Genomic DNA, 57,671 nt, shown 5'->3' with positions numbered 1-57,671 from the left:
TGTCGAACAGGCCGAAGGTGACATTGCTACAGAGGAAGGCCCACCTTCACAAAGATTTTAAACTCAGGGTCACCGTGGCAGCTTAATCATGTGCAAAGATAAAACAAGTTTGGAATAGAAAGATGCGTACAAACGTCAATGTTGTCGTTATCCCAATGTGCTCTACAAGGCTACCTGAAGAAAATTTAGAGTACCTTACAGCGAAATTAGAGACTCTCTCACTATCAGAGTCGACATTAGTCTGTTTGCCTGAAGCTTGGCTGGCATTTTGTAAAGATGGTCAGGAATCTCTTGAAGTGTCAAAGACAGCGAGTTTGTGGCAAGCAAAGCTCTCTTTACTGTGCCAAACCCAAAAAATCTGGTTAGCCGCAGGCACTATGCCGATTTATGCAGGTGATGGCCGTTACCATGCGGCTAGTTGCTTATTTAACACCGCAGGGGAACTGGTAACAACATATAACAAAATACATTTGTTTGATGCAGATGTGGCCGATTCGGCAAAACGATACCGTGAATCTGAATTTACGCAGTCCGGAAATGAGATCCAAGTTGTAGATAGTCCATTTGGTAGACTAGGCTTAAGTGTATGCTATGACGTGCGCTTTCCTGGGTTATACCAGCAGCAACGCGACCAAGGCGCGGATATTTTACTGGTCCCAAGTGCGTTTACGACCGTGACTGGACGTGCTCATTGGTTACCTTTACTGCAAGCTCGAGCAATAGAAACCCAGTGTTTTGTTATTGCCGCGGCGCAGGTAGGCAAACACGAAAATGGGCGAGAAACGTATGGTCACAGCGTCATAATTTCACCTTGGGGCGATGTTTTGGCAAATAGCAAATTATCCTTACAGCCGATACAGCAACATATCGATTTAAACGAAATTGATAAAATTAGAGCTGCTATGCCAGTTTTAACGCATAACCGATTTAAGAGCAATTATTTATGAATCAAGTTGAAAAGAACTTGCTGACTGACAGTCAATTAACACGAGAGCAGCTAGAGCAGACATTAAATTATATCCATCAACACCAAGTGGATTATGCCGATCTGTATTTTCAGTCCAGCTACCATGAGACTTGGGTGCTTGAAGATGGTCAAGTCAAGGAAGGGAGTTATAATATTGAACGCGGTGTTGGTGTAAGAGCTGTCAGCGGTGAACAGACAGGCTTTAGCTATTCAGATGCCATCAATTTAGAAGCGATAAATCAAGCGGCCGAAGCTGCGCGCTCCATCGCTTCTCGCGGTGAATCACAAACAGTCGAGGTATTTTGCGAGCGAGATGCGCCATTGCAATTTGCACCGGTACAACCACTACTGAGTATGAGCGATCAAGAAAAGGTTGCGCTACTTAGAGAAGCTGATGCCGCGATTAGAGATATTGCGCCCGATGCACAGCAGGTTGTGTGCTCCATTGCTGCGGTGTATGAAGAGGTCTTGATCGCTGCCAGTGATGGTACTTTTGCGACAGATATTAGGCCGCTTGTACGCTTGAATTGTTCGGTGTTGCTAGAGCAAAACGGACGCCGAGAGCGCGGCAGTGCTGGCGGTGGTGCGAGACTCGATTACGGTTATTTTAAAGAGTTTGTTGATGGCAAACCGAGATGGCTGAGCTACGTGCATGAAGCCGTAAGAATGGCGAGGGTCAATTTGGAAGCGATTGACGCTCCCGCGGGAACCATGCCTGTCGTGCTTGGCGCTGGGTGGCCAGGTGTCTTGTTACACGAAGCGGTTGGACACGGACTGGAAGGTGATTTTAACCGCAAAGGAGCATCTGCATTCAGTGGCCGTGTTGGTGAGCAGGTCGCTTCAGAGCTCTGCACCGTTGTGGATGATGGCACTTTGGCTAATCGACGTGGTTCGCTCAATATAGACGACGAAGGCACTCCAGCTGGCTACAATGTATTGATAGAAAAAGGCATTTTAAAAGGGTATATGCAGGATAAAACCAATGCCCGTCTGATGGGGAGTGCGTTGACAGGCAACGCACGACGAGAGTCGTTTGCACATTTACCTATGCCACGTATGACAAATACGTATATGTTACCCGGTGAGAGTAGCCAAGCAGACATTATTAGCTCGGTGAAAAAAGGCATTTTTGCGAGTAACTTTGGCGGTGGGCAGGTAGACATTACGTCTGGCAAATTTGTCTTTTCAGCATCTGAAGCTTACTTGATTGAAGATGGCAAAGTGACCCAACCAATTAAAGGTGCAACATTAATTGGTAATGGCCCAGAAGCCATGCAATATATCTCTATGGTGGGGAATGATCTGGCACTGGATAAAGGGGTTGGGATCTGTGGTAAAGACGGTCAAAGTGTCCCCGTGGGGGTGGGTCAACCAAGCTTGAAGATAGATCAACTAACAGTGGGTGGTACCGCCTAAACAAAAAGGAGGGTAAGCCCTCCTTTTTTAGTCCAAAATAGCATCTTTTAAGTACTGAAACAGCTCTTTATACCCCTTAGCAGGCTTTTCTGCTTTGAGTTCTTTATTGGCTTGGCGCACAAGCTGACGTAATTTTTGACGCTCCATGTTTGGATACGTATCAAGTAATTCGTTGATCTTGCCGTCACCTTGAGAAATCACTTCTTCTCGTACGCGCTCTATTTGATTGAGCAACACTTCTGCTTGGTTGTTTTTATTAAGTAATGTATCTAAGGCGCGTTGTAAATCTTCCACATTGTCCGTTGTACGCAATACTTTGGCAATATAGTTCATATGGCGTCGATAGGCATCGTGCTTACCACGAATTTTATCTGCCAATGCCATGGCTTCAAGCAATTCATGGCTAAGCGGTAATTTATCTCTTTGCTTCTTGCCTAGCTCGGCAATGTCAATTCCAAGTTGTTGATATTGTTGAGCGTCGCGTTTTAATTCGCTTTTTGATACGTAGATGATTTCTTCATCTTCAATGTGGTTATCTGATTTTTTTGCCATAACTTTTTAGACACTGAATATTACAATTACATTGATTATACCAAGAAGCAGAAAAAAATATCGGTTTGCGTGTAAGGAACTGCTATCTAACCCAGCGAAAGTACGCCTCATGTGTTAGGATTGTAGTGATTACAAGCATTTGGAATAGCAACATGAATGATAACCAAGTTGGATCTATCTATCAGCAAATCGATGAAGTGAAAGGCGCCGTTTCTGAGGTTCTCAGCTTTGCCAAGCAGCTCGGTGCAACGTCGGCTGAAGCTGCCATGAGCCGCACTTCTGGACTGTCTGTCAGTACACGCATGGGCGAAGTAGATACAATTGAATTCAATCAGGATGGCAGCTTAGGGATCAGTGTTTACGTTGGTAACCACAAAGGTTCTGCCTCCACCGCTGACTTGAGTGAGCAAGCATTAAAGTCAGTTGTTGCAAAAGCAATTGAAATTGCCAAATATACGGCGGATGACGCGTGTAATGGGCTGGCTGAAAAAGCACTGATGGCACAAGACATTCCGGATCTTGATTTATACCACCCTTGGGATTTGAGCCCTCAGCATGCCATTGACAAATGCATAGAAGCCGAAAAAGCAGCACTTGAATTTGACGACCGCATCGTAAATTCAGATGGGGCGAGTGTGGCATCTCATCAAGGGTTGAGAGTATACGGCAATAGCCATGGCTTCCTCGCTGGTTTCCCTCGTACTCGCCATACTGTCAGTACGATGGTAATTGGTCAAGAAGGGGATGTAATGCAAAGAGACTCAGCGTTTAGTATCGGGAGAGTACACTCCGAACTTAAAAGCGCCACAGCAATTGGTGTGGAAGCTGCAGAGTCTACTTTGGCAAAACTCAATAGCCAAAAGCTTTCGACAATGAAGGTACCCGTTGTGTTTCGAGCTGATATCGCGAATAGCTTATTTGGCCACCTTGTATCTGCGATTGGAGGCGGTGCACTATATCGCAAGTCTAGTTTCTTACTGGATTCACTAGGGCAAAAGATCTTTAGTTCGATGGTGAATATCCAAGAACGTCCACATATGCTTCAAGGATTAGCATCTAGCCCATTTGATAGTGAAGGCGTCTTTACACAAGATCGTGAGATCATCACAGGGGGTGAACTACAAACGTATTTGCTGGCCAGCTACGCCGCGAGAAAATTGGGAATGACAGCAACTGGTCATGCGGGCGGTATTCATAACTGGTTGGTAAAACACACGCATGATGATTTGCAAGCGGTGTTAAAACAAATGGGAACCGGGTTATTGGTCACAGAACTGATGGGCCAAGGGGTGAATACCGTGACTGGCGACTATTCCCGTGGGGCTGCAGGCTTTTGGGTTGAAAATGGCGAAATTCAATACCCAGTAAGTGAAATCACCATTGCTGGTAATTTAAAAGAGATGTTCCAAAATATTCAAGCGATTGGCGCAGATGTTGAGCTGCGTGGGGCGGTACAAACCGGTTCTATTTTGATTGAGCGTATGCAAATCGCGGGAGCATAATATCAACCGTGGTTTTTACTTCGGTTTAATATCAGAGTAAAAACCACGTTGCTGTACCTAAAAATGCAAAAATGCCGACAATGTCGGTAACAGTGGTCAGTACCACACTGCCAGCTAGCGCTGGATCGATTTTCATTCTTTTGAGGATCAGTGGAATACTCGCGCCAGCAATACCGGCAGCAACTAAATTCATAAACATGGCAAAGGCGATAACTGCGCCTAATTTAAAGTCCCATTGCCATAGCGCCACGACACCCGCAATGAGCAGAGACCACAAAATACCGTTTAAAGCCCCAATTGCGAGCTCCTTACCAAGCAAAAAGCGTTGGTTGGTTTGGTGGACATGTCCTAAGGCGATACCACGGATCACCAAAGTCAATGTTTGACTGCCTGCGACGCCACCCATACTAGGCACAATGCCATTGAGCACGGCAAGGATTGGCAGGATGTCCAGTGTGCTTTCAAAAAAGCTTGCCACGAATGCCGCTAAGAGCGCAGTGAGCAAATTGATACCTAACCAAATTGACCGTCTTCGACTACTCTTTAAGACTGGGGCAAAGGTATCCTCTTCGTCTTCAAGACCGGCCATACTGAGCAAGCTATGCTCGGCATCTTCTCGTATGACATCAACAATATCGTCAATGGTGATCCGACCAAGCAGCTGACTTTGATCATCAACAACAGGGGCGGAGATCCAGTTATGGCGTTCAAACAGTTGAGCAACGTCACTTTCCTTCATTGAAACCGGGATGGTTTCTCGCTCTTCGTTCATTAACTCTTCGACGAGCTTGTCGGGTGGATTCGTTAACAATATGCCCAAGGGCAAGGCGCCTAAAAAGCGGTTTTCTTTGTCTACGACATATAGATCATCCGTCCCCTGTGGCAACTCTTCCTTCAAACGTAGGTATCTCAATACAACATCGAGGGAGACATCAGGCCTAATAGTAATGGTATCGCCATTCATCAGTGCGCCGGCAGAGTCCTCGGCATAGGAAAGCGCCAATGTGGCTCTGGCTCTGTCTTGGCTGTCCATTGCACTGATGACATCTTGATAAACGGGATCTGGCAAGCTTCTTAGCACTTCCCCTAAGTCGTCATCATCCATGTCCTCAGTCGCTGCCGCGATAAGCTCGGGTTCCATTTTAGCAATAATGCTAAGTCGTACATCTTCAGAGAGCTCTTCTAAGACATCCCCTTGAATATCGGGATCAACCAGTTTCCACAGGGTCGATCTAATCTTAAGCGGTGAAGATTCAAGCAGTAATGCGGTGTCGCACGGCGGGATCTCTGCGAGGGTCTGTCTAACTTGAACAAACTGTCCACTGTTGATAGCTTTGGTGACTTGTTGCAATTGCTCCAGTGTATAGTCTTGCTCAACGACGTCTGGCATAGGCTTCCTAAATAAAATGTGTGACGGACAATAAAGTATGTTCTAGTGTTTTTAACGTTTGTCTTTTTTATGTTTGGCTTTCGCAGAAACAATTATGATGTTGCTATAAATTTGTGTAAACAACACAGGAGATACTTAGCTACCAGTCTATCTACTTTGTATATTGTGCAACTTTATGTGTCTCAAATTGTGTATCAAAGCACTCAAAAGTAACCCGTATATAAAGCGCTTTATAGAGTGATTATAGCTGTTTAATTTAAAGCGTTTAAACTTAAACTATATCTTACTTGTGTGACTTTACGAATCGGTGACCGTCTGAAAACTACATACGTTATTCGGCTTCATGAAATTTGTCTTCTATTAAATTCCCAATCGCATGGAGTGCACCTTTGGCATCGGGCCCTGTACACTCAACTCTGACTGTTTTACCTTGACTACTTTCAAGCAGAAGTAACGCAAGCACGCTATCCCCAGGTGCGCTCTTATCACCTTGATATAGGACAATATCGGCATCAAATTGCGTGGAGAGCTGCGCTAAAATCGTGGCTGCGCGAGCATGTAACCCCAACTTATTACGGATCAGAAAAGTATCTTGCCACGTGTCACGCATCACTCTTGTTCTCTATGGCGAATTTTGACGTTTGCATGTGTACGAGTAAAGCGTTCACCGAGTGTTTGTGCCAAGTAAACTGAGCGATGTTGTCCCCCAGTGCAACCAATTGCAACAGTTAAATAACTGCGATTGTTGCGCTCTAAGTGTGGCAACCAAGTTTGCATAAATGTCTGAATTTGCCAAATGAACTTTTGTACAATGCTGTGGCTAGACAAGTAGTCTTTAACAGGTTGATCGAGTCCCGTAAGTGGCTTTAGCTCTGGTTCCCAATGCGGGTTTGGTAAAAACCTTGCGTCAAAGACGTAGTCTGCTTCTTTGGGGATACCGTGTTTGAAGCCAAAAGACTCGAAAGTGATGATTAGTTGCTTGTCTTTTTGACCCAGAATTTTTTCTCTGACACTTTCTGCAAGCTGGTGGACACTTAGCTCGGTTGTATCTATGGTGACATCCGCACGTCGAATAACAACGTCCAGTAAGTTTCTCTCTTGTTTGATCGCCAAATCAAGCGGTAAGTCATTTAATGATAACGGATGCAGGCGTCTTGTTTCGGAAAATCGCTTTATGAGCGTTTGGTCGTCACAGTCGAGATAAAAGACACTTGGATTTGCAAAGCCTGGTAAATACCCCAATATATCGTGAAACTCTTGCTGCTCTTTGGGTAAGTTGCGGACATCAATGCTAACGGCGATTTTGTCGTAACCATCAGAAACACTGCGAACAAGTGCTGGCAGTAGGTTAACGGGAATGTTATCAGCACAGTAATAGCCCAGGTCTTCTAAGACTCTTAATGCAACTGATTTACCTGAACCAGAGCGACCACTGATAATGATGAGTTCCACGTTTAATTCCTATTAATTGTCAAATTCAACAAGGACTTGATAAAGCTCTTTATCGTTTTTAGCCTGTCGAATACGTTTACAAAATACCTTGCTTTTTAGTTTATCAGCGATACTTGCTAAGGTCTCTAAATGTTGCTTATTTTCGCCATCTGGTACGATGAGTGCGACGAATACATCTACATCTCTGTCATCATAGGCATCAAATGGAATCGCTTGTTGGTTGACGAGAATAATGGCGAGTACTTTTTCTAATCCCACTAATCGTCCATGTGGAATGGCAATGCCTTTTCCAATACCTGTACTACCGAGCTTTTCGCGATTTAGTAGCGCATCTAAAATATCATGTTGATTGGTGTCAGGAATTTTTTGATGTGCCAATTCACTAATGTATTGAAGAATTCGTTTTTTGCTATTAAAAAGGACTGCAGCTTTGCTGCAGTCCTCGGAAATAAGTGCGCTAAGTTTCATGATTAGTGTCGAGTTAGCTTCTCTTTGTGTTTGATAACTTGGCGATCAAGTTTGTCAATTAAGCCGTCTATTGCAGCATACATATCTTTATGCTCTGTAGAGGCAAATAGCTCACCGCCATTGACGTGAAGTGTCGCTTCTGCTTTTTGTATGAGTTTTTCGACATCTAAAATAACATGAACATTATTTATGTGATCAAAATGCCTTTCCAGCTTCGCAAACTTACTCGTTACGTAGTCTCTTAATGAATCGGTAATTTCTACATGGCGACCAGTTAAATTTAGTTGCATAAGCATTTTTCCTTCTTTTGTTACGCCTAAATCAGGCTTTTACGCTGATTAGACGGTGGAATAGCCAAAGACTCTCGGTATTTGGCAATAGTACGTCTTGCCACTTTGATACCTTGATCAGCCAATATATCTGCTATTTTGCTGTCACTCAACGGTTTTGCAGCGTTTTCAGCAGCGATTAGCTTTTTGATGAGTGCGCGTATCGCTGTCGATGAGCACTCCCCACCATTCTCAGTACTTACGTGGCTCGAGAAGAAGTATTTCAGTTCATATATGCCGCGAGGCGTGTGCATATATTTTTGTGTCGTGACACGAGATATTGTTGATTCGTGCATATCAACCATTTCAGCAACATCATTGAGAACCATTGGTCTCATCGCCTCAGGGCCATGTTCAAAGAATGCCTGTTGTTGCTGCACAATGCAATTAGTTACTTTCAATAATGTTTCATTTCTGCTTTCTAAGCTTTTGATGAACCATTTAGCCTCTTGTAAATGCGAGCGTATAAACTGACTGTCGCTACTCGATTTTACTGAACGAGACATTGCCGCATAATGATCATTGACGCGAATTTTAGGCATTGAGTCAGGGTTTAATTCCACTACCCAGCGGCCTTTCACTTTTTTCACGGACACATCTGGGATCACATAGTCCGCTTCTTCCTGCACGATGCTAGCAGCTGGTTTAGGGTTTAAGCCGTGGATCAGTGTCATTACCTCTTTGAGCTCAGGTTCTTTGAGCTTAGTCTTCTTCATGATAGTACGGTAATCACGATTTGCTAGGAGGTCGATATATTCTTCGATGACATGTTTTGTTTCAGTTAACCACGGGGTGTCTTTAGCGAATTGATTGAGCTGGACGAGTAAGCATTCTTGCAGGCTACGGGCGGCAATACCGACGGGATCAAAAAGTTGGATCCGTTTTAAGACGGCTTCCACTTCGTCTAACTCGATAGGTTCTTGGTCATTGTCAATGTTTAGACTTTCAACGATTTCTTCACAAGGAACAGTGAGAATGCCTGAATCATCAACGCCCTCGACAATCGAAAGTGCGATTAACCTATCCGTTGCACTAAATGGAGTCAGCTCAAGCTGCCACATCAAATATTCTTGCAGGCTTTCCGTTGTTTTACCTTGATATACACTTTCATCTTCAGGCATCGGGCCTGACGAGCTCACCGGAGCGGCACTAATATACTCATCCCACGTGACGTCCATGGCCATTTCATCACTTAGCGTTTCTTTATTGAGTGCGGTATCTGTGTCTTGCTCATACTCACTCGACGACGTGTCGAGTTGGTCATCCGAGTTGGCGTCTGCTTTTTCTACGCTTTGTTGTTCAGTTGTTTTGTTCAGACCGTTTTCAAAAGAGTCCGCTTCGTTTTCTTCTACTTCCAATAAAGGATTGCTGTCCAGCGCTTCTTGTATCTCTTGTTGGAGATCTAGTGTGCTCAACTGTAACAGGCGAATAGCCTGCTGCAATTGTGGTGTCATTGTTAATTGCTGCCCCATGCGCAGCTGTAGCGATTGCCTCATGTATCTCTAACAATCCTTTTTGTTGTTACGCTTGTTCTTAACTATAGCCTGAATTGTTCGCCTAAGTAGACATCTCGGACAGTTTGATCCGCTAAAACATGTTCAGGGCTACCTGATGCAATTAATTCACCGTGTGAAACGATATATGCCTTTTCACAGACATCTAAAGTTTCTCTGACATTGTGGTCTGTGATCAGCACGCCAATACCACGGTTTTTCAAATGCTGGATAATTTTCTTTATATCTATCACTGAAATCGGATCAACACCAGCAAAAGGCTCATCTAAAAGAATAAATTTTGGATTTGCGGCTAAAGCGCGTGCAATTTCTACCCGTCTTCGCTCTCCACCAGACAGGGCCATGCCCAAACTGGTGCGGATGTGTTGAATATTAAATTCGTCCAACAGCTCATTTAAGGTCTCTTCTCGTTGTGCTTTGCTGAGCTCCTTACGGGTCTCAAGAATGGCCATCAGGTTTTGGTATACGGTAAGCTTTCTAAAAATAGACGACTCTTGAGGCAGGTAGCCTATACCCAACCTAGCACGACTATGCATTGGGAGTAAGGTAATGTCTTGATCGTCTATTTCAATGCTCCCTTTATCACTTGGAACAAGGCCGACTATCATATAGAAAGTGGTGGTTTTTCCAGCGCCATTAGGGCCTAACAGGCCAACGATGCTGCCTGCTTTAACACTCAGCTCGACATTTTTTACCACTTGTCTGCCTTTATAGCTTTTTGCCAAGGCAATCGCTTTGAGTGTACTCACGGTTGTTCCTTATCAGTCTCTTTTTTATCGTCAACAGGGAGTAATACGGTTCTAACTCGCTTACCTTCTTGTGCTGAACGTTGTGCGCTTATCAACTGCTTCTCCATATCGTAGAGGATCTCTTGTGCTGAAATTTTTTGCCCTGCCTGGCTAATTTCTGCGCCGCCTTTAATCGTAAGCAGCTTGTTTGCAACGTCATAACGTACTTCTTGCGCACTCGCTTTGAGAATGCTGCCGTCAGCTTGTTGTTCTTGAAATATCGCGGGATTGCCTGTCGCCACTAAAAGCTGTTTATTGTCTCCAAGCTCTTCTCTACGATGCACTTCAAGTCGATCCGCGGTGATCTTACGTTTACCATGAATAATCTCGACGTTATCTTCGAAAACACCGATATTGGTTTGTAATTGCGCCTGCTGCTTTCCTGAGCTGATGATGACCTGTTCAGGTGTTGTATTGGCAACGGCTGTGTGTGACAGTAAGCCAAAAGAACATGCAAATAATAGTGTGGCGCTCAGTTTATTGCTTATCATAAATCGTTTCAGTATGGTTAATTAATTCAATGATCTCAGTATTCAGATCGGCTATCAGACCCTTACCTGTGATAGTTACATTTGGTCCCGTTATTACTACTGGTTGCTCAGAACGCATTATCCTGTTGGTAATCTCTAAGCGTAAACTATCTGCGTTGATATGCGTTATCATGGCCGCCGGCATCAGGTTGGTGGCGGTTACACTTCCTTCTAATATCAGCGTGTCGTTTTCGTATAACGTGGCTTCTTTCGCAGCGAGTTGCCAATTGTGTTGCCCATTATGTAGCACAAAGATAGGTTCCTCAAAGTGACTAAAGCCAAGCTCTTGATAAAGTTCCATTCTTTGAGCTGTAATTTGATAACTCAATTGCCCGTTTTCAGCAAAAGACGTCTGTTTTAAGTCAACTGCAACATAATCGGGCTTTGCAATCGCCTCTTCTTTTACTGCGTCGAGCGTATCCTTTTGTGTGAGATAGGGATACCAAAGCCACAGCATGATGACGCCAAATACGATGAGTAAAATGACCCGCAAGTTGGTCATGTGCTGCTGCCTTGCGTAATGAGCTCGTTACCTTGACTTAGCATCAGTAAATCGGTCAGTTCTCTGACTGCGCCAAATCCACCAGGTAACATCGTTGTATAATGCGCTAATTGCTTTACCAGCGGATGAGCATCAGCCACTGCGACGGCTAAGCCAACCAGCTTCATCACTGGTATATCAGGGCCGTCATCGCCAATATAGGCAATTTGTGCGTCTTCTAAGCCTAATTTCATTTTGAGCTCTTCATAGGCCGCAACTTTGTTCTCTTGCCCTTGATAAATATGTGTCACGTTTAAGCTAGTCATACGCTGCTTAACGATTTCTGAATGACGGCCAGTAATGACTGCGACGTCTACACCTGAGGCAACGAGTGCTTTAATACCAAAACCATCTTTGGTATTAAACGCTTTTAGTTCTTCACCATGATTGCCCAAGTAAATTCGGCCATCTGAAAACACACCATCAATATCACAAATCAGTAGTTTAATGGCTTTTGATTTATCACTCGTTTGCGGAGTAATTGGTTGATATAGTTCACTAAAGTGCATGTTATAAAACCCCTGCGCGCAGTAAGTCTTGAGTATTTAAGGCGCCGACGGGACGATTGTGTTCATCTATCACTATCAGGCCGTTAATTCGTTTCTTTTCCATGATGTTGAGGGCTTCAGCTGCCAACATGTCAGGCATCGCTGTAGTACAGCAGATAGTCATAACTGAATCAATGGTGTCAGTGTGTAAGTCAATTTTTTGTTCAATAACACGACGTAAGTCTCCATCGGTGAATAAGCCACATAACAAACCTTGTGGATCGACGATGGCGGTCATGCCGAGTCCCTTTGCGGACATTTCAAATAAGGCGTCCTTTATCGAGCTTCCCTTCAGGGTTATAGGTATGTCTTTGCCTTTGTGCATAATATCGTTGAGCGTCAATAACAGCTTCTTACCCAAGCTGCCGCCAGGGTGAGATAGGGCAAAGTCATCTGCTGTAAATCCTCTTGCTTCTAGCAGGGCCACGGCCAATGCATCGCCCATCGCAAGTGTCGCTGTGGTGCTCGCCGTTGGTGCGAGGCCCAGCGGACAGGCTTCTTGAGAGACTTTGATACACAAATGAATATCGGCAAGTTGTGCCATTGTAGATTGCTCATTGCCCGTCATACTAATTACCTGCGCACCAATGCGCTTGATAACCGGGATGATGCCTACGACTTCTCCTGTCTCTCCAGAGTTAGATAGCATGAGTACGACATCATCCGCCGTGATCATCCCCAGATCACCATGGCTCGCTTCGCCTGGGTGAACAAAGAATGATGGCGTGCCTGTGCTGGCTAATGTTGCCGCAATTTTATTGCCAACGTGGCCTGATTTACCCATACCTATAACGATGACTCGGCCCTGACAATGGAGCATTAAGTTGCACGCAGCAACAAAATGGTCATTGATAAACTGCTCAAGCTCTTTTAACGCTTGTTGTTCTATTTCTAATACACGCTTTGCGGTTTCGACAAATGACGGCTTATTCATTCTTTGTACCTAAATAATGACATACATATACGCAATGAAAGCAGCCAAAAGTAAGCCCCCTTCAAAACGGTTAATTTGTCTTTTACCTTTGAAATTGAGGCTCATTAAAATAAGCGCTGCTGTAGCGCCCAGCATGACAAAGATGTCCCTGGTGGAAATATTCAAGTCGAGCTGTGCAGGATTTAACAAGCCTGCAATGGACAACACTGCCAAGATATTAAAAATATTGGAGCCGATAATATTACCCAACGCGAGGTCATCTTCGTTTTTCAGTACACCGGCGATACAGGCCGCCAGTTCAGGAAGGCTTGTTCCAATTGCGATGATGGTTAATCCGATGAGTAGATCGCTCATGCCAAAAAACTTCGCGATATCCACGGCTGAATCTACCAAAATATCAGCACTGATTGGTAATATCACCATACCGACAAGTAGCCAAAAAATGGCTTTCCCAGTAGGTACGTCATTGGGCACCTCATCGCAAGCTTCCGCGACTAAGGGGTCGTCATCTGTTGCACCGCTACTTTTTTTCGTTATGTAAATGAGACTCAAAATAAATATGGCAAATCCAGCAAGTAACGCAGCGCCTTCAGCGAAGCTAAAGTAATTGTCACTGACGATGTACCAAGCCCCAAGAGAAACGATAACTAATATGGGCATTTCTCTTCTTAGGATCCCTGAACCCACGGCTAAAGGACGAAGAAGGGCCGTGATACCTAGTACTAAAAATATATTCGCAATGTTTGAGCCTACGGCATTACCTACTGCAGTGTCTGTTTTATCCGATAAGGCCGCCTGTGCTGCCACCATCATTTCTGGTGCTGAAGACCCCATAGCGACAATTGTAAGGCCAACAATCAGGGTTGGGACACCAAAATTTTTAGCTAACGCTGCTGCTCCAAATACGAATCGGTCCGCACTCCAAACTAGCGCGACAAAACCTAAGATAAGAATGACAAAAGATAAAACCATGAAGCCTATGCCGAGTAACTTAATTAAAGTGCGACAAATATTATCAAATGCAATATCAAATGTATAAATAATCTCGTATCGGATATGTGCCATTACCCAGAAAACAACATATTGCTTATGCTTTGTGGGGAGCTTTAACAATTTCAATTACAAAATTTTACCAATTTGCGTTTTCCATCTTGTGATAAAAAAAAGTATCATTCAGCAATTGGTGAAATCGATATATGGAGAGCGACTTGTCGCAGTCAATCGTTGAAGTCAAGGATGTAACCTTTTCTCGTGGTGATAGGGTCATATACAAGAATATGAGCTTTTCTGTACCGAGAGGTAAAATTACAGCCATCATGGGGCCAAGTGGTATTGGTAAAACAACCATGTTGCGTCTGATAGGTGGGCAATTACGCCCAGACAGTGGGGATATTACGTTCCAAGGGGACAGTGTACCTGCAATGTCGCGCACAGAGCTTTATCACGCGCGTAAGCAAATGAGCATGTTGTTTCAAAGTGGAGCATTATTTACCGACATGTCAGTGTTTGACAATGTCGCATTTCCTTTACGTGAACACACGCAGCTGAGTGAGGACTTGATTCGCTTAGTGGTTCTAATGAAGCTTCAAGCGGTGGGTCTTCGCGGGGCGAGGGATTTGATGCCATCAGAACTGTCCGGAGGGATGGCAAGACGGGCGGCGCTTGCGCGCGCAATCGCATTGGATCCCGAGTTAATCATGTACGATGAACCATTTGCTGGTCAAGACCCAATTTCTATGGGGGTATTAGTACGTATGATTAAATCACTCAACGAAGTACTGGGGTTGTCCTCTTTAATTGTAACGCATGATGTAACAGAAGTGATGAGTATTGCAGATCATGTCGTGATAATTGCTGAACAAGGTGTTATTGGCAGTGGTACACCGGAGCAAATGTTGGCGCACAGCTCTCCGCTTGTGCAACAGTTTTTACAAGGACTTGCAGATGGTCCTGTGCCTTTCCATTTTAATGCTGCACCGTATGAAGAAGAATTATTGAGTGGAGGCATACAGTGATAGATTTGCTTCAGAAATTAGGCCACAAAACGCTGAGCCGATTCGCTTCAATCGGTCGTGCTACTCAAATGTTATTGGGTGCATTATTGAATGTGCCCAATGTACGCAAAGGTACACCGTTGCTTATTAAGCAACTATATATGGTAGGTCACCAATCGTTACTTATTATTATGGTATCAGGGCTCTTCATTGGCATGGTGCTGGCGCTTCAGGGTTATACAGTATTGGTTGGCTATGGTGCAGAAGATAGCTTGGGCCCCTTGGTTGCATTAAGTTTATTAAGAGAGCTAGGTCCGGTTGTGACCGCATTACTTTTTGCGGGTCGTGCAGGTAGTGCGCTTACAGCTGAGATCGGTTTAATGAAAGCGACTGAGCAATTGTCCAGTCTTGAAATGATGGCCGTTGACCCGCTTAAACGCGTAGTTGCCCCTCGATTTTGGGCTGGTTTTATTAGTATGCCGCTGCTTGCACTTATTTTTTCAGCTGTTGCTATATTGGGGGCTCATTTAGTTGGCGTAGATTGGCTGGGGGTCGACTCTGGTAGCTTTTGGTCGATAATGCAATCTCAGGTATCTCTGCAGCAAGATATAATGAATGGGCTAATAAAGAGTTTTGTTTTTGCGTTAATTGTAACGTGGATTGCACTTTACAAAGGGTATGACTGTATCCCAACGTCAGAAGGGATCAGCAAAGCAACAACGGAAACCGTTGTGCACTCTTCGCTGGCTGTTTTAGGGTTTGATTTCGTACTCACAGCAGTGATGTTTTCTAGTTAAGGGTTTTGGGTAATGAATACACGGAAAATAGAAATATTAGTGGGCCTATTTGTGGCTCTAGGTGTTGCAGCATTTGTTATGTTGGCGATGAAAGTGGCTAATGCTGGTATTAGTGGCAATGGTGAAACTTATACCTTACAGGCTAAGTTTGACAATATAGGTTCGTTAAAAACACGTGCGCCGATCAAAGTCGGTGGCGTGGTGATTGGCCGAGTTGATGGTATCCAAATCCACCCAGAAGAATTTGTCCCTGTGGTGAGTATGAGCATTGACAAGACATATGAATGCCAGTTTTCGGATACAACATCGGTGTCTATCTTAACATCGGGCATTTTAGGTGAACAGTACTTAGGTATTTCACCGGTAATCGCATCGGACTCTGCAAAGCAGACTTGTTTGGGCAATGAAGTCGTTAACCAAGATGAGATGGATTTAGATGATCTGTTTGGTGTAGAAAGTAAGGCACTGAAAAACGGTGATTTAATTACTGATACAAAATCTGCTTTGGTACTGGAAGAGCTGATAGGGCAATTTTTATTTAACCAAGGAAGTGAGTAAATCATGATATTAAAAAACAATGCTTTCTTAGTGACCTGCTTGATGGTGCTGTTATTTTGGGCGCAATCAATTAAAGCTGATACGGTTGATTTGAGTGACCCATATAAAATGGTACAACAAGTTGCCGACAATACTTTTAAACGTGTCGCGCGGGATCAGGCGATTATCACAAAAGACAAAGAGCATTTGAGGTTGATTGTAGAGCAGGAATTACTGCCATACATTGATTACAAATATGCGGCTTATCGTGTTTTGGGTAGTTATATTCAAAAGGTACGGACTATTAAAGATCCAAAGGAAAAGGCGCAAGCAGTTAAGAATATTAAGGCTTTTATTGACGTATTCAGAGATTACCTAGTTGCGACTTATGCAGGGGTATTTACTCAATACACGGATCAAAAAGTTGAATTTGAAGCGCCTCGTGCACTGGGCTCACAATCTGTGGCGACTGTTAAAACGAAAATTGTTGAAGCGGGAAAGCCGGACATTAAAATCGATTTTAAAGTGCGTAAAAACAAAAATGGTGAGTGGCGTGCTTTTGATATGATGGCAGAAGGGATCAGTTTACTCGATGCAAAGCAAAGTGAGCTACATGGTATTTTGCGTCAACAAGGGATTGAGCATGTTATTACGCTTTTAGATAAAAAAAGTAAGTTGCCTGTGCAGTTTAGAGGGGACGATGGCAATGCCTAATCTGCAGTTTAAAAAGACAGCTGACGATACGATTGCGGTCACGGGTGAACTAACCCGTGATACCTTAGTAAATGAATCACTTCTTAATCAATTGTTAGAAAATGCGCAGTCAGAGCTCTATTTTGACCTTTGTGAGGTCTCAAGGGTTGACACCGCGGGTTTAGCTTGGTTAATTCACTCTTTAGGCAAATTAAAACGACAAGGCGTGCGCCTTGAGTTAAAGAATAGACCTGAACAATTACAAAATTTAATGGAATTGGGGCAGGTCACAAACTTATTTGAGTGAGTCCAATGGAAACTAATCAAGTCGAAACGGTATTACAACAATCTTTGACCTTAGAAGAGGTAAAAGTGAAAGCCAATGGTAGTCATTATGAGGTGATTGCAGTTGGAGCGTGTTTTGATGGATTAAGACGTGTTAAAAGAGAGCAAATGGTTTACGGTCCTTTGATGGAAGTGATCAAAGACGGCACAATGCATGCGGTTAGCATAAAGGCATTTACTCCGAGCGAGTGGCAGCGCGAACAAAAATTCATCTTGCCACAATAAATAGGAGCCACAATGGATCAGTTTGTTATCCAAGGTGGCACCACTTTAAACGGTGAAGTCACTATTTCTGGAGCCAAAAATGCGGCTCTTCCTATCTTATTTGCTGCACTGCTTGCTGACGGTAAAAGTACCTTTAGTAACGTGCCGCAGCTTCGTGACATAGTAACAACAGAAGCGCTGCTTAGAACTTTAGGTGCGGATGTCTCATGGCGAGGCGAGCTACTAGAGGTTGATGGTTCGACGGTAGATAAGGTGTTAGCGCCTTATGAGTTGGTGAAGCAAATGCGGGCTTCGGTACTGGCATTAGGTCCTCTTTTAGCGCGATTTGGAGAAGCTCAAGTATCCTTACCTGGAGGCTGTGCAATCGGTGCAAGACCTGTTGATCTACACATCTCTGGCCTTGAAAAAATGGGCGCTCAAATTAGCGTTGAGAATGGTTATATCAATGCGCAAACGCCAAAGGGTCGACGCTTGCAAGGCGCCGAAATTATCATGGAAACGGTTTCAGTTGGCGCGACCGAAAATTTATTGATGGCAGCAACTTTGGCCGATGGCGTGACGGTGCTTGAAAATGCGGCGCGTGAACCAGAGATCATGAATTTGGCAGAGTGCCTCATCGCGATGGGTGCCAAGATAAGCGGCGCTGGATCAAGCCGCATCGAAATTCAAGGAGTTGACTCACTTACCGGCTGCGAGCACAAAATCTTACCAGATCGTATCGAAACAGGGACTTTCTTGGTGGCGGCTGCGATGAGTAATGGAGAAGTGCTATGTCGTAATACTGACCACGCAAGCTTGGAGCCTGTTTTAGAGAAGCTGCGTCAGGCAAATGCATTGGTTGAGATCAGCAACGACAGCATTTTCGTGAGCATGAAAAACAGAGAGCTAAAAGCGGTTAACATCAAAACGATGCCGCACCCTGGTTTTCCTACAGACATGCAAGCGCAATTCACGGCTTTAAATGTGGTTGCCAATGGCAGCGCAACCATTACTGAGACAATTTTTGAAAACCGCTTTATGCATGTACCTGAGCTACAGCGTATGGGCGCAAATATTCGCCTGGAAGGTAATACCGCCATTTGTGATGAAACTAAACATTTATCTGGCGCACAGGTGATGGCGACGGATTTACGTGCATCGGCAAGTCTAATTCTAACCGGCATTGTTGCGGAAGGGGAAACGGTCGTTGATCGTATTTACCACGTCGACAGAGGTTATCAGAAGATTGAAGATAAGTTGAGTCGTCTTGGCGCAAATATTAAGCGCAAACATAACTAAAAAAAGCGAGCTTAGCTCGCTTTTTTAATACAATGGGGTTTCTAATTCAGCGACTTCTACCATAAAGAATAGCACCTCACCGTTGCGATTCACCTCAAATTCCAGAGCTGTTCCAGGCTCGGTATTACCGATAGTACGTAAAGTTTGCTGCGGGTTTGTGATCCCCTTACCTGCAACTTTAGTGACAATGTCGCCATCTTTCATACCGGCTTGCCACGCAGGTCCAAGAGGATCCAGTTCACTGATCCTCAGTCCCATGATTGGGGTATAAACATCCGTGATTAACTGCCCATCGTTGCCTACAGCAGAACCCACAAATCCCAAGTAGCCACGTATCACGCGTCCATCTTCAATAATTTTGGTCATGACGTCTTTGGCTAAACTATAAGGGACAGCAAAAGAAATACCTTCGATATCGATATTGTATCGTGTGGTAAATTGCGCTGAAGTGATGCCAACCAAAACGCCATTGGAATTGACCAGTGCGCCACCTGAGTTACCCACGTTGACGGCTGCGTCGGTTTGCAGCAAGCTATTATATTGACTATCAGTCAGAGACTGCTTACCGGTTGCGCTGATGATACCTTGCGTGATGGTCTGTCCGAGGTTAAGCGGATTACCAATTGCGAGTACGACGTCACCGACTCTGGGCGCGATGTTGTCATTGACTGGAATGACTGGTAAATGTTCTTCATTGACCTTTAAAACGGCGAGATCGGTAATAGTATCAAAGCCAATAAGTACGCCATAGTATTGCCTGCCATCGGGTAGCAAAACCATAATTTGGTCTGCATTATTAATGACATGATAATTGGTCAGAATGTATCCATCCGACGTCATAATTACACCAGAGCCCAGTTCTTGTATGCGGTTTTGACGTTTGAATCTGGGCACTTGGCTGAAGCTTTCAGAAAAAATAGTAACAACCGCCGGTGCAGCTTGACTCACCCCATTAGCAAAACTCATTTGCTGGACAGTATAGGGCACGTTGAGGTTGCCCGCTTTAGTTCTAAACTCCGGGGTCAACCATAATATGAGGAGTGCAATCCCCAGCCCTGCCGCAATGGGGGGCAAAACAGTTCTGATAATTTGAAGCACGGTTTATTATTATTCACGTTTGTTTGCTATAGAAGATATGATGACATAAAACAACGCAGCGACAAGTGCCGCTGCGAAGATCTTAGAAAATTTTTAGCTAAATTACTGGATCAAATAGAAGACTGAGTCTCTACCTCGTTTAATGCCCAATACAATATTGCCTTGAATATCATCGATTAAACGTTTCATTTCTCTCACTGTCGTGACCCGCTGCCTATTGACTTGCATGATCACATCACCTTCTTGCAAGCCGACTCGTGCGGCTGGTGAGCGCTCTTCAACACTGACGACCACAATACCTTGATTGCCGTTGCGCTCACTACTTTCAAGTACCGCACCTCTGAGGCTAGGGTGTATTCTATCTGCTTGAGCTTGGCGTTCATTTTGCCCTTGTAATTTGACATCTAAATTACGGTTTCTCCCATCGCGATGAATACTCACCTCGATTTCACGGCCCTCACCCAGCGTGGCTATTTTACCGCGCAACTCTTCAAAGCTTTCAATTTTATCACCGTCAATGCGGGTGATCACATCATTGGCTTTAATACCTGCTTCGGCAGCAGCTGAGTCAGGCGTCACTTCTTGTACGAAAACACCTTGTTTCACATCAAAGCCTTGGGCCTCAGCAAGACCTGCATTGAGTGTCCGGCCAACGATGCCCAAAGAACCCCGTCGCACTTGCCCATATTCGATGATTTGGTCTACGAGGTTTTTCATCATATTGGAGGGAATTGCGAATCCAATACCTACGTTACCCCCTGAGGCACCTAGAATAGCAGTATTAATACCAATTAATTCCCCTTTAAGGTTAACCAGTGCTCCTCCCGAGTTACCTTGGTTTATTGCCGCGTCTGTCTGAATGAAGTCCTCGTACCCTTCGATATTTAGGCCACTTCGGCCAAGTGCACTGACAATGCCTGACGTCACAGTATGGCTTAACCCAAATGGGTTGCCGATGGCGACTGAAAAGTCACCGACACGCAGCTTGTCAGAGTCCGCGAGCTTTACTTCCGTTAAATCGTCATTGTCAATTTGTAATAATGCAACGTCAGACTCTTTGTCTGCGCCAATGAGCTTCGCTTTAAACTCTCGTCCATCTTTAAGGGTTACGATGATATTATCGGCTTCGTCTATGACATGGTTGTTTGTGACTACGTACCCTTCGTCGGCATCAATAATTACACCAGAACCTAAGCCGCTAAATGGGCGCTTTTGCGTTCTTGGGGCAGGGTTGCCAAAAAAGAAATCGAAAGGGTCAACACGGCGTCGAACTTCTTTAGCTCCTGATACTTGGATACTCACTACACCGGGAGTTACGCGCTCTAGCATCGGGGCCAAAGTAGGAAGTTGTTGTCCGTCAACCGCAACGGGTAGCTTTGCTTCAGAATAGGTTGGTAGCAAAAGCATGCTAGAAGATAAAAGCGCTGCGGATAATAAAGTTAATTTTAATTTCATAGTCTGGAAATTCTCCTAAATTACAGCGGTAGCTCAGCTTCATAAACACAATATCGGCAGATAACTAGGCAGCTCTGACGGTGATGATTCGTGTATATAATGCCGATTGAGTCCTTGAGCAGGCATGCCTGCTCAAATTATTCGGTAATTATTTCTACAGACTATGGGGTCAAAAAAAAGTTCATCAAGGAGTATTTATTTGCTCGGTTTTTGAGCGTTCCCCTGAAAATAAACCACTTTCACCTTCTGCGTAATCCATGGGGGGATTGTTTTGAGTGTATTCATCATTGCGACGTTTTTCAGGTCTTGCACGCAGTGAGGCTTGCAACTGTTCTGTTGTTTCTTTCGAGAAAAATGGCTCGCTTGGCGCTTTGTTTTTTTCTTCGATTAACAGCTGGTTTGTTTCTTCTACATGTTGCAGTAGTTGGCTGTAGTTGTCTTGCATCTTACCAACTAGCTTTTTGGTATTCGCTAAATGATCGGCAACATCTTGGCGATACTGCTCTAAATTTTGTTCTGCCTGTTTTGCTTGTTGCTCGATTTCTTCGTGTTTAAACTGTTTTTTAGTGAACAGTGAACCTAAGAAAAATGCGCTGATCGCCACGATGATCAATAAACCCAACCATGCGATTGTTGTCATACATACTCCTGTATAAGGTGAAAGCCACCTTTGTTCTTTGCTAAAAATGCTATCTATCGATAGCTTAAATATACGCTGAGTTTGGATGCGTGTTAATATATGCGACAAAGAAAACTGCTCAGTTCAACAAAATAATATGATGACGCCTTGGGAAAAGTACCAACAAGACCTTAAAAGAGAAGACTTTCAGTACGACAGCGCGCAGGAAAATGCGGTTCGGCACTTACAGCGATTATATGAAGATCTGATTGCTCAGCCTGCCAAGCCAACGGGGTTTTTTGCAAAGTTATTCAGTAAAAAACCAGCTGAACCAGTAAAAGGCCTGTATTTTTGGGGCGGTGTTGGTCGAGGTAAAACTTATCTAGTCGATACATTTTATGAAGCATTACCTGGAGAGCGCAAAATGCGTGTGCATTTTCACCGTTTTATGCACCGCGTCCACGATGAATTGAAAAAGCTAAACGAAGTGAAAAACCCCCTAAATGTGGTGGCTGATATTTTTAAATCGGAGACGGACATCATCTGTTTTGATGAATTCTTTGTTCAAGATATTACTGATGCCATGTTGTTAGGTGGGCTCATGGAGGCGCTATTTGAGCGCGGTATCGTATTAGTCGCGACATCCAATATCGTACCTGATGAGCTATATAGAAATGGCCTACAACGTGCACGTTTTCTGCCGGCCATTGCCTTGGTCAAAGCCAATACTGAAGTGGTCAATGTGGATTCTGGTATTGATTATCGCTTGAGGACACTCGAGTCAGCTGAAATATTCCACAGTCCATTGGATGAACAAGCCGACCAAAATCTATTTGAATATTTCGATAAGTTGTCACCGGAGGCGGGCGTACTTGAGGCAGAAATAGAAATCGAAGGGCGCATGATAAAAACCCGTAAGGTGTCAGATTGTATTGCGATGTTTGATTTTACACAGCTATGTGAAACCGCTCGTTCACAGGTGGATTATATGGAAATCAGTCGACTATATAACACCGTGATTTTATCCAATGTAAAACAAATGGGGCAGTCCAATGATGATGCCGCAAGACGTTTTATCGCGCTGGTCGATGAGTTTTATGAGCGCAACGTAACGTTGATTATTTCCTCACAGGCCCCCATCGATGAGATTTACACCGAAGGGACTCTAAATTTCGAATTTAAGCGCTGTATCAGTCGATTACAAGAAATGCAGTCACTAGAATACTTATCCAGAGAGCACCTCGCTTAGGCCTTTCATATTTCTGGCGGAAAAATCAGCCACATGCTGGTTTTTCCCAACTACCCTTGCTATAATCCGCGGCCTGCCACGTTGCGTTCTATAGCCCTCGTCGGCTTAGCCACCGACTTGAGCGGCAAAAAAGTCTTAAACTCGAAGGGGTTGAAGCACCATTAGTAGAGCGGTAGTCCTCTGACTACCTGTGGTTTTAACTGAAAACTTTGGATTTTATAAATGAAAACGTTTGTTGCTAAACCAGAAACTGTAAAACGTGACTGGTACGTAGTTGACGCTGAAGGTAAAACTTTAGGTCGTATTGCTACTGAAATCGCTCGTCGCCTTCGCGGTAAGCACAAGGCTGAGTACACTCCACATGTTGACACTGGTGATTACATCATCGTTATCAACGCTGAGAAAGTTACTGTAACTGGTAACAAAGCTCAGGACAAAATGTATTACGCTCACTCTGGTTACCCAGGTGGTCTTAAGTCTGTTAACTTCGAGAAGCTTCAAGCTAAAAAGCCTGAAATGATCATCGAAAAAGCAGTTAAAGGCATGTTACCTCGCGGTCCTCTAGGTCGTGAAATGTTCCGTAAACTTAAAGTTTACGCTGGTAACGAGCACAACCATGCGGCACAACAGCCTCAGGTTCTAGACATTTAAGGAGCACTATCATGGCAAATCAATACTACGGTACAGGTCGTCGTAAAAGTTCAAGTGCTCGCGTATTCTTACGCCCAGGCACTGGCAACATCGTAATTAATCAACGTTCTATCGAAGAATACTTCGGTCGTGAAACTTCTCGTATGGTTGTTCGTCAGCCATTAGAGCTAGTTGAACTAACTGAGAAGTTTGATCTATACATCACTGTTGCAGGTGGTGGTATGACTGGTCAAGCTGGCGCAATCCGCCACGGTATCACTCGTGCACTTATGGAGTTTGACGAGTCACTACGTCCAGCTCTACGTAAAGCTGGCTTCGTTACTCGTGACGCTCGTCGCGTTGAACGTAAGAAAGTTGGTCTTAAGAAAGCACGTAAGAAGACACAGTTCTCAAAACGTTAATTTATTACGTTTCAGAATTTGCAAAAACCCAGCCTTGTGCTGGGTTTTTTCTTTTCAAGAACGGCTCACCTTTAAACTGTCTATTAACCGCATTTTTGATCCTTCAATATAATGAACTTTCAAAAAATTCTAAAAGTTAGAGCTTTTGAACGTTTAACCATCAAATTCTTTGCTACACTTGCATGGCAAGTAAATTATTCACGATTTGAACTGATTAAATATCTGTCGATATAGGCAGAGGTTGATCTTGGTCAGGGAATCGTTGAGTAAGACGTCATATCATAACCTGTCGTTTCTAATTTTGGCTGTTATTTGAAGTAATTATTACTTTGATAGCACCTAAAATAGAATAGTAATAACCCTGTTACATATAGGGGTTTTACTTATGATCGCGTCTATTTTGAAATATCTTAAAATTAACCTGCTGTAACTGATGTTCTCAATATAGCAAGTGTTGAGGATCATAGTGGAGATAAGTGGATGAGCAATGCGCCTGTAGACAACAGCCGACGTCGCTTTTTAACTATCGCTACCTCTGTTGTAGGTGGCGTTGGTGCGGTTGGAGCTGCTGTTCCTTTTATTGCGTCTTGGAATCCAAGTGAGCGTGCTAAATCTGCAGGGGCTCCTGTAGAAGTGGACATTAGCAAACTTGAGCCTGGACAATTAATTCGTGTTGAGTGGCGAGGGAAACCTGTATGGGTTATCTATCGCACACCAAAAATGCTAGAACAAATGAAACAACACGAAGGTCAACTTCGTGACCCTAATTCCGATGAGGCTCAACAGCTTAACTCGGCAAAAAATACTTATCGTTCTCAGCGAGAGGAAATATTCGTTGCGGTTGGTATTTGTACCCACTTGGGTTGTTCTCCAACATTTATGAATGGTGGATTTGGCGAAAAAGTAGAGGGCACTGCAGATGGTTTCTTCTGTCCGTGTCACGGTTCTAAGTTTGATATGGCTGGGCGAGTTTTCCAAAATGTGCCTGCACCTTTGAACCTAGAGATACCGCCATACACCTTCCTAGATGACACTACTATCTTAGTGGGTGAAGAAGAAGAGGTGGCGTAATGACTGATAAATACGAAGAACAATCGGCTGGTGTTGATACAACGGCAAAATCAGGGGGTATTGTGAGTTCAGTGGTTAACTGGATTGATGACCGAATTCCAATGACGCGCGTCTGGAATATGCACATCGCACAGTACCCAGCACCCAAAAACTTTAACTTTTGGTATCTTTTTGGCTCTTTGGCTATTCTGGTATTGGTTAACCAAATTGTGACGGGAATTTGGTTAACGATGAACTTTGTTCCCTCTGCAGAAGGCGCATTCGCCTCTGTGGAATACATCATGCGTGATGTTGAATATGGCTGGTTATTGCGATATCTCCACTCCACAGGTGCATCGGCCTTTTTTGTTGTCGTTTATTTGCATATGTTCCGCGGGATGATTTACGGCTCTTACCAGAAACCAAGGGAGCTTCTTTGGTTGTTTGGGATGCTGATCTTCCTTGCTCTGATGGCTGAAGCCTTTATGGGTTATTTGTTACCTTGGGGTCAAATGTCATTTTGGGGTGCACAGGTCATTATCTCGTTATTCGGTGCGATACCCGTGATCGGCGAAGATTTAACGCTTTGGATCCGCGGTGACTATGTTATTTCAGGTGCAACTCTGAACCGTTTCTTTGCGTTACATGTCATTGCGCTGCCACTCGTGTTGGTTATTCTAGTTTTCTTGCACATTGTAGCTTTGCACGAAGTTGGTTCAAATAACCCTGACGGTATTGAAGTTAAGCGAAAGAAAGGCTCTGTGGCTGATGAAGATAAGCCTAAATTTAAATTCCATGAATACTACACCAATAAGAAAGATGTGATAGACGCTATCCCATTCCATCCCTATTACACTGTTAAAGATGTTTTGGGTGTCGCAGGCTTTTTGATTTTATTCTGCTGGGTTGTGTTTTTTATGCCTGAAATGAATGGTTTCTTCTTGGAAGCGCCAAACTTTGAAGCTGCAAACCCGCTGAAAACCCCTGAGCATATTTTCCCTGTTTGGTATTTTACACCTTTCTATGCGATTTTACGTGCTATTCCTGATAAACTAGCAGGCGTAGTGGCGATGGGCGCTTCGATTGTCGTGTTGGCACTGTTACCATGGCTAGACCGAGGAAAAGTTCGCTCAATTCGTTATCGCAGCATTTGGCACAAATTGAATATAGCGCAGTTTGTTGTGACCTTCTTAATCTTAGGGTGGGCAGGTGCAACACCACAGACGGTATTCTCGACGATTTTGTCTCAGATCTGTACTGTGACATATTTCATGTTCTTCGTATTACTGTATGTGTATTCAAAGAATGAAGTGACTAAGCCACTACCAACGAGGTTGACGAAATGATGAAAAAGCTATTGATCGGTTTATTCGCATTACTGCCAACCTTGACAATGGCAGCAGGTCCAACAGTGCCTTTGATGGACGCTAACATTGACCTGAGGGACAATGCATCTTTGCAAAGAGGTGCCAAGTTGTTTATGAATTACTGCTTGGGTTGCCATCAGATGCAATATCAGCGTTACGAGCGCACTTTTCGTGACATTGGTATTCCTGTTGACATTGGCAAAGAGACATTAATCTTTGATGATTCTAAAGTGGGTTCGCATATCCTTAACGCAATGTCGAAGGAAGATGCTGCGAAGTGGTTTGGTGCAGCGCCTCCAGACTTAACGTTAATATCTCGCGTTAAATCGCCGGATTATATCTACACCTACTTAAAATCATTTTACAAAGATGACTCTCGCCCATTTGGTGTAAACAATGTTGTATTTCCACTTGTGGGGATGCCACACGTTCTTCAGGAATTACAGGGCTTACCAACCCCAATCACTGAGGAAGTGGTTGAAAATGGTAACACTGTAACCAAGATTGTGGGTGTTGAAACAGACGGCTCCGGTGAGATGAGTGATGATGAATATGACCAAGCAGCAAGGGATCTCACTAACTTTTTAGCTTATGTGGGTGAACCTTCGCGATTAGAATCTGAGGCAATAGGTATCAAAGTGCTCGGATTCTTGGTAATCTTCTTCATCTTAGCTTTCTTATTGAAGAAAGAGTACTGGAGAGACGTTCATTAAGTTGAACACTCAATGGTGATTATAGGTAATAGGGGCGCATGCCCCTATTGCTGTTTAAAGTGATTTGATTACTTTGTGATTATTTTATGGAGGTAGGCATGGCCGTAGCTGCCAACAAGCGCCCAGTTATGACTCTTTTTTCTGGTGCAAACTGTATGTATAGCCATCAGGTACGTATCGTTTTAGCAGAAAAAGGTGTAAGTGTTGATATTCATCTGGCTGAAAAGGATAACTTGCCAGAAGCGTTACACGAGATTAACCCATATGGTACTGTACCAACCCTGATCGATCGTGAGCTAGGTTTGTATCAAGCAAATATCATTATGGAATATTTGGATGAGCGTTTTCCGCATCCACCGTTAATGCCAGTATATCCAGTAATGCGTGGCCGCAGTCGCTTGATGATGCACCGCATTGAAAGTGATTGGTACAGCCTTGCAGATAAAATTATGACTGGAAACGATGCTGAAAGTGCTCGCAAAGAGTTAACTGAAGCATTGCTTGCTGTAGCGCCTATCTTTGGTGAAGCGCCATACTTTATGAGTGAAGAGTTTAGTTTAGTTGATTGCTTTATGGCACCACTATTATGGCGTCTTCCTCAGTTAGGTATTGAACTAAATGGCAGTGGCGCAGGTGAGTTGAAAGATTATATGCTGCGTTTATTTGAACGCGAATCTTTCCAAGCATCTTTGACAGACATTGAGCGCGAGATCCGCAGCTAATGACTTCTAATCGACCTTATTTACTTAGGGCGTTTTACGACTGGATTGTGGATAATCAATGCACACCGCATATTGTGGTGAATGCAAATTATCCGCAAGTCCAAGTGCCAGTGCAGTTTGTTCAAGATGGACAAATTGTCCTTAATGTCAGTCCCGGTGCTGCAAATAGCTTCACGATGGACAACGACGCACTCAGCTTTAACGCTCGCTTCTCAGGTCAACCCATGCAGGTATTTGTGCCTGTGGGCGCTGTACTTGCTATTTATGCAAGGGAAAATGGCGAAGGCACAATCTTCTCAGACGCAAACGCTGAAGAAGAGTATGTCCAAGACATTGAAGAGCCTGAAGCTCATCAAACGAGTGAAGAGGAACCTATACCTTCTCAGTCACCCGAGACGAGCTCAAGTGAAGATAAGCCTAAAAAGGGCGCGCACTTACGCGTAATAAAATAATTAAAAAAACCTGCAATTGCAGGTTTTTTCTTTTCAATCACCATTGGTGTGTTAAAGGTATTCAAACGCTTTGATTACTTTTTCTACTCCATGGATATTGCGCGCGATATCAACGGCTCTGTCAGCCTCGTCTTTGTCAACCATCCCCATCAGAAAGACTTCCGCATTCTCAGTAATAACCTTGATATTACTGCCATTCACGTTATCGTTAGCGAGTAATTGTGTCTTTACTTTAGATGTCAGCCAAGTATCGTGAGTTTGAGTTGAAAGACCGATGTTGCTGCCAATCCTAACCTGATTCAATAAACGTTTTACGCCAAATACCTTATTCACCGCCCTCGTTGCTTCTTCGCGCATGTCGGCATTGGCAACTTGTCCAGTGAGCAACACGATGCCATTAACACTGACAACATTGATGTTTGCATATTTTGCTAGGCGTGGAATTTGTTTCAGTGCAAGTGTGGCTTTTATTTCAATGCTATTGTCGTCTATTTGAGAGCCGATAGAGCGTCTATCGTTCGCTGCGGAGACGGCTCCAGCGGTGCCAGCGACGACTGCAACGGCGCAGCCCTGAATGAAAACAATAACAGAAAGTAACAAGATGGCTCTAAAATACATACTAATCATCCTGAGGGAAAAGAATATTATCAATAAGCTGACTAAGGCAGTGTACAGTAAATAGGTGTGATTCAAGAATACGACTTGCACGTTTACTGGGCATGCGGATCTCGACATCATTAGGGCCTAGCAGACCCGTTAACTCACCGCCATCATTACCTGTTAAAGCGATGACTTTCAGGTCTTTTGTCAGTGCTGATTCAACGGCGCTAATGACCTCTTTTTCGTTACCATTGACCGCTATAGCAAACAGTAAGTCACCTTCTTGTGCGACCGCCCTAATTTGTCTGGCGAATAGCTCATGATGCGTGCTAGGCGCCTGACCACTTAAATTAATGTTAGATTGGCTGAGCGTCATCGCTGGCAAGCATGGTCGCTCTGTTTCATAGAAATTGATGAGTAAACTTGCAAAATGCTCAGCGAGCATGTGACTACTGGGCACGCCACAGCATATTAATTTATTACCATTAATAAGTGTTTGTGATATCACATAGGCGGCGGTTTCCAGTTGCTCAGCAACGGCTTCTCCAGCAGCGATTTGTGCTTGTATGCTCTCGGTAAAGATGGCTTTGATAGATTCTTGCATATTAAAAAACGTTCTTTATCCATTGTATCGCGTGGGGGCTATGCCCCTGTATTGCAACAAAGTCTACGCGTAGAGCACGATTATGCAAGGCAAAATCTTGCGTGTATTGATAAATACTGCGTCTCAGGCATTGTTGCTTTTTATTCGATAGTGCATTAACTGCGCCGCCATAAGCTGCGCCTTTGCGGTATTTTACTTCTACAAATACCCAAGTGTCGGCATCCATCATGATCAGGTCTATCTCACCAAATCGACACAAATAATTACGTGTTATTGGCTTAAGACCCTGTTTTACCAAATATTGTTCCGCAATTATTTCAAAATGCTGCCCTTTCTCTCGTGTATTGCTAAAAAGTCCTTTTAACATCGATGTATCCTTTTACGGCATTTATATCTTGCGATAGTTGTGAACGCTCACTCCGTGTGTTGCATAAATAGCGGCATAGGTGGGCGTTCGTCTAAGCTCACAAGTCTGATTTTATTTTTATGATATTGTGCCCAAATAAGCTTTCTGTGAATTTGATTTGCTTCTTTAATACTCAGCGCACCGGTTAGTCCTTCAAACTCTTTACCAGGTATCCGATTGAGCTGTTTGAGTTCAGGGATCAGATTAAGTGCATCGTAGGCCATCGCAAATAGTCGTTGCTCTATGTCGGCTTGCTCAGGCCAGAGCCTAGCGTAAGTTTCACGTAAATTTCGTTCATTCACTGCATCAGGCAACATCCAAGGCAGCTCTGTAAAGTATAAGCCCTCAAGATCGCCTTTGTCGGTTTTGTCAATTTGCTTACTGTAGCTACGTGAACTTGCATAAAGTGGAATACGCTCAGAGAATGTACTCACATTGACGTCCAAGTAAGGCTTAAGCAGCCGTGTTTCGATTGCATCGCCCAATATATATATTGCATCCAAATCTCTTCTTGAGCGAGTCTCACTTTCTACTTCACTGCGGAACAGGCTGCGTATCTCTTTTATCCGCGTTTTCGAACTGTCCACTTCTAATAGCTGCCTGATCACCTCGACCATATCTTCACTGTTGGAATAAAATCCAACTTCTGGGTCGGTTTCGCTAAATGTTTGCCACTGTTTATCGAAATGAGCAATCAAGCGTTTCCCTGCGGGCGTATCCGGTGCCAATAGCATGGGTTTCTGATAGCCTTTTGCTAAAAAGTGTACCATGGCTTGCTCCACTTCATGCTCCGGGTTAAGCGCAAAGTAGAAGTGTTCTGTGTGCACCTGCGCAGCGTCAGAGGCGTCAATCTCGTTGAGGAATATTGCTGGAGAGTTAGCCACAAAACTGCTGCTTTTAACTTTGACGACATTGGGTTTTAGCAACGGGCCGATAATAAAGTCGGCTTGGACCGTTTGTAGGCTTTTTTCGATTAAATCAAGGCTGTCCATCTCATCAATGAAATATATCTCAGAGATTTTACTTCTATCCATTGCTGCGAGAAAACCGTTCTTCAGCGCAGCTCCCAGACGCTCACTACTGCCAGACTGTGGCAGTAATATTGCCAATTTTTTCGCATCATACGGGGCGAAATTAATATCAGACTTTACCTCTGTAGGAATGATAAAGCTGCCTGGGTGGTTTTTATAACGGCGTTGCCAGTTGTTCATGGCCTGATGCAGTTGCACGGTTGAGCCGAGGTAGACTTGGTGATATTTGGCCAGTTTCACCCAACCTTGTTGAATGACAGAGCCGCGGTCGAATCGTTCTAGTGCATAAGAGGAAAGTTGCTGTAAAGCGCCCCAAATTTCAGCGTCAAGACCCGCAATATCAAGCTTGTTTTGCTGGGCGATATCGGCACTTTGAAAATAATGTACCAGTGCTTTTTTGGGCAGTTTTTGCGAAGCAAAAATACTGCCTTTTAGATATTGATGCCATGCCTTGTGTTCGGGCAGTCTCAATCTTTCATTGACACTTCTGAGAATTTCATGGGCGCTTTCATATTTCCTTAATTCTTTGCGGGCTAAGGCGACATACAGTTTGTTTTGAACATGATCCACGCTCGCTTTTGATTCAAGCTCGACACACGCTTGTTCAAGCACTTGCCAATTTTGTTCCTTAATTGCCGCTTCTCGGGCGTTATAAAGGAGCTGAATGCGTGATGCACCCTGTTTACTTAGGGCCTTTGCAAAAAGTCCCTGAGCGTCCAGTTGTTGTACAACGGGTGGTGTATTCGCCTCGGTTTGCGTGCTTACCGATTGTTGTGTGCTATTAGGGGTTGTGCCACAGGCAGATAACCCCGACAATATGGCCATAATTAGACTTATTTTTTTCAGTTGCACGCGTATACCTTCACTTATCGCTTTGTATGTGAATATCTTACTGACTGATCTTGGAGAGCTCAATGACAAAAGCCGAAACCTCAAACAAAATTGGCACCCTTTATATCGTGGCGACGCCCATTGGTAATCTAGAAGACATCAGTGAACGGGCGCTGAAAACGTTGGCAGACGTTGACTTAATTGCTGCCGAAGACACACGCCATACGGGTAAGTTACTCAGTCACTTTAATATTAAAGCAAAAACCTTTGCGCTGCATGATCATAATGAAAAACAAAAAGCACAACAGATCGTAGAGTGGTTAAACGAAGGGAAGGACATCGCATTGGTATCGGATGCTGGCACGCCCCTGATCAGCGACCCTGGGTATGCTGTGGTGAACTTATGTCGTGAGTTGGGGGCCCATGTGACGCCTATACCTGGCGCATGTGCCGCCATCGCGGCTGTTAGCTGCTCAGGGCTGCCGACAGATAAATTTCAGTTTTTAGGTTTTACGCCAGCAAAAAGCCAAGCACGGCAGCAATTTTTTGTCTCTGCACATGAGTCGGGGATAACCAGTATTATCTACGAGAGTACACATCGAATCATGGCCAGCTTGAATGACTTATCCGATGCTTTGGGTGCACAGCAACCGGTTGTTTTTGCCAAGGAGCTGACAAAAACGTATGAGACTTTCTTCAGCGGCTCAGTAAGTGAGTTAATCACTTTCTTGTTAGATGAGCCGGAGCGTCAACGCGGAGAGTTGGTTTTGATGCTGCCAGGTAAAGGGAAAGAAACCGCTGCTATCACGCCTGAAGCGCAGAAACTCATCACGATATTGGAAGCAGACATGCCGCTGAAAAAGGCATGTGGTGTGGCTGCAGAGTACTTTGGCCTAAAGAAGAATGCTTTATATAAAGCAATAATCGCACAAAGAGAAGAATAGCAAAAAATCCGCTGTGCTTTAGGCTAGAAACAGGTATAATGCGCGGCGAGTTGGCCGGATAATCGCTGCTTGTGACGAAAATGATCAAGGGGAGGAAAGTCCGGGCTCCACAGGGCAGGGTGCCAGCTAACGGCTGGGGGGTGAAAGCCCACGACAAGTGCAGCAGAGAGGAGACCGCCAACTTCGGTTGGTAAGGGTGAAAGGGTGCGGTAAGAGCGCACCGGGCCGCTGGTAACAGTCGGTTGCAAGGTAAACTCCACCCGGAGCAAGACCAAATAGGGTTCCTTATGGTGTGGCCCACATCGGAACCGGGTAGGTTGCTTGAGCCTAAGAGCGATTTTAGGCCTAGACGAATGATTATCACCTCGCAAGAGGGACAGAACCCGGCTTACAGGCTGACTCACACATTTTAGTAGCCGCTTGAACTTTCAAGCGGCTTTCTAATTCTTACCTTACTGAATTTTGAGCTGTGGCGCACAACCGTGCTCTAAATCGCTTTTGAAATGACACGTGTTAAACCATTCGACACCAGGTGTTCATCGTTGCTGGTGTGCTTACCGCGTTACTATTGTCAAACGCCTATATGCTTAGGTGCACTACATCATTATTAGGACAATACGCACTGAGTTCTTCAGTGTATTGGAGTGTTGTGATATCTAGAATAATGATGTTTCAAACATGTTTTAATTCGCTCCATATTTTTGGCACATTTGCATGTCATAAACCCTAAATTGAACTGTATCAGTCAATTAATAGGGGGTATTAAGATTATGATGCGGACCAAGCTGTGCTTTGCATTACTGACTTTGGGGGTGAGCGCTCCTAATTTTGCTCAGGCAGTCATTGCACCTTTAACAATTCATGTTGATGAAAATACAAAATCGAACACCACCATTGGCAAAGTAAGTTTTGTTGATGGCGTATCAGATAAAACGGTGCGTTTAGAAGTCGGTAAAACGGACATCAAAAACTGGGTAACAAATGGTGAAGCGTTTGAGCCCGTTTCATTTTCATCGTCCTTCACCCAAGCACCGATTGTTTTTGGTCAGATCCAATCCAATAGTGATTACACCGTAGAGTATGAGGTCAATACCTATTCATATGCTGGCTTAACGAGCAAAAACAATAATAGATTGTTGATGCGCCATCGTTTAGACAATGTCAGTGCGCAAGGGTTTGAGGCCGTACTTGAGTCGGAGCTCGATAAAAAAGGTACTAGTGTTATCCAAAGCTTTACCAACACTGGCGAGGGCGAAACGCTTGGTTGGATAGCATTTGCTGAGCCCATCTCTGCACTTTGGAACAACAAACCATTTGAAGTTTCGAGCACGGGCACAGTGGTGACGCATCAAGTGCATGGTCACGCATTTAGTGCGCCGATCACAGAAACCCCAACGATTTTAGCCTCCTTAGCGTCCTACAATGGCACATCTCAAAGTGGTGTGGCGATTGATGAAATCTCAGCAAAGCGTGTAAAAGTGCACGTTGATAACATTGATGATGACGCCCATATGGCTGAAAACATCAATGTGTTTGCACTGCAAGGCTCAGGCTTATTATTTACTGAGAGTTTTGCAGTTGTGGGTGAAACGGGCGTCATTAAAGTCTCTGATTCAGGCAGTGATGCGCCATTTTCTATCACTTTTTCTAAATCTTATAACAACCCAGTTGTATTTGTTCAAGCGGTCGGGATCGACAAAGACATCGTTGATGCGGCGGTACGATTCAATTTCGTTGCGCCTATGATGCTGCTGGGGTATTTGCATGGCGATAATGAAAGTGTGGTACCAAATCGCTTTGGTGAGTTTGAACTGCATTATCAAATCTTTGAGGCTGGTCGTTGGGATATACCATTAGAACATTATAGCTATGAAATCGTGTCCGGAAATGACGCGGGTGTGTTCTCAATTGATACAATCAAAGGTGACATTAAAGTTGCGGACCAAACACAATTAGACTTTGAGTTGGGCAATAATCAGTATGTATTAACGGTTCGCGTGAAAGATGGGGCAGGCAATACGTATGATTCGACAGTTACTATTAACGTAAACGACATTAATGACTCCCTGAACAACAATGCACAATCCATCGATGGCTTGGAAGCCGCTGATTGGACAGGTTGGGCTGTTGCACCAGCAGGGGATGTGAACGGCGACGGTTTTGACGATATTATCGTCGGCTCGCCTCAAGCAGATGTACGCCGTAATGATGGCTCTCTGATATTGGAAGACAATGGTGCTGCGTATGTGCTCTTCAGCGATGAAACTGGCACATTCCCGTCGTTAACGGAGGTGAGGGAAGGCACGCAAGGTTTTGGGATCATGGGAGCTGCATCTGGTGATAACGCAGGTTTTGCGGTTGCAGGTGGCGTTGATATCAATGGTGACGGTTTGTCAGACGTTGTGGTCGGTGCACCTTATGCAGGTACAAATGGTGAGAACTCAGGGTCAACCTACGTTGTCTTTGGTAAAACAGACACCAATTATGTGCCACTGTCTGATATGAACGAGGGAGGCAGTGATGACGGGTTTGCTATTCATGGTGCTTACACTGAAGACTATGCTGGTGGTACGTTAGTTGTCGGCGATGTGAATGGTGACGGCCTTGGTGATATTGTTATCGGCGAAACGGTTACGCGTTTTTTAGCTGGGACTGGTTCATTTGAATTAAGGGACTTGCTAGAAGATGGCACAGCAGACCCGAACTTAGCCTATGTTGTTTACGGTAAAAAAGACAATAACGTGGTTCAGTTAGCCAATGTTGCGACAGACTACAACACGCAAGGTTTTGCGATCACTCGCCCAAGCAGAAGGTTATTCAGTGGCTGGCACTACGGTGCGCAAGTATTACCAACCGGTGATTTTAACAGTGACGGCTTAACGGATTTTATCGTGAGCCACGGTTTATATGTTGATACGTCTGGTACCAGTTATGTGACGTATGGCCGTATCGGTGGTGAATCAATTAAGTACAACAGCATCAAATCGAGTGGCAATGGCATTAAAATCATCCCTGAAGCCAGCGGTAACTATGGGTTTAACTTTGGCCGTGCAAGTTTAAATACACTGCCTTCATTTACCACCTCTCACGTTGGTGACGTGAATGCTGATGGTGTTGACGATATTGCGTTATTGCTCACTGATACAGGGTGTTGCGCTGCCATTGACCACCCGCGTGCGTATATCTTATTTGGTGGGGTAAATGTTGCCGATGAAATTAATTTAGCGGATGTTGCACAAGGCAACGGCGGTTTTGTTATTCATAACGATGCGTCCAATATTGCTCACAGTGACTTGCAGGTTATTTTGGGCTCCATAGGTGGGGCTGGCGACTTAAATGGTGATGGCTTTGACGACATCATTATTGGCGACCCGTTTGCAGAAGACAATAAAGGTCGTGTGTATGCCGTGTATGGGCGTGCAGGTACAGATCCTGTTTACCTAAGCGAAATCATTGAGACAAAACAAGGTTTTTATTCTGAAGGTAACGGTGGCGAGCAGTTAGGTCAGTTCATCGCCAGCGCCGGTGACATCAATGGCGATGGCATCAAAGATATTCAATTTGGTACGCCTTCTGCTGATAAAAACAATTTAAGCAACACGGGTGCTGTGTATGTATTAAACGGCGATGGTAATTTAGTGACACTTTGGGGCACTGTGGGTGATGATACAATCGCAGGTGCAGCAACGGCAGATAATATTGCAACTGGAACCGGTGATGATGTTATTCGCACCAATGGGGGATCTGATGCGGTGTATGCAGGTCCTGGTGAAGATACCGTTTATATTTCTGACAATACGTTTACCCGTATCGATGGGGGCGGTAATACCGATACGTTAATCTTTGAAGGTGCGGGCATTAACCTAAATCTCGCAGCGCAAGCATCTCGCGTTCGTAACGTTGAAGTGTTTGATATTCGAGGCTCAGGTGCAAACTCAATCACACTGAATAAAAGTGTCAGCAGCAACTCAAACTTGCGCATTTTAGGTGATGATGATGACTACATTGGTGCGGCGAACAACCAATGGGTTGATTCAGGCACAACGCAAGTTATCGATAATATCACTTATAAAGTGTTTACAGCAGGCGCTGCAACCATGTTAGTGCAAGACGGTGTGAGTATTGCCGTTAACAATGCGCCCACCATTGAAGCGCAATCTTTCACAGTGAGTGAAGCCTCTGCAAGCGGTACTGAGATTGGCACTATTTTGGCCGACCCGAATGATGTCGGCGACTTTGTTACTTTCCAAATCTTAAGTGGCAACACTGATGGTGACTTAGTATTAGATGCACAATCGGGTGTATTGAGCATCAGCCCAGACATTTCTCGATTAGACTATGAGAACACCGCAACGTATACCTTAGAAGTTATTGTTTATGACCAATACAATACAACGGATGTAGCAAACATTAACGTTGATGTATTAGACATGGAAGCCATGACAATTAGTTTTACAGGGGATGCAAGTGGTGAGGGCAGTTATTGGGGTAACAATACCGTGCTTGAATTATTGGGTATGAGTTCACCTGATTGGGCATCCACTGAAACTAAAATGACTTGGACGCTGCCTGATGAAGATACTGGCGCGGCAACATGGCCTGCATTTAGAGTACAGTCTGGTGGTAAAATTCATTATGTGGGTGGTCTTGATGTTTTTGGTGGTTGGGTTGAAGCGGATATTCCGCTTTCAATGGACTTAAAATACCCAGATGAAATTCAAGTGGGTCAACCGGTTAACTTAACCACACAATTTAAAGTGGACCCACATTCTAACTTTATGGCGTCTTCACCTGGTGTACAAATCTCAGCCGAGTTAATTGTTGAAGATTTCTTCATGAGCTTTGAGTCCGAAGTATTCCCAAATTTGAACGACACAACCAAAATTGACTATGGGTCATATGAGAAAAGTGTGGGCTCAGAGTCATCAGGGGTTTATGGTGACAACTGTGCCAATGCTTTAAATCGTGCCGATTGTTACAAGTTGGACGCGGGTGTGGAAGTTTACGATTTAACGCGTGAGCTGACGGATGACGAAATTGCTACGCTCATTGCAGAGCATCACTATGAGTTATCGCTAGCAACGACAATTGCGCATGCAAGACAAGTTAGTTCAAACCTCACGTTCGACACCAGTATGGTTAACGGCGACTATCTTGTAGATGTTGTTTATGCTCACCTTGGTGCGACCGATGGATTTGAAATCATCAGCACAGATCACTCAGATCCATTGGCATCGATCACCTCTTTTGTTCGCGCTGAAACGACAGACGAAGAGATTGCGCTGTATATCAAAAATCTAACCCGCGATACGTTAGCTGCTGATGTCGCAAACAGCGCCAGAAAAGCCATTGAGAAAGCGGTTAATTTAGAGGTAGATAAATTACGCTTCCTTGCGGGGCATGATTTAATAGATTGGGTGTCTGAAGAGGTTTATTGGGGTTCAAATTGGACCAAATGGCATGCCAAAGCGGGAATGGAAGCGGTTGAAGGCACTTCTGAGCAGTGTATTGATGATTTTTATGCCCCAGTGGGTGAAGATTTATATCGTAGTTATAAGTTCAGCACCTTAGATACTTTTGTGAGTATCACATTAGATTTATTTCAAGACTTTGAGTTGAATGTTGAGCCCTCAGCAATTTTAGTGCTAGAAGATGGCACAGAAATTTATTTTGACCCAGAAGATGACATTGTATTCACGCCAGAGCTAGCGCATGACGTTAATAACGATGGCATGATCGACGCGACATTAACAGTGGATGTTCAGTCTAAGTTTGTGAACAACAGTAAGATGAAAGCGTCGTATAAAATGCCATTTAAGTTCTTAGAGTTCTCATATAACGTGCAAGAAGCTGTGTGTACTGACGCGCAAGCTTACTTCATGGGCAAGCAAGGCATTCAGTACGAAAAAGGCTCATATGGTCCATTAATGGATAGCGAGTGGGTGTTTGAGTTCTCAGATACGGATTTTGGCGGTGAAACGGAAGTCACACTGGCTCAAAATTCGTATACAACGCACCTATCGTTTGACCTGTGTAATACTAACGGCGTGTGTGGCGAGCCGGTATTGTCATACAAAAATAATGCGCCGGTGGCATCGGATGTCACTGTAACGGGTGATTTTATTGGTAAGTCCGGTGTATCTGCGACTTATGTTTATTCAGATCCTGATGGCGACATTGAAGAGGCGACGCGTTTCCAATGGTATCGCTCTGCAACTGGTAATGATACCGATGCACAAGCCATTGACGGTGAGGTTTACCAATCATATACCTTGGCATTAGACGACATTGATAACTATGTAGCGTTTTGTGTCACCCCTTATGATGGCACAGACTTTGGTAATCCTGTGTGTTCTGAGTGGGCTTATGTAGAAAGTCCATTCCATAAAGATTTGTCTATCATGAATGGCTTCGGTCAATCTATTGTGTTTGATGGCACTGATCAGAGCATGGTTCAAACTATGGATGCGGGCTTTGATCCGAACAGTTCGTACACAATAGAAGCGTGGGTTAAAGTAAATGCATTGAACCCAGATGATAATTCAAACTTAATTACCTTCACACAAGGAGAAAGTACCTCAAAGGCTGCAATCAGAGTATTAACTGACGGCCGTTTACGTATCAAAGCAACCAACACCACGTTTAAATCGACAGAAACGATCACTGTTGGTCAATGGCAACACTATGCCATCAGCTATGATCAACCGACACAACAGTTATCTGTGTATTTAGATGGTAAATTGATCATCTCTGAAGTTGATGCTGCTGACTCAAGTAATGTGTATTTTGTGTGGGGGTCCGGCAATGATGGTGTAAGCAAGAAGTTAAATGGTCAACTTGATGAGATCCGTATTTGGAACCAAGCGCTATCGCAACAGACGATTGCGGCGCATCGTGCATTAAGTGCCTCGTTAACTGATTCAAGACTCGTGTCTTATTACAGCTTCGATACTGTGGTTAATGATCAGGTAGCAGATCTGGTGGGTCAAAGCACGATGACGCTGGTGAATAGCCCTGATATTGAAAAGCATGACACCTACTTAACACTTGATGGCAATGGAGATTATATCGAGATTGCTGATGCAAGTGACGGTTCGATAGACTTTGCTGGTGACAACTTTACAGCCTCGGCTTGGATTTATTTAGAGCCAGGATCCAATGGTACAAACCGCAATATTTTCGCGAAAAAAATCTCAGCGAACGCAGGTTACAAAGGCTGGAGCTTAAGCATTAACAGCTCAAATAATTTGCAGTATCACCATGACGCAGTTAATGATGGTAAAAAAACCTTCACAGCAGGCACGTTTAAAACGGGTCGTTGGTATCATGTTGCGGTAGTAGCTAACTGGGAAGGTGGCAAGATTAGGTTGTATGTGAATGGTAGCGAAGTTGGTGGAAATGGCAGTGGCTTAGGTAATAAACGTAACTTGAGCAACCATAAACCACTTCGTATAGGAGCATATAGCCATACCAATACGACCTCAAACACATTTAAAGGTCACATTGACGATGTCGCGATATGGACGCGCGCTTTGTCTGAGGATGAGCTCAATGTGTGTAAAGATGACATGGTGTTGGGCTGTGAACAAGACCTATTAATCTATTATGACTTCGAACAGGAAGCCCATAAAAACAAGGCCATTGATAGATACAACGGCTCTATTGTAGGTGCCGCCGAAGTGGAGCATGGTTTTGATGTGACATTTACGACGACTGAGTATACATCTTTTGTAGGTAAGCTACCTGGTGGTACAGGCGTTACATTTGGGCTTGCAGATGCGCCGGTTTACGGAGAGGTGGTCATCAATGAGTATTCTGGCGAATTTACCTATACACCAAATGGCAGTGCTAACGGTGCCAGCGATTCGTTTAGCTATGTCGTTTACGACAACAACGAGGGGTATAGTCTCAAGCAGATTGTTACCATTGAGTTTGAATAAGCTTATTCCTGCATAAAAAGTTTAAAGCCGCGATACCACAAGGTGTCGTGGCTTTTATCTAGTTCAAGCACGTGAGGTTTTAAACTGCTTGGCTGTGTACTTTTAGTCACGAGTCGATCTTTTATGGAGATCGCTAACACCCTATTTATATGCCATTCGGCACTTACTCGATGCTTTACATGCTTAGTGTGTTTTATGGTATGCACAATATAAGTTTGACCTTATATTAAATCGCATGTGCACGTTATCATTGAAAACGACTCTTATTAAAATGAGATACGCGGACTGTTATGAATGAGCGTAATCCATACCGATTAACATGGCCCCAGTTTATTAAGCAGTATTCACTCGATGCGATGTAAATTTAATTGATATGCTGGTGGCAATCAGCGCGAGTACAAAAGGCCATACAACTTATGTAATATAATTCCTTTTAATACAATAATGTAAGAATAAAAATGTAACCACCATGCAATGTTCCTGAAATAAAAAAGTCATTTTTTGTACGTACACTTGCGCGTGCTCACAATTGATTACGTTTTAGGAACATTCAAATGAAAATTAAATTTCTTGCGCTCGCAGTATCTGCCGCTTTGCTCTCCGGTTGCAACGATGACGACACACAAACCGTCGAAGTCATTAAAGAAGTTGAAGTAGTAAAAGAGGTCGTGAAAGAAGTACCTCCAACGCCAGTCACTTCGGTGAAGAATGTGATTTTGATGATTGGTGATGGTATGGGACCTCAGCAAGTTGGTTTACTTGAAGAGTATGCGCAACGTGCACCAAACTCAGTATATAAAGATAAAAACAACCAAACTGCACTATCAAAGTTCGCGAATGCGGGCCATTTAGGATTGTCATTGAATGCCCCTCATGGTCCGTCTGGTAGCCTAGTAACAGACTCGGCTTGTTCTGCGACTCAGCTAGCGACGGGTATTTCCGCTGGTTCTGAAATGATCGGGCTCGATACTCAGGGTAACAAAGTTGCGACTATTCTAGAGAAAGCTAAAGCGATGGGTAAGGCGACCGGTTTAGTATCGGATACGCGTATCACTCACGCAACCCCAGCGGCGTTTGCATCACACCAGCCGCACCGTTCTTATGAGGATAAAATTGCCGCTGAATTAATTTCTTCAGGAAATGTCGATGTGATGTTATCTGGGGGCGCACGTGTCTTTTTACCACAAGATGTTGCGTCCAATGAATCGGTACAGCAGGAACTTGCAGCGCTTGGTATGCCAAGTAGCGTCTATAAAAAATCTAAGCGTAGCGATAACGACAACCTAGTGTTAGAAGCTAAGGATCAGCATGGTTATGCATTGGCGTTTGATAAAGCACAGTTGATGGATGTTGAAGGTGACAAATTACTCGGTTTGTTCGCTAATTCTGGTATGGACGATGGCATTGCGTACAGAAAGTGCCAGCAAGACGATAGTTGTACACAACCTTCACTAAAAGAAATGACCGTCAAAGCCTTGGATATCCTAGCGAAAGATGAGGATGGTTTCTTTTTGATGATTGAAGGTGGTCAAATTGATTGGGCTGGACATGCAAATGATGCCGGCTGGATGCTAAACGAATTGCTTAAGTTTGATGAAGCCGTTGAAGCTGTCCATGAGTGGGTGAAAGATCGCAATGATACTTTGGTTGTCGTGACTGCTGATCACGAAACTGGCAGCTTTGGTTTCAGCTACTCAAACCATAACACGCCAGAGGCAGTGGCGCTGCCTGGTAATGGTATGGGTGATTCACTGTATAAACCAAAATTTAACTTTGGTGCGTTAAGTCTACTCGATACGCTGTACAATCAAGAAGGTACGTTCTACGACATCATGGGTGATGTAGATGGCAGTTACAACTTTGCCAATAGTAGCGCAGAGCAGTGGCAAACGGCCATTACCAAGCATACGCCATATACAGTAACGCTTGAGCAAGCCGCTACAATTCATGAGTCTCATGAAACAAATGACGATGGTCACCCTTTACCGCACTTTGAAGACTTTTCTGATTTCTATGTCTACGGCACAGAAGATTTTACAGGTAAGATTGCGCGCGTTGTTGCGACGCAACAAAATGTGGTTTGGGGAACGGGTACCCATACAGCGGCGCCAGTACCAGTGTATGCATTCGGTCCAGAAGGCGTAACAAAACAATTCTCGACGTTGCAACACCACGTAGACATTGCTAACAAGATGATGGCTGCATTGGGTGTTAACGAGTAACTAGAAGCTGTTCAATCCAAACAACCAAAGCCATTCAATAGAATGGCTTTTTTCGTTTTACGCGGGGTTTTCTTGCGATTGTACATGATCGATAAATGTTGCGATTGGTAAAGGCTTGCTGTAGTAATAGCCTTGCCCAAAATCACATCCCGCCTGTTTAAGCAATTCGTGTTGGGTGGCTGTTTCAATGCCTTCTGCAATGACTTTTAAGCCCAATTGATGTGCCATCAAAATCATTGTCTCACAAAGTACTAAATCGTCTTCATTGTGCTCAATACCATCAACGAAGCGCTTGTCGATCTTAATAAACTCAGTATCCATTTGCTTTAAGTAGGCAAGCGATGAATAGCCGGTACCAAAGTCATCAAGTGCAATGGCAAACCCTTGCTGAATGAGTTTTGTCAGTCTTTTCTGGCTGCGTCCTTCGCCTTGCATCATGAGCCCTTCAGTGATCTCTAATACCAGCATATCAGGTGTCAACTGGTGTTTGGCTAGTTGGCTTTGCCACGCTAACAATGTGGTGTGTTTGGCACTAAATTGTACTGGTGACACATTGATGCTCAATTGTAGTTTATTATTCAAGTGTTGTGTTTGTTTAAGTACATCGACCGCTTGAGTGAATGCAAATTCACCCAGCTGATGAATTAACTGGGTCTCTTCAGCCAATGGGATAAACTCCGCTGGGCTGATGATCCCCTTCGTCGGGTGCTGCCAACGAATTAATGCTTCCGCTTTTGTGATTGCCATGGTTTGCATGGTAACAATTGGCTGGAAATACATGACAAACTGATTTGCATACAGAGCTTGGCGCATATCTTTGAGCAATAAGATGCGTTGTTCGGCTTGTTCACGTAGCTCAGAACTGAACAAGGCAAATCCGTTTCTGCCAAGTTGTTTGGCTTTATACATCGCTTGATCTGCAGCCTTTAACAGCTGTTCAGTGTTTTTGCCGTCACGGGGGGCCAATGCGATCCCTATACTGGCCGCGATATGGCTGGTTTCGTCCGCAAGTGTGAAAGGTGCTTTAATAGTAGAAAGTACTTTCTCTGCTAGTTCAATTGCTTGCTCTTGGGTTTTACAGTGATCAAAAACGAGGACAAATTCGTCGCCACCAATCCGCGTTAGACGCGCAACGGACTCTGTGGCTTTTTTCAGTCTCTGTGCAATTTGTGCGAGCAAAAGATCGCCATAATAATGTCCTAACGTATCATTAATATCTTTAAAGTGGTCTATATCTAACAGTAAGACTGCGAAATTATGATTTGTCAGGCCATATAATGTATTCAGCTGTTTCTTTAAGCTTGTCCTGTTGGGCAAATCCGTGAGCTCATCAAAATGACTTTGACGCCACAGTTGTTCATCTTTACGCTTTTTATCAGTAATATCCGCAAAAATACCGACTCGGCGATAGGCTTCACCATGCTCATCATATACTGTATCTATGGTGAGCCATTCAGTGTACAACTCTCCATTTTTCCGCTTGTTTATGATCTCACCTTGCCATTTACCTGTAGATAGCAAGGAACGCCAGAGTTGTTCATAGAAACTGGGATCATATTTTCCCGAGCTTAAGATTGAGGTCGTTTTGCCAATAACTTCATGTTGAGCATACCCCGTGATTTTTGTAAACGCTGGGTTTGTGTCGAGTATATACCCTTGTGCATCAGTGATCACCATACACTCACTGCTGTTATTGTAGGTGAGTGCCGCTAAATTCAGTGCTTCTTCTTGTTGTTTTTTCTTGCTGATATCTCGCATGATCAAAATAGCCTCATCGATGTGCGCTATTTTGAGAATACGGATCTCATATACTTTACTTTGATTTTTTTCTTTTTGGGCATATTCAAACATCGTCATCGGCTTTTCTTGCAGTAAGGCTAAGGCTGCTTTTATCCGGATATTGATATGAGTTGGAAAGATATCCTGTAATGCCGCTCGGCCTGTCACTCGATGCCCATGCTGGTCAAGAATATTCGCGTGCTTATCCAGACGTAAAAAGTCATCTGGTAAGGCGTTGATGAGAGTATTGAGCTCGGCATGTTTACGATTTAATTCATACTCAGTATGGATGCGGATATTGGCCATGTGCTCAAAGTGTGATGCTAAATCGGCCAGTTCTTTTGGCATGTTTTTTTGGTCTAGTTTCAGCGCCTTACCTTGTGTTAATGCACCGATGGCATCACTGAAATCAGTTAACGGCAGCAACAATGTACTTCTAAGTTGTTGGCGCCCGAGCCATATCAAAAAGCACACGGCGACGAAAAACGCGAACAGAATTAATCCAAATTGTCTATTTACCTCATGAAAGGCATCATCAAACGGAAAATCAAAGTAAATATTGAGCTCAGATTGGGGTTGATGTAGTGGCTGACGCAGGTAAACATGGTGGTGACCAGTTTGATCTTCTAGAATAACGGCTTTTTGAGATAAATTAGCGGGCCAATCTTCGCTCACCGCGCGTCCTAATGGCTTTGTTGAATAGGGATACTCTGCGACAACTTGCGCAAAGTGGTCTGCAATCATCACGCGAGTCCCATTTGGCAATGGTAAATGAGACAAAGACTCGCTCCAGTGTGCAAGCCGTCGTACTGCGAAGATCACCATTTTGAGTTGATCATCTTGATACACTGGTTGGGCGAAGTTAAGGGTTGCAGACTGTACACTGCGATCTAGTTGATATTCACCAATACTAAAGTCACGCGTTCTGATCGCCTGCAAGAAGTAGGCTCTATCCGCGATACTTACGGGGGCTTTTAGCGGGTACAATGAACAGAAAACGCGACCACTGGGTGTGGCCAGTCCAAAGTTCGCAAATTCTTGATTGAGCAATTGTGCGTGATGGAGCAATTGAGGGCATGCCTGCTGCGATGATGAGAGCAATGTGTGGTTTGCGGCAAGTTGGCCGAGTAGCAGTTGCGCTTCTTTAATTTCTACACGCTGTTGAGTGGTAATTTGATTGGCATAAAATATCGCATCCTGCTCTTTGATATGCAGGATGTCTGCTCGTTGTGCAAATAATAACGCCAGTATCAGCGTGAAACCGGGCAAAGACAGTAACAGCATCAACCTAGAAAAGCGTTGTTTTATTGTCGAATAAAGAATAATCAAATCTCAATTTGTAAATACATGTATATGATAACCGCGTGTTCTCAAATCACCAAACTTCGTATTGGGTTACATAATTGATGTATTGATAATAGGTGGTTTTCACTCAAGGTTGTGTGTTTTTTAATCTGTATTTTTTGTTCGTTTAATTTCACAAGAGCGCAAATTTTTTATTTATAGGGGGTTACTTTTCAAGCCTTCCCATTTTTTCCCACTCATTTCAAAAACTTCTTTGAAACCCTCATTTTTTCTGGATTTAAGCCGATGTTAACCTCCTTATCTAGCTTGACAAAAAGGCTTGTCAAGCCCTAGACTTGTCAACTGTGGTAGAATGTGGGTTAAAGTGGATCAAATTGGATCAAAATGTACATTTCTCACTCATTGAGGTGACTTAGGGATGTTCCGCGGTGCAAACCTAATCAGTCTGGATGACAAAGGGCGTTTTTCGATACCGATGAAGTATCGCCAATCGCTGCTGTCTGAAGAAATGGGCACTGTCATTTGTACCATTGCGATAAATGAACCTTGTTTGTGGGTATACCCACTCTCAGAGTGGCAAGATATTGAAGCGCGTTTACACAAGCTATCTAATACGAACCCTCGTGTTAGGCGATGGCAGCGCATGCTTTTAGGTCATGCAACAGAATACCAATTGGACAAAAATGGCCGCATTTTGTTGGCCCCGTCTTTGCGCAATTATGCCAACCTTGGGAAGAAGCTCATGTTGGTTGGTCTTTTAAATAAGTTTGAGATCTGGGATGAAGCTCGTTGGAACGAACAGATGCGTCTTGATACTGAAATTGAGCGCAGTGGTGACGTAGAAGAGAGCTCAGATCTTGATGGTTTTTCTTTATAGAGTACAGGTGTAGCTCACAATTATGAGTTCAGAATTAGAACATATCTCCGTGTTAATGGACGAAACGCTCGATGCACTAGAGATTAAGCCGGATGGCATTTATATCGATGGCACTTTTGGTCGAGGTGGTCACTCAGGGCAAATTCTGAAGCGCTTGGGTGAGCAAGGTCGTTTGCAAGCGATTGATCAAGATCCGCAGGCGATCCAAGCTGCACAAAAATTTGCGCAAGACAGTCGCTTTTCGATAGCCCACAACCGATTTTCTAATATTTCAGCCGTCGCAGAAATGGCGGGTTTGACAGGTCAGGTTGATGGCATCTTGCTGGATATCGGCGTGTCTTCACCACAACTAGATGACGCAGATCGTGGTTTCAGCTTTATGAAAGATGGACCCTTGGATATGCGTATGAACCCGCAAGCAGGGCGTAGCGCGGCGCAGTGGTTAGCTGAAGCCGAGCTTGAAGATATGGTGCATGTCATAAAAAAATATGGCGAAGAAAAATTTGCTAGGCGAATAGCGCATAAGATTATTGAAACGCGGGCAGAAACCGAGATCACCACCACAAAACAGCTTGCCGAGCTTATTGATGAGGCGGTGCCAGTCAAAGACAAGCATAAGCATCCTGCTACGCGTACTTTTCAGGCTATTCGAATTTATATCAACAGTGAATTAGAAGAGATACAAACTGCATTAACGGCAGCGCTTGATGTGTTAAAACCAGGCGGTCGACTGGTGGTCATTTCTTTCCACTCTTTAGAAGATCGCATTGTTAAACAGTTCATTAAAAAACAGAGTAAGGGAGAGGCTGTGCCTCGAGGCCTTCCTCTTACCGATGCACAATTGAACAAAAACCTGACTTTGAAAGCGATAGGCAAAGCAATCAAACCAAGCAAAGCTGAGATTGATGCCAACCCGAGATCGCGTAGTTCGGTTTTACGTATTGCCGAGAAGTTATAAATGGCTAAGTCGACGCAGCGCCAACCCCAGCTATTTTTAGAGATTTGCCAAGTGATTTTGGCAAACAAGCTGACGTTTTTGCTGCTCGTAAGTGTGTTTATATCGGCATTAATTGTCGTGCAAGTGACGCATTCAACTCGTCAGCAGTTGATCTTGCAAGATCAACTGCTGCAACAAAGGGATGAGTTGGACCTAGAGTGGCGTTATTTGCTTGTAGAAGAGGAGTTTTATTCTCAGCATGCACGAATTGAAGAAATTGCCAAAGCGCAGTTAAAAATGCAGCGCCCAACGAGTAAAGAAGAGCAGGTAATCGAGTTGCCATGAAAACAAGCAGCAAACCTTCACAAAACCTAATAGCTTGGCGCTTTATTCTAGTGTGCGTTTTACTGGTGTCTGTTTTTGTCGCTTTGATTGCCAGAGCTGCCTATTTGCAAGTGATTGAACCGGATAAAGCCCGAGCTGAAAATGCTAAGCGTACAGTGCGCATGGAAAAACTACATGTTCAGCGTGGAATGATCTTTGACAGGAATGGCAAAGAGCTTGCGGTGAGCGTACCTGTCGTCAGTGTGTATGTCGATCCGTTGGCATTAGACAAAGCGCTCAAGTCTCGAGTATTAAGGTTAGCGAGGAAAAATGGTGAGGATCATGTCGCATTAGCTGATAATACTGCATTGCTTGCTGAGCGAAAACAACAGCTCTTCCAAACACAAGCTCGTTGGCGAGAGCTTTCCGATGTACTCCAATTACCTTCAGAACAGGTAAATAACAAACTACGTGGAAATCCTAAAAGGCGGTTTGTTTATTTAAAGCGCCAAGTTACACCGGCAGTTGCTAAGTATATAAGACAAATGCGCCTACCTGGCATTCACCTTTTAGATGAATCAAAACGATTTTATCCTAGTGGCGAAATTGCCGCACATATTTTAGGTGTCACGAATATTGATGGTATCGGTATTGAAGGGATTGAAAAGCGTTTTGATAAAGCACTAACGGGTACCGAAGGACTTAGAACTATTCGCAAAGACGCTCAAGGTCGCGAGGTACAAGTTTTATCGGAAGAAGAGCGCGTTGCGCCTGAAGATATTCACCTCAGTATTGATTTGAGAATTCAAACGATTGCTTATCGCGCGCTAAAATCAGCAGTATTAACCTACCAAGCGACCTCCGGATCCGCGATCGTGGTGGATGTACATACTGGTGAAATACTGGCAATGGTGAATAGCCCGAGTTTTAACCCCAATGATATGAGTAACGCGGCGCCATACAAACGCCGAAACCGAGCAATAACAGACTTATTTGAACCGGGCTCTACTTTAAAACCATTGGCGATACTCGCGGGCTTAGATCATGGTGTCATCAAAGCCGAAGATAGTATCAATACATTTCCAGGGTGGATGAGATTAGGGGGGAGCCTCGTCAAAGATACGCGCAACCATGGTGAAATGTCACTGAGAGAGATCTTGAAAGTGTCGAGCAATATGGGCGTTGCCAAAATCAGTCAGCTATTGCCGAAGGATTACTTTGTTGGAGTGTATCAAAAAGTGGGGTTTGGCGAAGATACCGGCACGTTGATGATAGGTGAGAGTTCTGGTTTGTTCTATCCGAATAGACGTTGGTCTGACTTTGAGATAGCCACTTTATCCTATGGCTACGCGGTTTCAGTCAGCACAGCGCAGGTCGCTCGTTTATATGCCACGCTGGGTGCGGGTGGAATATCCCGGCCATTGACAATACTGAAACAATCAGAGCCCCAGCCAGGAGCGAGGATATTTAAAGAGCAAGATGTCAAAGCGGTTGTGTCGATGATGGAATCCATTTTTGAAAAAGGTGGCACAGCGTCCAACATAAAAGTAGATGGCTACCGAGCAGCCGGCAAGACAGGGACTTCGAAAAAGGCAATAGCTGGCGGATATGGTGACGAATATGTAGGCTATTTTGCGGGCGTTGCACCTGCGAGTGACCCTCGGTTGGCTGTGGTTGTGATGGTGAACGAGCCTGGTGATGACGTATATTATGGGGGGGATACGGCTGGTCCTGTATTTGCAGAGATAGTGTCAAATGCGTTAAGAATGTTAAATGTTGCTCCGGACAAAGAACGGGTTGCTTATATATCGGAGTCAAAGAATGATGCGTGATTTGGCCATCGTGCTCGCAAAATTTGGGGTTGAAATTGCAACTACGCACGTGCAAACACTGCGTCTGGATAGCCGTGATGTCTGCAAAGGGGATTGTTTTGTCGCAATAAGCGGACATCAACTTGATGGTAACCAGTTTATCTCAGCAGCCATAGATAATGGTGCTGTCTGTATTTTGGTTGACAGCGAAGCCGATATAGGCCATTTCGCAGTCACTGTGGTTAGGATCCCAAACCTCAAAAATAAGCTTGCCGAGATTGCCGCTGAGTTCTATCAGCGACCAAGTCACAATATAGCGGTAGTAGGGGTCACGGGGACTAACGGCAAGTCGACAACGACGTCTATGATTGCAAATTTGGCGACCTTATGTGGCGATGACAGTGCCGTGATTGGCACCTTGGGTTATGGTTGTCCGAGTAAGTTAACCCCACTCAACAATACCACGCCATCCGCCATTGACTTGCAACGAATTTTTGCTGATTTAAAAGCCCAGTATCAATTAGTCGCTATGGAAGTATCTTCTCATGGCATTGTGCAAGGCCGCACGGCGTTGGTGGACTTTGATGTGGCCGTGTTTACCAATCTGAGTCGCGACCACCTTGATTATCATGGCGATATGCAAAGCTATGCAGATGCTAAGAAGCGTTTATTCACGCAGAGCACTGCCAAGCACAAAGTGTTAAATCTCGATGATGCGTATGCTCAGCAGTGGTTGAATGAACTTGAATTAAATGACTGCGTTGTATTTGGCAAACTCCCCCGAAATATTGAATACGAGCGGTTTGTGTTTTTCGATCAAGTAACCTGTCACCAAGATGGGATGGCATTCGAACTTATCACTGCTTGGGGAAATGTATCCATGTCTACGCCGTTGTATGGGCGCTTCAACCTTTACAACTTGTGCGCTGCATTTGCTAGTCTATTGGTGCAGGGCTATGACCTCGACCAATTGCAACGAGCGGCAACAAAACTAGCACCTGTAGATGGGCGCATGCAGGCATTTAAATCTGCTGGAAAACCAACCTGCATAGTTGATTACGCTCACACGCCAGAAGCGCTGGTGCTTGCATTGCAAGCACTACAGCAGCATGTACCCGGCAAGGTAACTTGTGTTTTTGGCTGTGGTGGGGACAGAGACAAAGGCAAACGGCCACTCATGGGCAAAGCTGCGGAGCAGTTCTCCGATAAAATAGTTATTACAAGTGATAACCCTCGTAGTGAAGCACCATTAACAATTATTCATGATATTAAGGCTGGGCTCAGTAACCCTGAGTATGCTGTTGTGCAACCTGATAGAGCTTTAGCTATTCGCACAGCCATTGAGGGGGCGGATGCAGACAGTGTTGTACTGATTGCAGGCAAGGGACATGAAGACTATCAAATTATCGGAAATCAAAAATTAAGCTTTTGTGATAGAAGCTTGGTTAAGGCAATTTTAGAGGGGGAAAGTGCATGATCAAGATGGATTTTTCTTGGCTTGCAGAAGTACTTGAGGCCCCTTTCAGTGGGCAAAACTTGGCTGTGGCCAACATCAATACAGACACAAGAACAATAACGAACAATGAAGTCTTTTTAGCATTACAAGGCGCGAATTTCGATGGCCACAAGTTTGTGGCAGAGGCAAAAGCGAAAGGTGCAATTGCCGCCATCGTCTCACGTCCTGTTGATGTCGATATCGTACAGTTCATCGTTGCGGATACACGCATCGCGCTCGGTAAGCTAGGCCAAAGCGTGATGCAAAAAGTTGCACCAAAAACGGTCGCGATTACGGGGAGTGTAGGTAAAACTACCGTAAAAGAAATGGCCGCCGCAATTCTCTCAAAGCGCGGTAAAGTGCTTGCAACAAAAGGCAACTTTAATAACGACATTGGTGTGCCTCTGACTCTCCTACGGTTGTCTGAGGACGATGAGTATGCGGTGATTGAATTGGGTGCAAATCACATTGGTGAAATTGCCTATACCAGTGAACTGACTAATCCCGATGTGGCTGTGGTGTGTAATGTGGCACCCTCTCATCTAGAAGGGTTTGGTTCGATAGAAGGCATTGGCCAAGCCAAAGGTGAGATATTTAGTGGGCTAAAGCCAAATGGTGTGGCTGTCATTAACCATGACAGCGAGTTTGCTGATATGTGGATTGATGGTCTTAGCGAGCAATCGGTCAAACGTTTTTCAATGCACGCACAATACGATGTGTGGGCTGAAAACATTGAACTTGATGATGCGGGAAGTGCGTCATTTCAGTTGTGTACGAACACAGCTTCTATTGCTGTAAAGTTAGCCCTGCCTGGTAAACACAATGTCATGAATGCTGTAATTGCAGCATCAGTTACGATGCCTTTGGGTGCCTCCCTCGAAGATATTGCCTCCGCCTTACAGAATATGGATGTCGTAAAAGGGCGAGTGAACGTCATTGATGTGTCGCAAGAATTACGTGTTGTTGATGATACCTACAATGCGAATGTTCGGTCGGTAAAAGCGGCCATTGAATTACTAAAAGAAATGCCCGGAATGCGGATTTTGGCGCTAGGTGATATGGCTGAATTGGGAGAAGATGCGAGAGCTTATCATCAAGAAGTTGGTGAATACGCACATCAATTAGGAATTGATGCCTTGTTCTCTTTGGGGGTTTTAAGTCGCTATGCCAGTGAAGTGTTTGAACAACCCAACCGTCATTTTTCGACACGAGAACATATGCTCGAAGCGCTCTTTGATTTTATTCGCGATGAATCGCAAAAGTGTACGGTATTGGTAAAAGGATCTCGAAGTGCACGAATGGAGCTATTGGTTTCAGATCTGATAGCTGCCCACAAAAATTCCGTAGATGGGGACCGATAATGTTAGTTTGGTTAGCAGAGTATTTAACGCAATACTACAGTGGTTTCAATGTTTTTTCGTATCTGACGGTACGTGCGATTTTGGGGATCTTAACAGCGTTGCTCATTTCGCTCTACTTTGGGCCTAAATTGATCCGTGCGTTACAGCGTATGCAAATAGGGCAGACGGTTAGAGATGATGGCCCTGAATCGCATTTATCAAAGTCTGGCACACCTACAATGGGTGGGTTACTGATTTTAGCGGCGATCTTTACCAGCTCTTTAATGTGGGGAGATTTAAGTAATAAATATGTTTGGGTAACGTTGTTTGTTATTGGCTCCTTGGGCGTTGTTGGCTTTGTTGATGATTACCGAAAAGTAATTAGAAAAGACAGCAAGGGGTTAATCGCGAGGTGGAAATACTTTTGGCAGTCGGTAATTGCAATCTCTGTGGCGGCATTTTTATATTATACCGCGAATTCAGATGCAGAAACGTCGTTAGTGGTGCCTTTTTTCAAAGATGTATTGCCTCAATTAGGATTGTTTTACCTCGTAATGAGCTACTTTGTGATTGTGGGTACTTCAAATGCGGTAAATTTGACCGACGGGTTGGATGGGTTAGCCATAGTGCCCACCATCTTGGTTGCAGCGGCACTGGCCATTATTGCTTATTTAACGGGCAACGTAAATTTCTCAAATTATCTCCATATTCCTCATATACCCTTGGCGAGTGAGCTGGTTGTGGTATGCACGGCCATTGTCGGGGCTGGTTTAGGGTTCTTGTGGTTCAATACATATCCTGCACAAGTCTTTATGGGAGATGTGGGCTCATTGGCACTGGGCGGCGCACTGGGCATTATTGCGATTCTAGTAAGGCAAGAGCTAGTGCTTGTGATCATGGGTGGCGTCTTCGTTATGGAAGCGTTATCGGTCATTTTACAAGTCGGCTCCTATAAACTGCGTGGTCAACGGATTTTCCGAATGGCACCGATCCATCATCATTATGAGTTAAAAGGATGGCCTGAGCCGCGCGTAATTGTACGTTTTTGGATTATTTCTTTTATTTTGGTACTGGCCGGTTTGGCAACACTTAAGATCAGATAAATGAACTACTTAGACAAGCTTAAGCAGCAACATATAACAATCCTCGGCCTAGGTATTACTGGGCTTGGGATTGTACGCTTTATGGTACAGCACGGTATTACCCCAAAAGTGGTAGATACGCGAGCGGTACCGCCCGGTGCTGACTGGCTCGCTCACAATGTTCCTGAATGTGAAGCCGTATTTGGACCACTCGCGGAAGCGGCTCTAACGTGTACTGATCTAATTATCATCAGCCCGGGGATCCCGCTGTACGACCAATATGTTGCACACGCGATAGCTCAAGGGACAGAAGTCATTGGCGATGTGGAGTTATTTGCTCGCCTTAACGACAAACCGGTTGTGGCTGTCACGGGCTCTAATGGCAAGTCGACGGTGGTTAGTTTAGCAACAGAAGTATGTAAAGCCGCAGGTCTTAATGTTGGCTTGGGTGGCAATATCGGAACTTCGGTACTCGATTTATTGGATCAGGATTTGGACCTTATTGTGTTGGAGTTGTCTAGTTTTCAGTTGGAAACGACCCAAAGTCTAAAGTGTGCAAGTGCAATGATCTTGAATATCACTGAAGATCATATGGATAGGTATCCCGATTTTGATGCGTACTGTGCGGCTAAAAAACGTATTTATCAGCAAACCGATTTGTTGGTATATAACAAAGATGATCCACAAACCTATCAGGCCCACAAGCATTTACGCAGTGTAGGACAAAGTACAGGCGATTACTGTGTTAGTACTTCGTCAGAAGGCACATCATACTTCTGTGTTTTGGGTGAAGCATTTTTACCAGTGGACTGTTTATCTATGCCAGGTAAGCACAATCAGTTTAATGCGCTATCGGTGATCGCGCTTTTGAGCCCTTTTGGAATTAGCAAAAAAGCCTTTGAACAGGCTTTTGGTCAATTTGGGGGCCTTTCTCACCGTTGCCAATTGGTCGCAGAAGTGAATGGCATTCAATATTTTAATGATTCTAAAGCGACCAATGTTGGTGCCACCGTCGCGGCACTCGAAAGTCTCGCTGATGGATGCAACAAAATTGTTTTGATACTCGGCGGAGATGCAAAAGGTGCGGATACAGCACCATTGGTGGTGCCACTGAAGGCCTATTGCCGTGCAATCGTGTGCTTTGGCCAAGATGCTGATTTATTTATGCCTTTACATGATGACGCCACGAAAGTGGCAACGTTACAAGAAGCCGTCATTGCGGCTAATAAGCACGCTATTGCAGGTGATATTGTGTTATTAGCGCCTGCGTGTGCAAGTATTGATATGTACCCTAATTACATGGTGAGGGGTGACGAGTTTTCTAAATTGGTAGAGGGACTCTGATGCTCGCAACGCTCAACTTTAAAGACACATTCCAACTTAAAAGCTCCGATTCATTATTTGATTTGCCTTTGCTGTACGCGATGCTATGCCTGGTTGGGGTTGGTTTTGTGATGGTAACGAGTGCTTCAATGCCGGTTGCTGAGCGCATTTATGACAACCCCTACCATATTATCATCAGACATGGCATGTTTCTGTTTATGGCAATGGTCCTGTTTTGGTTGAGTACCTCTGTCTCAATGATGTGGTGGAAGCGTTTTAACCCCTACTTGTTGTTACTTGGCATGGTCATGCTGATTGTCGTGTTAGTTATTGGCCGTGAAGTAAACGGGGCCAAACGTTGGATCCCAGTGGGACCTGTTGGTATACAGGCAGCTGAAGTAGCAAAACTATTTTTTATTAGCTATATCGCAGGCTACTTGGTTCGCAAGCGCGAGGAAGTGCAAGAAAACATCAAAGGTTTCGCGAAGCCAATAGTGGTTTTTGCTGTGTATGCATTTTTAATTTTAATGCAGCCTGATTTAGGAACCGTTGTGGTGATTTTTGTCACAACAGTTGGATTGCTGTTCCTTGCTGGTGCAAAGCTATGGCAGTTTTTTGTCCTGATGCTGACAGGGGTATTCCTAGTCATTATGCTTATTATTTTTGAGCCGTACCGTATGGCGAGGGTGGTGGGTTTTCTAGAACCTTGGAAAGATCCGTTTGGCAGAAGTTATCAGTTAGTCCAGTCATTGATGGCCTATGGCCAAGGTGGTTGGTTTGGTCAAGGGCTGGGCAATAGTGTACAAAAACTGCAATATCTACCCGAAGCACACAATGACTTTATTTTTTCTGTGATTGCGGAAGAGCTTGGCTTAATCGGTGTAACCTGTGTGCTGTTAATGCTAGGTACTTTAGTGTTTAGGGCATTGGTAATAGGCCAGCAGGCATTAAAATCCAACAAAGAGTATGAAGGTTATCTAGCACTTGGTATTGGTATTTGGTTTGCATTTCAAACTTTGGTGAATGTGGGCGCCAGTGCGGGTATGTTACCAACTAAAGGGCTTACCTTACCCTTTGTATCTTATGGTGGTTCTAGTTTACTGGTTATGACGATAGCGGCTGGGTTGCTGCAAAGAATCGATTTCGAAACAAAAATGTCGACCAGACAAGCAACATCAAGAGGCGGTAAACGATGACAAAGAAAATATTGGTTGCGGCTGGCGGTACGGGCGGTCATATTTTCCCAGGGATCGCTGTAGCCCAGCAATTAAAAGATGCTGGTTGGGAAGTTTCGTGGGTTGGCACTGCCGATAGAATGGAAGCGCAAGTAGTACCTAAACACGGCTTTGACATTGACTTTATAACGGTTAAAGGGCTTAGAGGCAACGGACTAAAAAGGTTGTTTCAAGCGCCACTAATGATTTTGAAAGCTGTATTTGCAGCAAAAAAAATTTTATCCAAGCATAAACCTGATGTTGTTTTAACGATGGGGGGATATGTGACTGGGCCAGTAGGTGTTGCGGCCAAGTTATCGGGGGTGCCACTCGTAATCCATGAACAAAATGCTGTGGCTGGCATGAGTAATAAATTGCTGGCAAAGCTAGCGACCCGTGTTTTGTGTGCGTTTAAAGGGGCGTTTCCGGAAGCCAAGTGTGACGTCGTGGGGAATCCAATTCGTAACTCCGTGACTCAAATTAGACCTAAGCCTGTCTCGCAAAGTGTGAATTGTCTTGTTGTCGGTGGTTCTTTGGGTGCAAAAGTACTCAATGAAATGTTGCCGAGTATTTTTGATTCGTTGCGAGAGCTTGGCCATAGAGAGTTATCTATTTGGCACCAAAGTGGAAAAGGAAATGCGCAATCTGTTGCGACGGCTTACCGTGATTGTCAGTTCGCATATAAAGTGGATGAATTTATCGAAAATATGGACCAAGCCTATGAATGGGCTGATATGATAATTTGTCGTGCTGGTGCACTTACTGTGAGTGAAGTTGCGGCTGCGGGAAAAATGGCTGTATTTGTGCCTTTGCCTCATGCGGTTGATGATCACCAAACGTTTAACGCAACTGTTTTGGTAGATCAGGGGGCAGCGTTAATCATGCCCCAATCAAAATTAAATGAACAAAATATGGTGACGTTGTTAGAGCCCTACTTATGTGACCCAACACTTATTGAAGCAAAGTCGCAAAAAGCAAAATTATGTGCTCAATTGTCAGCGACGAGCACTGTAGTGGAAATAATTAAAG

General features: G+C 44.2%; 53 protein-coding genes and 1 other RNA gene (2 of these 54 running past the window's edge). 33 read left to right on the top strand and 21 right to left on the bottom strand.

Annotated features, from left to right (window positions below; translation table 11 throughout):
• The 3 genes from L1286_RS08475 to tldD form a co-directional block, all read left to right on the top strand.
• Positions 1–61, top strand: the 3' portion of a protein-coding gene (locus L1286_RS08475; RefSeq protein ID WP_235406461.1) for a YhdP family protein. 4,010 nt of this gene lie to the left of the window's left edge; only the last 61 of its 4,071 coding nucleotides appear in the window; its start codon lies off the left edge, out of view; it ends in the stop codon at positions 59–61.
• A 61-nt stretch (positions 62–122) separates the two neighbouring features.
• Entirely contained in the window at positions 123–947 is an 825-nt protein-coding gene (locus L1286_RS08470) for a carbon-nitrogen hydrolase family protein (protein ID WP_235406460.1), read from the top strand.
• Positions 944–2,383, top strand: a complete 1,440-nt coding sequence (tldD, locus tag L1286_RS08465; RefSeq protein ID WP_235406459.1) for a metalloprotease TldD — start codon at positions 944–946, stop codon at positions 2,381–2,383. The genes L1286_RS08470 and tldD overlap by 4 nt, the downstream gene beginning before the upstream one ends.
• Positions 2,384–2,410: 27 nt before the next feature.
• Here tldD and yjgA read toward each other — a convergent pair whose 3' ends face one another.
• Positions 2,411–2,935, bottom strand: coding sequence for a ribosome biogenesis factor YjgA (gene yjgA / locus L1286_RS08460; protein ID WP_235406458.1), 525 nt, complete (start codon positions 2,933–2,935; stop codon positions 2,411–2,413).
• A 152-nt stretch (positions 2,936–3,087) separates the two neighbouring features.
• Between yjgA and pmbA the strand changes: the two genes are divergently transcribed.
• On the top strand, positions 3,088–4,437 hold the full coding sequence (gene pmbA, locus L1286_RS08455) for a metalloprotease PmbA (protein WP_235406457.1): 1,350 nt from the start codon (positions 3,088–3,090) through the stop codon (positions 4,435–4,437).
• Positions 4,438–4,468: 31 nt separating this feature from the next.
• On the opposite strand, the gene mgtE is transcribed toward pmbA, so the two are convergent.
• The 12 genes from mgtE to L1286_RS08395 all read right to left on the bottom strand — a co-directional run bounded on the left by mgtE (position 4,469) and on the right by L1286_RS08395 (position 13,903).
• Complete coding sequence (mgtE, locus tag L1286_RS08450; RefSeq protein WP_235406456.1) at positions 4,469–5,827, bottom strand: magnesium transporter; 1,359 nt, start codon at positions 5,825–5,827, stop codon at positions 4,469–4,471.
• 331 nt (positions 5,828–6,158) lie between these two features.
• The gene (locus tag L1286_RS08445) at positions 6,159–6,437 is read right to left on the bottom strand and encodes an HPr family phosphocarrier protein (protein ID WP_235406543.1); all 279 of its coding nucleotides are present in this window, start codon (positions 6,435–6,437) and stop codon (positions 6,159–6,161) included.
• The gene (gene rapZ / locus L1286_RS08440) at positions 6,437–7,279 is read right to left on the bottom strand and encodes an RNase adapter RapZ (RefSeq protein WP_235406455.1); all 843 of its coding nucleotides are present in this window, start codon (positions 7,277–7,279) and stop codon (positions 6,437–6,439) included. The genes L1286_RS08445 and rapZ overlap by 1 nt, the downstream gene beginning before the upstream one ends.
• Before the next feature lie 12 nt (positions 7,280–7,291).
• Positions 7,292–7,747, bottom strand: a complete 456-nt coding sequence (locus L1286_RS08435; RefSeq protein WP_235406454.1) for a PTS sugar transporter subunit IIA — start codon at positions 7,745–7,747, stop codon at positions 7,292–7,294.
• Between the two features lie 2 nt (positions 7,748–7,749).
• A complete protein-coding gene (hpf, locus tag L1286_RS08430; RefSeq protein ID WP_023397244.1) occupies positions 7,750–8,037 on the bottom strand; it encodes a ribosome hibernation promoting factor in 288 nt (95 codons plus the stop codon).
• Positions 8,038–8,063: 26 nt separating this feature from the next.
• Positions 8,064–9,572: an RNA polymerase factor sigma-54 gene (locus tag L1286_RS08425; RefSeq protein WP_235406453.1), complete on the bottom strand. Its 1,509-nt coding sequence runs from the start codon at positions 9,570–9,572 to the stop codon at positions 8,064–8,066.
• Positions 9,573–9,613: 41 nt separating this feature from the next.
• Positions 9,614–10,339 carry an LPS export ABC transporter ATP-binding protein gene (gene lptB / locus L1286_RS08420; RefSeq protein WP_235406452.1) on the bottom strand — a complete coding sequence of 242 codons (726 nt, stop codon included), beginning with the start codon at positions 10,337–10,339 and terminating at the stop codon, positions 9,614–9,616.
• Complete coding sequence (gene lptA, locus L1286_RS08415) at positions 10,336–10,869, bottom strand: lipopolysaccharide transport periplasmic protein LptA (protein ID WP_235406451.1); 534 nt, start codon at positions 10,867–10,869, stop codon at positions 10,336–10,338. Before lptA ends, lptB begins: the two co-directional genes overlap by 4 nt.
• On the bottom strand, positions 10,856–11,410 hold the full coding sequence (gene lptC, locus L1286_RS08410; RefSeq protein ID WP_235406450.1) for an LPS export ABC transporter periplasmic protein LptC: 555 nt from the start codon (positions 11,408–11,410) through the stop codon (positions 10,856–10,858). Before lptC ends, lptA begins: the two co-directional genes overlap by 14 nt.
• Positions 11,407–11,958 carry a 3-deoxy-manno-octulosonate-8-phosphatase KdsC gene (kdsC, locus tag L1286_RS08405; RefSeq protein WP_235406449.1) on the bottom strand — a complete coding sequence of 184 codons (552 nt, stop codon included), beginning with the start codon at positions 11,956–11,958 and terminating at the stop codon, positions 11,407–11,409. Before kdsC ends, lptC begins: the two co-directional genes overlap by 4 nt.
• Position 11,959: 1 nt before the next feature.
• Positions 11,960–12,931 (bottom strand): KpsF/GutQ family sugar-phosphate isomerase, encoded by a 972-nt coding sequence (locus L1286_RS08400; RefSeq protein WP_235406448.1) that lies wholly within the window; start codon positions 12,929–12,931, stop codon positions 11,960–11,962.
• Between the two features lie 9 nt (positions 12,932–12,940).
• Positions 12,941–13,903, bottom strand: a complete 963-nt coding sequence (locus L1286_RS08395) for a calcium/sodium antiporter (RefSeq protein WP_235406542.1) — start codon at positions 13,901–13,903, stop codon at positions 12,941–12,943.
• Between the two features lie 224 nt (positions 13,904–14,127).
• Between L1286_RS08395 and L1286_RS08390 the strand changes: the two genes are divergently transcribed.
• Genes L1286_RS08390 through murA form a run of 7 tightly spaced genes read left to right on the top strand, consistent with a single transcriptional unit; the run spans position 14,128 to position 18,800 of the window.
• On the top strand, positions 14,128–14,946 hold the full coding sequence (locus L1286_RS08390) for an ATP-binding cassette domain-containing protein (protein WP_235406447.1): 819 nt from the start codon (positions 14,128–14,130) through the stop codon (positions 14,944–14,946).
• Entirely contained in the window at positions 14,943–15,722 is a 780-nt protein-coding gene (mlaE, locus tag L1286_RS08385; RefSeq protein ID WP_235406446.1) for a lipid asymmetry maintenance ABC transporter permease subunit MlaE, read from the top strand. Before L1286_RS08390 ends, mlaE begins: the two co-directional genes overlap by 4 nt.
• Before the next feature lie 12 nt (positions 15,723–15,734).
• Positions 15,735–16,280: an outer membrane lipid asymmetry maintenance protein MlaD gene (gene mlaD, locus L1286_RS08380; RefSeq protein ID WP_235406445.1), complete on the top strand. Its 546-nt coding sequence runs from the start codon at positions 15,735–15,737 to the stop codon at positions 16,278–16,280.
• Positions 16,281–16,322: 42 nt separating this feature from the next.
• Complete coding sequence (locus L1286_RS08375) at positions 16,323–16,973, top strand: MlaC/ttg2D family ABC transporter substrate-binding protein (RefSeq protein WP_235406541.1); 651 nt, start codon at positions 16,323–16,325, stop codon at positions 16,971–16,973.
• Positions 16,966–17,259, top strand: a complete 294-nt coding sequence (locus tag L1286_RS08370; protein ID WP_442961694.1) for an STAS domain-containing protein — start codon at positions 16,966–16,968, stop codon at positions 17,257–17,259. The genes L1286_RS08375 and L1286_RS08370 overlap by 8 nt, the downstream gene beginning before the upstream one ends.
• 5 nt (positions 17,260–17,264) lie before the next feature.
• Positions 17,265–17,522, top strand: coding sequence for a BolA family protein (locus tag L1286_RS08365; protein WP_235406443.1), 258 nt, complete (start codon positions 17,265–17,267; stop codon positions 17,520–17,522).
• A gap of 12 nt (positions 17,523–17,534) precedes the next feature.
• Complete coding sequence (gene murA, locus L1286_RS08360; RefSeq protein ID WP_235406442.1) at positions 17,535–18,800, top strand: UDP-N-acetylglucosamine 1-carboxyvinyltransferase; 1,266 nt, start codon at positions 17,535–17,537, stop codon at positions 18,798–18,800.
• 24 nt (positions 18,801–18,824) lie between these two features.
• On the opposite strand, the gene L1286_RS08355 is transcribed toward murA, so the two are convergent.
• The 3 genes from L1286_RS08355 to L1286_RS08345 form a co-directional block, all read right to left on the bottom strand.
• Entirely contained in the window at positions 18,825–19,766 is a 942-nt protein-coding gene (locus L1286_RS08355) for a trypsin-like peptidase domain-containing protein (protein ID WP_268832180.1), read from the bottom strand.
• A gap of 234 nt (positions 19,767–20,000) precedes the next feature.
• Entirely contained in the window at positions 20,001–21,353 is a 1,353-nt protein-coding gene (locus L1286_RS08350; protein WP_235406440.1) for a DegQ family serine endoprotease, read from the bottom strand.
• A 184-nt stretch (positions 21,354–21,537) separates the two neighbouring features.
• Positions 21,538–21,993, bottom strand: coding sequence for a YhcB family protein (locus L1286_RS08345; RefSeq protein ID WP_235406439.1), 456 nt, complete (start codon positions 21,991–21,993; stop codon positions 21,538–21,540).
• A 139-nt stretch (positions 21,994–22,132) separates the two neighbouring features.
• Between L1286_RS08345 and zapE the strand changes: the two genes are divergently transcribed.
• From zapE to L1286_RS08305, 8 genes are all read left to right on the top strand, one after another.
• Positions 22,133–23,221: a cell division protein ZapE gene (zapE, locus tag L1286_RS08340; RefSeq protein WP_235406540.1), complete on the top strand. Its 1,089-nt coding sequence runs from the start codon at positions 22,133–22,135 to the stop codon at positions 23,219–23,221.
• Between the two features lie 222 nt (positions 23,222–23,443).
• A complete protein-coding gene (gene rplM, locus L1286_RS08335) occupies positions 23,444–23,872 on the top strand; it encodes a 50S ribosomal protein L13 (RefSeq protein ID WP_235406438.1) in 429 nt (142 codons plus the stop codon).
• Between the two features lie 8 nt (positions 23,873–23,880).
• A complete protein-coding gene (rpsI, locus tag L1286_RS08330) occupies positions 23,881–24,273 on the top strand; it encodes a 30S ribosomal protein S9 (protein WP_235406539.1) in 393 nt (130 codons plus the stop codon).
• Between the two features lie 480 nt (positions 24,274–24,753).
• Positions 24,754–25,344 (top strand): ubiquinol-cytochrome c reductase iron-sulfur subunit, encoded by a 591-nt coding sequence (gene petA, locus L1286_RS08325; protein ID WP_235406437.1) that lies wholly within the window; start codon positions 24,754–24,756, stop codon positions 25,342–25,344.
• Positions 25,345–25,445: 101 nt separating this feature from the next.
• Positions 25,446–26,669, top strand: a complete 1,224-nt coding sequence (locus tag L1286_RS08320; RefSeq protein ID WP_268832177.1) for a cytochrome b N-terminal domain-containing protein — start codon at positions 25,446–25,448, stop codon at positions 26,667–26,669.
• Positions 26,666–27,403: a cytochrome c1 gene (locus tag L1286_RS08315; RefSeq protein ID WP_235406436.1), complete on the top strand. Its 738-nt coding sequence runs from the start codon at positions 26,666–26,668 to the stop codon at positions 27,401–27,403. Before L1286_RS08320 ends, L1286_RS08315 begins: the two co-directional genes overlap by 4 nt.
• A 98-nt stretch (positions 27,404–27,501) precedes the next feature.
• Positions 27,502–28,125, top strand: coding sequence for a stringent starvation protein SspA (gene sspA / locus L1286_RS08310; protein ID WP_235406435.1), 624 nt, complete (start codon positions 27,502–27,504; stop codon positions 28,123–28,125).
• Positions 28,125–28,577, top strand: a complete 453-nt coding sequence (locus L1286_RS08305; protein ID WP_235406434.1) for a ClpXP protease specificity-enhancing factor — start codon at positions 28,125–28,127, stop codon at positions 28,575–28,577. The genes sspA and L1286_RS08305 overlap by 1 nt, the downstream gene beginning before the upstream one ends.
• A 51-nt stretch (positions 28,578–28,628) precedes the next feature.
• Here L1286_RS08305 and dolP read toward each other — a convergent pair whose 3' ends face one another.
• From dolP to L1286_RS08285, 4 genes are read right to left on the bottom strand one after another with little or no spacing between them, the layout of a single operon-like run.
• Complete coding sequence (gene dolP / locus L1286_RS08300; RefSeq protein WP_235406433.1) at positions 28,629–29,195, bottom strand: division/outer membrane stress-associated lipid-binding lipoprotein; 567 nt, start codon at positions 29,193–29,195, stop codon at positions 28,629–28,631.
• Position 29,196: 1 nt separating this feature from the next.
• Positions 29,197–29,781, bottom strand: a complete 585-nt coding sequence (locus L1286_RS08295) for an SIS domain-containing protein (RefSeq protein ID WP_235406432.1) — start codon at positions 29,779–29,781, stop codon at positions 29,197–29,199.
• Position 29,782: 1 nt separating this feature from the next.
• A complete protein-coding gene (locus L1286_RS08290) occupies positions 29,783–30,148 on the bottom strand; it encodes a YraN family protein (protein WP_235406431.1) in 366 nt (121 codons plus the stop codon).
• A 47-nt stretch (positions 30,149–30,195) separates the two neighbouring features.
• On the bottom strand, positions 30,196–32,070 hold the full coding sequence (locus L1286_RS08285; protein WP_235406430.1) for a penicillin-binding protein activator: 1,875 nt from the start codon (positions 32,068–32,070) through the stop codon (positions 30,196–30,198).
• A 62-nt stretch (positions 32,071–32,132) separates the two neighbouring features.
• Between L1286_RS08285 and rsmI the strand changes: the two genes are divergently transcribed.
• The 4 genes from rsmI to L1286_RS08265 all read left to right on the top strand — a co-directional run bounded on the left by rsmI (position 32,133) and on the right by L1286_RS08265 (position 43,155).
• Positions 32,133–32,993 carry a 16S rRNA (cytidine(1402)-2'-O)-methyltransferase gene (gene rsmI, locus L1286_RS08280; protein WP_235406429.1) on the top strand — a complete coding sequence of 287 codons (861 nt, stop codon included), beginning with the start codon at positions 32,133–32,135 and terminating at the stop codon, positions 32,991–32,993.
• A 46-nt stretch (positions 32,994–33,039) separates the two neighbouring features.
• Positions 33,040–33,400: RNase P RNA component class A (gene rnpB / locus L1286_RS08275), an RNA gene on the top strand.
• A gap of 363 nt (positions 33,401–33,763) precedes the next feature.
• Positions 33,764–40,933: a LamG-like jellyroll fold domain-containing protein gene (locus L1286_RS08270; RefSeq protein ID WP_235406428.1), complete on the top strand. Its 7,170-nt coding sequence runs from the start codon at positions 33,764–33,766 to the stop codon at positions 40,931–40,933.
• A gap of 554 nt (positions 40,934–41,487) precedes the next feature.
• A complete protein-coding gene (locus L1286_RS08265; protein WP_235406427.1) occupies positions 41,488–43,155 on the top strand; it encodes an alkaline phosphatase in 1,668 nt (555 codons plus the stop codon).
• Between the two features lie 57 nt (positions 43,156–43,212).
• On the opposite strand, the gene L1286_RS08260 is transcribed toward L1286_RS08265, so the two are convergent.
• Positions 43,213–46,263 carry a bifunctional diguanylate cyclase/phosphodiesterase gene (locus L1286_RS08260; RefSeq protein ID WP_235406426.1) on the bottom strand — a complete coding sequence of 1,017 codons (3,051 nt, stop codon included), beginning with the start codon at positions 46,261–46,263 and terminating at the stop codon, positions 43,213–43,215.
• Positions 46,264–46,657: 394 nt separating this feature from the next.
• Here L1286_RS08260 and mraZ point away from each other — a divergent pair, with 394 nt between their 5' ends.
• The 10 genes in view from mraZ to murG are tightly spaced (at most 22 nt apart) and all read left to right on the top strand, a layout consistent with a single transcriptional unit that may run on beyond the window.
• Positions 46,658–47,116 carry a division/cell wall cluster transcriptional repressor MraZ gene (gene mraZ / locus L1286_RS08255; RefSeq protein ID WP_235406425.1) on the top strand — a complete coding sequence of 153 codons (459 nt, stop codon included), beginning with the start codon at positions 46,658–46,660 and terminating at the stop codon, positions 47,114–47,116.
• A 22-nt stretch (positions 47,117–47,138) separates the two neighbouring features.
• A complete protein-coding gene (gene rsmH, locus L1286_RS08250) occupies positions 47,139–48,074 on the top strand; it encodes a 16S rRNA (cytosine(1402)-N(4))-methyltransferase RsmH (RefSeq protein ID WP_235406424.1) in 936 nt (311 codons plus the stop codon).
• On the top strand, positions 48,075–48,398 hold the full coding sequence (gene ftsL / locus L1286_RS08245; RefSeq protein WP_235406423.1) for a cell division protein FtsL: 324 nt from the start codon (positions 48,075–48,077) through the stop codon (positions 48,396–48,398).
• Positions 48,395–50,209: a penicillin-binding transpeptidase domain-containing protein gene (locus L1286_RS08240; protein ID WP_235406422.1), complete on the top strand. Its 1,815-nt coding sequence runs from the start codon at positions 48,395–48,397 to the stop codon at positions 50,207–50,209. The genes ftsL and L1286_RS08240 overlap by 4 nt, the downstream gene beginning before the upstream one ends.
• On the top strand, positions 50,202–51,665 hold the full coding sequence (gene murE / locus L1286_RS08235; RefSeq protein ID WP_235406537.1) for a UDP-N-acetylmuramoyl-L-alanyl-D-glutamate--2,6-diaminopimelate ligase: 1,464 nt from the start codon (positions 50,202–50,204) through the stop codon (positions 51,663–51,665). The genes L1286_RS08240 and murE overlap by 8 nt, the downstream gene beginning before the upstream one ends.
• A complete protein-coding gene (locus tag L1286_RS08230; RefSeq protein ID WP_235406421.1) occupies positions 51,662–53,044 on the top strand; it encodes a UDP-N-acetylmuramoyl-tripeptide--D-alanyl-D-alanine ligase in 1,383 nt (460 codons plus the stop codon). The genes murE and L1286_RS08230 overlap by 4 nt, the downstream gene beginning before the upstream one ends.
• Positions 53,044–54,126, top strand: coding sequence for a phospho-N-acetylmuramoyl-pentapeptide-transferase (gene mraY, locus L1286_RS08225; RefSeq protein ID WP_235406420.1), 1,083 nt, complete (start codon positions 53,044–53,046; stop codon positions 54,124–54,126). Before L1286_RS08230 ends, mraY begins: the two co-directional genes overlap by 1 nt.
• Entirely contained in the window at positions 54,127–55,449 is a 1,323-nt protein-coding gene (murD, locus tag L1286_RS08220) for a UDP-N-acetylmuramoyl-L-alanine--D-glutamate ligase (protein WP_235406419.1), read from the top strand.
• A complete protein-coding gene (gene ftsW / locus L1286_RS08215) occupies positions 55,449–56,624 on the top strand; it encodes a cell division protein FtsW (protein WP_235406418.1) in 1,176 nt (391 codons plus the stop codon). Before murD ends, ftsW begins: the two co-directional genes overlap by 1 nt.
• On the top strand, positions 56,621–57,671 hold the 5' portion of the coding sequence (gene murG / locus L1286_RS08210; protein WP_235406417.1) for an undecaprenyldiphospho-muramoylpentapeptide beta-N-acetylglucosaminyltransferase. 38 nt of this gene lie beyond the right edge of the window; only the first 1,051 of its 1,089 coding nucleotides appear in the window; it begins with the start codon at positions 56,621–56,623; its stop codon lies off the right edge, out of view. Before ftsW ends, murG begins: the two co-directional genes overlap by 4 nt.

This window comes from Pseudoalteromonas sp. SMS1, from assembly GCF_021530565.1.
Taxonomy (GTDB): domain Bacteria; phylum Pseudomonadota; class Gammaproteobacteria; order Enterobacterales; family Alteromonadaceae; genus Pseudoalteromonas.
The sequence above is the reverse complement of the archived record's forward strand: the minus strand, read 5'-3'. Positions and strand labels throughout refer to the sequence as shown.

What these genes read in the sequence shown, in the direction of transcription:
- L1286_RS08470 (WP_235406460.1), top strand. Translation starts at nt 123, where the DNA reads ATGCGTACAAACGTCAATGTTGTCGTTATCCCAATGTGCTCTACAAGG.
- tldD (WP_235406459.1), top strand. Translation starts at nt 944, where the DNA reads ATGAATCAAGTTGAAAAGAACTTGCTGACTGACAGTCAATTAACACGA.
- yjgA (WP_235406458.1), bottom strand. Translation starts at nt 2,935, where the DNA reads ATGGCAAAAAAATCAGATAACCACATTGAAGATGAAGAAATCATCTAC.
- pmbA (WP_235406457.1), top strand. Translation starts at nt 3,088, where the DNA reads ATGAATGATAACCAAGTTGGATCTATCTATCAGCAAATCGATGAAGTG.
- mgtE (WP_235406456.1), bottom strand. Translation starts at nt 5,827, where the DNA reads ATGCCAGACGTCGTTGAGCAAGACTATACACTGGAGCAATTGCAACAA.
- L1286_RS08445 (WP_235406543.1), bottom strand. Translation starts at nt 6,437, where the DNA reads ATGCGTGACACGTGGCAAGATACTTTTCTGATCCGTAATAAGTTGGGG.
- L1286_RS08435 (WP_235406454.1), bottom strand. Translation starts at nt 7,747, where the DNA reads ATGAAACTTAGCGCACTTATTTCCGAGGACTGCAGCAAAGCTGCAGTC.
- hpf (WP_023397244.1), bottom strand. Translation starts at nt 8,037, where the DNA reads ATGCAACTAAATTTAACTGGTCGCCATGTAGAAATTACCGATTCATTA.
- L1286_RS08425 (WP_235406453.1), bottom strand. Translation starts at nt 9,572, where the DNA reads ATGAGGCAATCGCTACAGCTGCGCATGGGGCAGCAATTAACAATGACA.
- lptA (WP_235406451.1), bottom strand. Translation starts at nt 10,869, where the DNA reads ATGATAAGCAATAAACTGAGCGCCACACTATTATTTGCATGTTCTTTT.
- lptC (WP_235406450.1), bottom strand. Translation starts at nt 11,410, where the DNA reads ATGACCAACTTGCGGGTCATTTTACTCATCGTATTTGGCGTCATCATG.
- kdsC (WP_235406449.1), bottom strand. Translation starts at nt 11,958, where the DNA reads ATGCACTTTAGTGAACTATATCAACCAATTACTCCGCAAACGAGTGAT.
- L1286_RS08400 (WP_235406448.1), bottom strand. Translation starts at nt 12,931, where the DNA reads ATGAATAAGCCGTCATTTGTCGAAACCGCAAAGCGTGTATTAGAAATA.
- L1286_RS08395 (WP_235406542.1), bottom strand. Translation starts at nt 13,903, where the DNA reads ATGGTTTTATCTTTTGTCATTCTTATCTTAGGTTTTGTCGCGCTAGTT.
- L1286_RS08390 (WP_235406447.1), top strand. Translation starts at nt 14,128, where the DNA reads ATGGAGAGCGACTTGTCGCAGTCAATCGTTGAAGTCAAGGATGTAACC.
- mlaD (WP_235406445.1), top strand. Translation starts at nt 15,735, where the DNA reads ATGAATACACGGAAAATAGAAATATTAGTGGGCCTATTTGTGGCTCTA.
- L1286_RS08375 (WP_235406541.1), top strand. Translation starts at nt 16,323, where the DNA reads ATGGTGCTGTTATTTTGGGCGCAATCAATTAAAGCTGATACGGTTGAT.
- L1286_RS08370 (WP_442961694.1), top strand. Translation starts at nt 16,966, where the DNA reads ATGCCTAATCTGCAGTTTAAAAAGACAGCTGACGATACGATTGCGGTC.
- L1286_RS08365 (WP_235406443.1), top strand. Translation starts at nt 17,265, where the DNA reads ATGGAAACTAATCAAGTCGAAACGGTATTACAACAATCTTTGACCTTA.
- murA (WP_235406442.1), top strand. Translation starts at nt 17,535, where the DNA reads ATGGATCAGTTTGTTATCCAAGGTGGCACCACTTTAAACGGTGAAGTC.
- L1286_RS08355 (WP_268832180.1), bottom strand. Translation starts at nt 19,766, where the DNA reads ATGAGTTTTGCTAATGGGGTGAGTCAAGCTGCACCGGCGGTTGTTACT.
- L1286_RS08350 (WP_235406440.1), bottom strand. Translation starts at nt 21,353, where the DNA reads ATGAAATTAAAATTAACTTTATTATCCGCAGCGCTTTTATCTTCTAGC.
- L1286_RS08345 (WP_235406439.1), bottom strand. Translation starts at nt 21,993, where the DNA reads ATGACAACAATCGCATGGTTGGGTTTATTGATCATCGTGGCGATCAGC.
- zapE (WP_235406540.1), top strand. Translation starts at nt 22,133, where the DNA reads ATGACGCCTTGGGAAAAGTACCAACAAGACCTTAAAAGAGAAGACTTT.
- rplM (WP_235406438.1), top strand. Translation starts at nt 23,444, where the DNA reads ATGAAAACGTTTGTTGCTAAACCAGAAACTGTAAAACGTGACTGGTAC.
- petA (WP_235406437.1), top strand. Translation starts at nt 24,754, where the DNA reads ATGAGCAATGCGCCTGTAGACAACAGCCGACGTCGCTTTTTAACTATC.
- L1286_RS08320 (WP_268832177.1), top strand. Translation starts at nt 25,446, where the DNA reads ATGACGCGCGTCTGGAATATGCACATCGCACAGTACCCAGCACCCAAA.
- L1286_RS08315 (WP_235406436.1), top strand. Translation starts at nt 26,666, where the DNA reads ATGATGAAAAAGCTATTGATCGGTTTATTCGCATTACTGCCAACCTTG.
- sspA (WP_235406435.1), top strand. Translation starts at nt 27,502, where the DNA reads ATGGCCGTAGCTGCCAACAAGCGCCCAGTTATGACTCTTTTTTCTGGT.
- L1286_RS08305 (WP_235406434.1), top strand. Translation starts at nt 28,125, where the DNA reads ATGACTTCTAATCGACCTTATTTACTTAGGGCGTTTTACGACTGGATT.
- dolP (WP_235406433.1), bottom strand. Translation starts at nt 29,195, where the DNA reads ATGTATTTTAGAGCCATCTTGTTACTTTCTGTTATTGTTTTCATTCAG.
- L1286_RS08295 (WP_235406432.1), bottom strand. Translation starts at nt 29,781, where the DNA reads ATGCAAGAATCTATCAAAGCCATCTTTACCGAGAGCATACAAGCACAA.
- L1286_RS08290 (WP_235406431.1), bottom strand. Translation starts at nt 30,148, where the DNA reads ATGTTAAAAGGACTTTTTAGCAATACACGAGAGAAAGGGCAGCATTTT.
- rsmI (WP_235406429.1), top strand. Translation starts at nt 32,133, where the DNA reads ATGACAAAAGCCGAAACCTCAAACAAAATTGGCACCCTTTATATCGTG.
- L1286_RS08270 (WP_235406428.1), top strand. Translation starts at nt 33,764, where the DNA reads ATGATGCGGACCAAGCTGTGCTTTGCATTACTGACTTTGGGGGTGAGC.
- L1286_RS08265 (WP_235406427.1), top strand. Translation starts at nt 41,488, where the DNA reads ATGAAAATTAAATTTCTTGCGCTCGCAGTATCTGCCGCTTTGCTCTCC.
- mraZ (WP_235406425.1), top strand. Translation starts at nt 46,658, where the DNA reads ATGTTCCGCGGTGCAAACCTAATCAGTCTGGATGACAAAGGGCGTTTT.
- rsmH (WP_235406424.1), top strand. Translation starts at nt 47,139, where the DNA reads ATGAGTTCAGAATTAGAACATATCTCCGTGTTAATGGACGAAACGCTC.
- ftsL (WP_235406423.1), top strand. Translation starts at nt 48,075, where the DNA reads ATGGCTAAGTCGACGCAGCGCCAACCCCAGCTATTTTTAGAGATTTGC.
- L1286_RS08240 (WP_235406422.1), top strand. Translation starts at nt 48,395, where the DNA reads ATGAAAACAAGCAGCAAACCTTCACAAAACCTAATAGCTTGGCGCTTT.
- murE (WP_235406537.1), top strand. Translation starts at nt 50,202, where the DNA reads ATGCGTGATTTGGCCATCGTGCTCGCAAAATTTGGGGTTGAAATTGCA.
- L1286_RS08230 (WP_235406421.1), top strand. Translation starts at nt 51,662, where the DNA reads ATGATCAAGATGGATTTTTCTTGGCTTGCAGAAGTACTTGAGGCCCCT.
- mraY (WP_235406420.1), top strand. Translation starts at nt 53,044, where the DNA reads ATGTTAGTTTGGTTAGCAGAGTATTTAACGCAATACTACAGTGGTTTC.
- murD (WP_235406419.1), top strand. Translation starts at nt 54,127, where the DNA reads ATGAACTACTTAGACAAGCTTAAGCAGCAACATATAACAATCCTCGGC.
- ftsW (WP_235406418.1), top strand. Translation starts at nt 55,449, where the DNA reads ATGCTCGCAACGCTCAACTTTAAAGACACATTCCAACTTAAAAGCTCC.